This window comes from Aquimarina sp. RZ0 (assembly GCF_008370685.1).
Classification (GTDB): domain Bacteria; phylum Bacteroidota; class Bacteroidia; order Flavobacteriales; family Flavobacteriaceae; genus Aquimarina.
Genome location: NZ_VTZU01000054.1, coordinates 1 through 47,127 on the forward strand (window position 1 = coordinate 1; position 47,127 = coordinate 47,127).

Below are 47,127 nucleotides of genomic sequence, written 5' to 3' on the forward strand. Positions count from 1 at the left end.
TTCGCTACTCTTTACAGTCTTTCTGGATTTGCCATTACGCTTATTGCCTTTAGAACGCTCAGTATCGCTTAAATGAGATTCCATCTCCGCTTCTAAGGCTTTTTCTATAAAACTCTTTAGCATAGGTACGAAAGCGCCATCTTTGCCAAATAAACTCTTCCCAGTCATAAACTGTTCTAGAGCTTTCTTTTCTAATTCTTGCTGTTCTGTCTTTGTCATCTTATCTGAATAATGTGTAAATTAAAAATTTAGTATTCAGACAAGGTTATATTTACACTCTCGAGAACTAATACCATTTCTACCCTAAAATTATCCACTAAAATTTGTTCTTTCCCCCTTATGCTTCAAAATAAAAATTAATCGTAGCTTGGGCTATGCTGAACTTTTCTTTTTTGCCTAATGAAAAAATAACTGTATTTTATACGATTTATAACTAAAAATTTCGCATATTCATCGTTTCTTTTTCCTTTCTACTTCGTTTAAAAAATAAACCGTAGCTATAGCTATGCTTGATTTTTTTGCCTTGCATAAAGAAAAAATAATTCAATGAATTTATACGAATTTTTTAATCACAAATCGTATTATTTAGATAATTTTAAAGCAAAAATGGTATAATATCGATTTGGAATGAGTTCAATTCTTCTTATTGGCGCACTCTTATCTCAACCTGATTAAAGAAATAAAATACAGCCTACTCATTTTTAAAATAAAATCAGTCATTATTCTGAATTCTGAGAAAGTAACAGCCAAATATTACCATAGCTACAGCATGGTTTTACTCAAAAAAAGAATATCGATATGATTCTAAAATTCGAATCGTAATTATCACACTATTTCTGCTTTGAAAATACGTATGGAAATTAAAAAATAGCCATAGACCTATAGCTTTTTTTATATTGAAGTAGAAACTAAAATGAGTAAATTTGAATGGATATTTTTAAAGTAGAAATAGTGTCGCATGGCATTGACAGTAAAAAAACACAGGAATAAACTGTATCAAAAATTCAGACTCTCACCCAAAAACGTAGCATTCCCTTTCTATATTTTTACAGAATAATCTATCCTTTATTGTGTTAATTAAATCATAACATAAGAACATATTCACTGTAAGGTATGATAAATGTTTTGGACTAAAACCAAAAAATCATAAGTACTTAACAGGTTTTCAGATACATAAATAACAAAAAGATATTATCTTTAAGTATGAATACCCGGTACAATAACATAATAAGGGAAAAATCCTATAAAAATTTTAAAATAATGAATGTCCCAAAACTACTACTATTACTATTTACAATGATCGCTATTCAGATCAAAGCACAACAACCTTTGAGCCATGCAATCTGGGATCAGATTTTATTAATCAATGTCTCAGATGATGGAAAAGTAAACTATAAAGGATTCATGAGAGACAGCTCTCAACTCTACGAATATTTTGCCTACCTATCTGATAACGCTCCAACAGAAAGATGGAGTAAAGAAGAAAAATTAGCCTACTGGATTAATGCCTATAATGCATATACTATAAAATTAATTATCGATAATTATCCTATCAATAGTATTAAGGATATCAAAGATCCCTGGGATAAGAAATTTTTTAAGATTGATGGTGTATTGTATAGTTTAAACGAGCTGGAGCATAAAATCCTCAGAAAATTAAATGATCCCAGAATTCATTTTGCCATTAATTGTGCCTCTTTTTCCTGTCCTGTTGTATGGAATAGAGCTTTTACGGCAAGAAACGTAGACAAAGCTCTGGATACTCAGACCAGAAACTTTATAAATGATCCTCTGAGGAATACAATTACAAACGAAGTAGTTGAAGTTTCTAAAATATTTTCCTGGTTCAAGAAAGATTTTAAAATAGGCGGAGGTGATGCCAAATCTTTTATCAATAAGTATTCTGAAATTAAAATAGATAAACAGCCCAAAAAAGGGTATAAAAAATACAATTGGAGTTTAAATGAGTAGTTTTATATTCGCGTAAAAATTTTGAATTGAGAATATCCATAATCATCCCCATATTAAATGAAGCAGTTACAATAAATAAGCTGCTTTCCCATTTGACATATGCATCTTCTAATCTGGAAACTATTACAGAAATTATTGTAGTAGATGGAGGTAGTGTAGATGAATCAGTAGATATAGTTAAGGAATTTTCTAAAAATCAAAACATTGACATAAAACTGATTTTTTCTAAAAAAGGGCGTGCCCGGCAAATGAATACAGGAGCTCGTCACGCAATAGGAGAAATACTATATTTTCTTCATGCCGACTCTTTCCCGCCATTGGGCTATGACAGCCATATTATCGCACAGGTAAATAAGGAAAACGAAGCAGGGTGTTTTAGAATGAAATTCGATTCTAACCATTGGTGGTTACGCTTTTTGGGATGGCTCACACAGTTCCAAAGTAAAAGATGTCGAGGAGGAGATCAAAGCCAGTTTATTACGGCTTCTCTCTTTAAAGAAATCAATGGCTATGATGAATCCTATATTGTGTATGAAGATAACGATCTTGTAGATCGTTTGTTTGCTATCAATAAATTTGTGATCATTCCCGAATATATCGTTACTTCTGCCAGACGTTATGAAGAAATGGGTGTCTGGAAGTTACAATATCATTTCTTAAATATTCATATGCGAAGATGGCTGGGAGCATCCTCTGAAGATCTTTACCAATATTACAGGGAAAAAGTGATTTCTTCATAACAGCTAGTAGTAAAAAATAGATAAAAAAAGCATCTTTCTTTTACTAAAATCAAATTAGGTACGCTATCTTACTTTATTCTCTAGTAAGAGTAATACTATTTTTATTTTTAAAATGATATGAAATTTCCATTGGAGCAAAAACTGTTTTTAGGGCAAGTTCAATATCATTATGGTTGTAACTACCCGTAAAAAGTTGGTTTTCATCAATATTTCCCTTTTCAAAACTTACATCAAACTGATTTTCTATGGATTGTATCACTAGTTTTATAGGCGTTTCTGTAAAGGTTGTTTCTCCAGACAACCAGCTGGGTTCTGATTTTTTAATATCCCAACCTTTACCGATCGCATCAACTACTCTGTAAGCCTTCTGTCTTGTTAGAATAGTTTCTTTTTGATTATCCACAACTACTTTGACTTTTCCTGTATAACAAACAACTTCAAAAAAATTCTTTCTACTATTAACATTAAAATGAGTTCCAAGCACAAATACCTCTCCTGAGGGTGTTTCAATCCAAAAATCAGAACCTTTTTTCACTTTAAAGAAGGCTTCTCCTGTCAACACTACTTTTCTTTCGGTATTCCAATCTGACTTTTTGAATTTTACAGATGACTTAGCATTAAGAAAAACCTCAGAACCATCTGGCAATACTAACGAGGATTTTTCCCCAAAATTGGTAGTCTGCTTAACGGAAGTATCTAAGAAAAAGAACAATCCAATTATAAGCAATACTGCGGCAGCTGCACTGTAGATCCATTTAAAACTTGAACGGTCACTCTTCGTTTCTTTTTCAATACCCTGCTGTATTGCCAAAAATAATTTCTCTTTATTATAAGTAGGTGTATCAAGAGTATCTACGCAATTTATAATTTTTACATATTTTCGATAATCTTCAGATTTTTCAAACATGGCTTTCTCCTCTATTGTAAGTTCATCACTAAGCCATTTTGCTAAAAAATTATTATCTCCATACATATTCTTCATTTTATTCTGTTTTTTTGGTAACCTCTTTCTTATTAAGAACAATAGTAATTAAACTTACTCATTTTATCACAAAAAATCACCTAAATTTTCCCTTAAATTTAACAACGCCAGATGTATTCTCCGCTCTATTGTTTTGACAGAAACTTCTACAATTTCTGATATTTCATTGTATGTTTTTTTATCTATCCTGGATAATAAGAAAGCTTCCCGTTGTTTATCTGGCAATTCATTTATTGCATTTTGTAGTTTTTTCATAAACTCCTTCTCTTCCATCACAAATTGGGGATCCTGATTATTAAGTTCGCAATGGGATTTTTGCTCATATTTTAGCACAACTTTTTGATGTGCAATATGATTAAGTAAATTATTGTTGGCTACTGTGAACAAAAAAGATTTTGCTTTTGCGAAAATAATTTTTTCACAATTTAACCATAACTTTATAAAAGCGTTCTGTACAATATCTTCTGTCAGATCCATATCCCCACATTTATAGTACATATTATTTCTTAACGATGTTGAATGCTCATTAAAAATTGATTCAAAAATTTTCTTTTCGCAGATGGGATTCTTTTTCATGAGGTTTTAAAAAGTTTTATTACAACATATAATAGTTTTTAGTATTTGACCCATTTTTGTGTTTTTTTCAGATTTTAAGAATGGATGTTTCAGTATTCAAACTCACTATAATTTCTTTATATTCAGTCGGAATAACTGACCTGAGTTTACACCTTTAACATAATATTGGCAGGGATATTTCCAAAAACTGAAATCTGGAATTTTTACAATTACTCCAGAAAAAATATGAGTCATTCAATACTAAGCAGTTAAAGAAACAACACGATGTTCAACCTACAAATTCTTGATACAACTTGTAAGACTTAAAACCAGAACCCAAACCCATCTTTTTTCAAATTGAACATCAAGATGTATGTCCACTACGCAATAAAATAGTTAGAATTTTGGATATCTAGTGGATATATAAAGCATTATCAATATACAATGTTTAAGTTCTGTGGATTTTAAATCAGGATGTTTCTTACACAAGGTTTCATAAAATTAAGTATTATATTCGGTAAAACACTGGTTTAATTCGTAATAATTCTTCATTCCTTTGTTTAATTACAAATTGAGAATTACTGTCACCATTCCCGAAAATAAAGACATAACATTAGAGTTAGAATCAATGGAAGGCACCATACTACAAATTACAAAAACCAAAAACACAGGAGAAAGAACACCTTTTTTACCATGATCCTGTATAAAAACTTATATAATACGATTTGTGATTAAAAAATTCGTATTAATTCATTGAATTATTTTTTCTTTATGCAAGGCAAAAAAATCAAGCATAGCTATAGCTACGGTTTATTTTTTAAACGAAGTAGAAAGGAAAAAGAAACGATGAATATGCGAAATTTTTAGTTATAAATCGTATAACTAGTATATGAACTAGTCCTGGATGAATAGGGCATACCGGCAGAAAGCAAAACCGAACCTATAGAAAACTTAATTACCTTGGAGTTGATGTGATTGAGCTCCAAAATAGTTCAGTAAACTATTTTAGTGAGACACGAGCTTGTGCAACAGAAATACAGTGTAGCGCATTTCAAAATAGTTATGTATTGAGCAGAAACACTTTATACCAAAAACAAAAGTCTGCTGCACCGATGTTCTGCAATATAAATCTAAAAATACTGACCAATCCCAAAAACAAAACCATTGGTAGCCTCTTCTGTAACTCCATAACCATAATCTATCCTGAAGATGGCATTAAAAATTCGTTTATGCATAAAACGGAATCCTACCCCAGGATATAGCCTGAAGTTCTGTGTATCTCCAAAATCTCCAAAATCTCCTCCTGGATTACGCCAACTGCCCCCATCTACAAAAACATTGCTCTGTAACACAAACCAATCTTTATCCAGTAAGGTATGCCGATACTCAGTATTCAGTACAATAACACCGGTTCCTCTATCAATCGTATTCCCTACACCACGAATATTAAGGTTATTATCCACAGCAAAAGGAGCAAAAGGTGAATCATCATTGGTCGCCAATCCCAGACGAAGCCTTGATGCCCAATTCCCTTTTTTACCAATCCTATGATAGTATAAAAAATCATTCCACCCTATTACAAAATCAGGTAATACATCTTCTGTACTAATTACATACTGAAAATTAAGAACACTCCTGAATCCGGAAACATACTGAAAATAATAATCCAGATTATTATATTCATAAATCAGCTTATACAACAATTTGTTTACATCAAAATCCAAAGGTACATTGGGACCTGTTGCTCCGCTTTTGTATTGATAATCTTCGTTAAAATAATTAACCCCTAATTCTATACGATTCTGAAAATTAAATTCATAGAGCCCCAAAAGTTCATAAGAAGTATTATTATATTTATAATCTGCTGTACCTGTATCGAGGAACACAGGTTCCTGAGTAGTAAGGCTCTGATAGTTGAATGCTAATCCAGCTTTACTACTAAACAAATAAGGGGACCGTATACTCGCTCCAAAAGAACTATAAATATCATCTTGATAAAAGCCGCCCAAAGTAATATTCTGCCCCAAAAGATTGAATTCATACAAACCTACTCTAAAAGCAAATTCATCATCATTGGTAGTATACACATTGGCACTGGGGATGATAGTAAAGTTTTCCTGGATACCATAGACAACGCGATAGTCTCCTTCATTCTCAGTAGGGTGTACCTGAAAATAGGCGTGAGCAACAGAAGGAAGCCTTTTGATACGCCTGATATCACTTTCTATAAGCACAGAATCCAGTACAGTTCCTGTTTTTATTTTCGAAATCTTTCTTATAAAAGAGGATTTTGTTTTGTTATTTCCTTGTATGTTGATCTCAACAATTGTTTGTTGCTGCGCGAAGCCACAAAAAAGGACAAATAAGAATGGGGTAATTAAAATTTTTTTTTGCATCACCTGGGTTCATCAACTAAATAAGAATCAAAAATAAGGCTAATTAGATCGATATCAAAAATATTGACCAATACCAAAAACAATTCCATTGCTGGCATCATTTCCTATCCCATATCCATAGTCTAATCTAAAAACTGCATTAAAAATACGCTTATGTATAAAACGGATTCCTAATCCCGGATAAAATCGTAATGTGCTACCATCCACCAATCCTACTAAATCTCCTCCCGGATTTCTCCAGGTTCCTGTATCGATAAAAGCATTACTCTGGATTACAAACCATCCTTTTTCATATAATGTATGTCGATACTCCGTATTTAAAACTATAGCAGCAGTTCCTCTGTCTATGACATTACCTGTTCCACGAATATTCAACTGGTTATCTACTGCAAAAGGAGCAAAAGGAGTCTCATCATTAGACGCAAACCCTAATCGAAGTCTATTAGCCCAGTTTCCTTTTTCTCCTATTCTTTTAAAAAATTCAAAATCATTTCTACCAATAAAGAAATTTCTTAAAAACTCATCTCCCCCAGTTACAAACCGAACATCTAGTAAACTTCTGAACCCCGAAACATATTGATAATCAATATTTATATCATTGTATTCATATTCTCCACGATAGGCAATCTTATCAGCTGATAAGCTTGAGGGTATTCCGGTGGGCAGGTTTCCATCCAGAAAATCATATTCTTCTTCAGAAATATTAATTCCTATTTCGGCTCTGTTATGAAAATCAAATTCATACAGTAAATTCACCTCTAAAGCCTTACTCTCAAACTTATAATTCACATCGTTATCATTATCAAAAAAAACCGGTTCCTGAGAAACCAAATTTTTATAATTTATACCAAAACCAAACTTATTCGTAAACAGGTAAGGTGCTTCCCAATAGCCACCATAGGAATCAAAAACATCTCGCTGATAAAAGCCCCCCAGTATCTGATTTCTTCCCAGTAAATTGAATTCGAATAATGATACCCTAAAAGCAAATTCACCATTAGTAGCAGTTGCAATATTAAATCCGGGAATAATAGTAAAATTCTCTTCTATATCATAAGTAATAGTATAGCTTTGATCTTCATTTTTTACCGTTTTGTATACCGCATTTGCAACTCCAGGTAATCTTTTAAGACGTGCTATATCTGTTGCCACCTTTACTGAATCATATACAGCACCTGGTTTTACTTTGGCTAATCGCCTTATAAACGACTCTTTTGTTCTTTTCAAGCCGTTAATTTTTAATTCTGATACCGTCGATTCTTGTGCACAGATACAACTACAGATCAAGAAAACTATCACTGTAAGCGCTTTATTTTTCATATTTTTCTTTTTCAAAATCACCTTTTTCTAAGGCAATACATAACTTTTTTTTTCAAAAACTTTATGGTGTGAGCATAAAACTTCGCTCTATAAATAGATTTACCCAATTATCTTCACTAACTCCCATTAGTGTGAAATTATAGGTGTCTGTAATATTTAACTGAGGGGGTGTCTCTCGTGTGATATTTAAAACCACATTGTCCAGCTTGTAGTACTGAAATTGCTGCTGGGTAGTATAGGTCCCCGACAGTAATTCATTACTCATATCAGAAATTACCTGAAAATAAATCACTGTATCATCATCAACTCCATCAGTCCACCCAAAAACAGGCATCATTGCTGTCGTCATATCAATAGAAACATCACTAGTAAATGTTGTAGGTTTGGTACGGTGTTTTAATCGAATAGGATTTGACAGGTGCAACACCCCATCTTCAAAAAAAGTGATAATCACCCATTTCTCACTATCTGTGGTTCTTTCAAATTTTTTCAGATATCCATTAAAAAAATCAGAAGGAGGTATTGCTATTCGTTTGTAGTTTTGATATTCATTCTTATCTAAATTAATACCAGAAGTTTCATAATAGCTAATATCTGTTGCCCCAGGTCTGGGATATACATAGGCTATAATTGTACTTTCATCAATACCAGAGCTAGAAGCACAAGCAATGACGTTATCAATTTTAGTAGTATTAGCCGAAACGAGAGATGCTAATGAAGTATCCTGTGGTATAGTACTCTCATTTTCGCTGCAAGCATAAAAAATGCAGCATAAAAGGAATACTATAATACGGATTCTAGTCATCTCTATATAATGATCTTATTAATTCTTCTGCAGGTTTATTTTGTATGGTAAACCTATTATTTTCTTTTCCTCCGGATTCCTGATGGTTATGATACCATTTCCACAAGAATCCTCCTGCAAACCAGGGTTCTTTCCAAAACTCATTATATAATGCCTGTAAAGCATTATTCTGAGCTTCTAGGTCTATATTTCCACTGACCCGATTAGAATCCCAAGGTTCTTTTCCAGTATAATGAATACTTCTATATCCATATTCTGTAAACAACACAGGTTTCTCTATTTTAGATTGTAAAGCAGCAATATTGTTTTTATGTTGCTTCCAGCCTTTTCTTACTTCTTCTACAGTAGGCGTTTTACTATCAGAAACCGGGAAATAGGCATCAATCCCTATATAATCCAATTGATCCCAGAAAAAAGCATTTCCAAACTGATCCCAGTTTTCTGCATATGTCAATTTTCCTTTATATACAGATCGTACATTTTTAATAAGCTGTCTCCAGAATTCCGGTCTTTTCTGTACAAAGGTGTGTAACTCTGTACCGATACATAACAAAGGAACATCCATCTCTTCTGCCAATTGTGCATACAACAGTATAAAATCTTCATATGTATCCTCAAACGTCTTCCAGTTTTCTTCAGAACTCATGGAGATATTACCTGTAAACTCTCCTTTCCAAACCCATATCTGAGGTTTCAGCATGATCTTAATTCCTCGTTGGTTTAGTAATTCAATGGTTTTTTTTACGCCCTCTCTTCTTTCTCCCCACCATTGTCTTTTGATATTAAAAACGACATTAGGTGCTTCTAAATTTTTGACAAAACCAAATGGCATTACGGCAGCCCAATTAGCATTTACTTTTACTACAGGATCAATATGAGTCACATCAATCTCTTGCGGAGATCCGACAAAACTAATTCCATTGATTTTGGTCTCTTGTCCCGAACAACTGCAAAAAGCAATACTGATCAGCAGTATAGAAAGACGTTTTAAATATATTTTCATACTGCTGAAAATACAATTTTTTATTTATATCAAATGCTAGAACAAAGCTCTCAATCCTATACTAAATGTTTGCCCTAATCCCTGAAAGTTACTTCCTCGTACAAACTTCCCAAATGATCCTTCTATGTTTAATACTTTGGTAAGTTGATATTTTCCTCCAATTCCTACTTGTGTTCCGTTTTGAGAGAAATCATTGCCTAAATCAATAAGAAATGCTTGCTGCGCATTCACAAAAATGGTAGATTTTGATGTTGGGAAATAACTCAAAAACGCACTCAATGGTAAAAACAAACTATTATTTGCAAAACGCTCACTCACATTTTCCTGCGTCCCATCTGCTTCACTTGATTTCTCTCCAAAATTATATTTAAAATCTATTTCTGTAAATACCTGCCATTTATTACCGCCAAAGGTATTGTCATAAAAGAATTTTGTTTCCCAGGCAAAACTTCGCTGATCCAGAAAAGAGAAAACATTATCTTCAACTGCATCGGGAACATCTTCGAATACAGGAATAATAAAAGAGGTTGTAAACGAAAAAGTAGACAAACTTCTAAAAGGCTGTACTCTAATAGCCGGAGCTATGGTTGTTAAGCCAGACCTTCTATCATTTCCATTATCTTCAAAAGAAAATACATCTAATGCTCCCTGACCTCCCAGTGCGTTGGATCGTATTTGAAAAACTGCTCCGATATTTACTCTGGAATTCTTACTTACACCTGTAAATATTTCTGTTGTATTGGTAAAAAACGTTTGTCTGTCTATGGTAACAGATTTAGAGCCCGCATCAGTTTGTTCCGTTTGCGTGTAAATACTATTAAAAAATTTGATGTCCCATTGTCCTTTTTTTAACAATTTGGAAGGCGTGAATTCTTGTATGTTAGAAATGTCATCCCCATCATCCTGACTAAACCCAAAGGTAATAGAAAGGCATAAGAAAAGTACAGTTATAAAATTTTTGGTCGATTTCATGATATGATAAATATTATGTTATTCAAAAAAAAACAGAGTTATGATACCCTAATTATTTAGTAACAGATTAAAATTATTTGATTACGTTTAAGCTCCAGTTATAAGAGTAATAGGATACTTTTGCATTTGTAGGGATTTTTTCCTTTCTGAATTGATTGATATAATCAATCTCTGATCCATTTTGTGTAAAATCACCCTTATACCACTCAAATATTTGAGACAATTGCACTTTCTTCCCTTTTACTTTTATAAAGTTAGGATTATTTAATGCAATCGTAGCCTGACGCTGTAATTGTTTTTCCAGAGTTGCTGGCTTGTAAGATTCTGATATTATTGGAGGGCAGCCCAAACCTGCGCATACCAGTACAAAATGAAAACGAGCTTCTTTTGGGAAATTTTTACGCAATATTTTATTTTCCAAATCATTAAGTGTTGTCGTTTTTCCTCCTAATGTATATGTCTTTTTATCAAAAAAACCTTTAATATTTAATGGTGATTTTGTTGGAAACTTATTTATTACACCTTTAATGACTGCAAGGTTATATGCATTTATATAAAAAGCCTGATATGTTTTAGGATCACTTTTAGAAACGCTTATGGTAGCAGCTTGTTTTAATAATTCATCTAATGCCGCAGGACTACTTTTTATGGTTGCATAATCTACTCTTCCTTTGGTAACATGCTTTTTAAAGAAAGCATCAGACTTTGTAAAAAAGTCAGCAGTACTCTGTGAAAAACCAGCACTAACCGCAAGAAAAGTTGCTATAATTAATAACTTTTTCATTTTATAAATTTTAGAAACTTCTTAAGACAAAGAAGCTTTATTGATTAAGATTTTTTGTTTATCAATGTTTACCTTGGTAACGGGCATTGAGTCGAAGGGTATGAATGCTACTTACAAATTAATTTTAATTTCTTTTGAAGTATTACTGCTCATTTTTACAACCTTAAACAAGGTACGAATAGATTCTTAATCCTTACAGAATCGTCATTTTTTAGATTGATTCTAAATTATTGATACGATTTAAGTTCTTATATTTATAAGCGACTTACATACGGAACTTCACTTTTTAGTAATAAAATTGAAACAACCTAACAACTCTCTTTATGGAACATATTGTTATAATAGGCAATGGAATTTCTGGTGTAACAGCCGCCAGGCACATTAGAAAAATGTCTGACAAAAAAATTACTATTATTTCTGCCGAAACAGATTTTTTCTTTTCACGTACTGCACTCATGTATGTATATATGGGGCATATGAAATTCGAACACACACAACCTTATGAAAATTGGTTTTGGGATAAAAACCGAATAGAGCTGAAAAAAGGGTATGTATCAAATGTAGATCATCAAAATAATCAGTTACTCTTTAAGTCTGGAGAAACTTTATCATACGATAAATTAATTATTGCAACAGGATCAAAACCCAACAAGTTTGGATGGCCGGGACAAGATCTGGATGGGGTGATGGGGATGTATCATAAACAGGACTTAGAAAATCTGGAAAAATATGCACCTAATAACTCTGTCTGTAAACGTGCTGTCATTGTAGGAGGTGGTCTCATTGGGATCGAATTAGCAGAAATGTTGAATTCTCGCGGGATTCCTGTTACTTTCTTAGTGAGAGAAAAGAGTTTTTGGGATGCGGTATTACCTGCCGGAGAAAGCGCAATGATTAACAGACACATAAAAAATCATCATATTGACCTTCGGTTAGGAATGAATCTTAAGGAGATTATCTCTGATGAACATGGGAAAGTCAAAGGCGTAGTAATTCAAGAGACTGGTGAGGTGATTGACTGTAATGTAGTCGGACTTACTGCTGGAGTTTCTCCTAATGTTGACTTCCTAAAAGAATCTGGAATAGAACTAGGGCGTGGTATCAAAGTAAATAGACATCTGGAAACAAACATACCTAACATATATGCCATTGGTGATTGCGCAGAACAACACGAAGCAATCGGCAACAGAAGACCTATAGAAGCCGTTTGGTATACAGGAAGAATGATGGGCGAAACAGTTGCTCAAACAATCTGCGGAAATAAAATCGAATATAAACCTGGACATTGGTTTAATAGTGCAAAATTCCTGGATATAGAATACCAAACCTATGGTTGGGTATTTGGTAAACCCAAAGAATATGAAGAACAATTTCATTGGAAACATGAGGATGACACTAAATGCTTAACCGTTTCTTACCATAAAGACACGCGAGAATTTCTGGGTCTTAATACATTTGGTATACGCATGCGACACGAAGTATTTGACAAGTGGCTTACAGAAAAAAGAGATGTTGACTATGTAATGCAACATCTGGAAGAAGCTAATTTTGATCCAGAGTTTTATAAAACATACGAAACTACTATTCTTTCAACTTTTACATCATCACAACTTAAAACAGCATAAACACATAAGATTCTTTAAGTTTTTAATCGTCTTAAAGAACCAAAAAATACAACAACATGAGTAATAAATTAAATCATAGTATGTCTCTTGCCTCTCCGGATACAAAAGGGATTTCTACAAAGCAAAAAATAGCACTTGCAACAGGGCTGATAGGGCTATTCATATTAGTTTTAGCTCTTCTAAATACTAATTTCCCAAACCAAGGAGTATTCTTAACACTTTCACTGATTCTTATCTCAATCGGTACTATTATTTATGCAAATGATGCCTATTTAACAAAATTAGAAGGGATTAAAAATGATGGCGTATGGTTTAAATCCATATCCTCCAGAGGAATCATTGGCTGGTTGACCGGTGTAGTGCTAACTGCTTTTTATATTGTTTTATATTTTTATCCAGAATTATTAGGTCAGGGTACTAATGGTGAAGCTAACACTGGATTAATTGGATTATTCGACCCTCTAAGCCAACTCCTTAGCGGAAGACCCGCAAGTCAATGGTTTGTATATGGCACCCTCTATACCATTGCCATTATAGTGTTTGGATATAAGTTTATATTAAAATATCGCCATAATAGATATCAGCAATTACGTACAGTCTCTGTTATGTTTTTTCAGCTGGGATTTGCATTCCTGATTCCAGAATTTATGTATGTCATGAATTCTGACCTTCCTTACTATGATCTTAAAAACATGTGGCCTCTTAATTATTATAATTTTGATCAATATCGGATAGATTCATTTATTAATAATGAGACGGTTGGTTTAGGCTTACTTATTTTCGGAATCCTCTCCATATTTGTTATTTCTCCATTTCTGACCTATAAATATGGTAAAAGATGGTACTGCTCTTGGGTTTGTGGTTGTGGTGGTTTGGCAGAAACTGCCGGAGATTCTTTTAGACAGTTATCTAGCAAAAAAATGAGTGCCTGGAAATTAGAAAGATGGTTAATCCACACTGTATTGGTTTTTTCTGTAGTAATGACCACAGCGGTTATCCATACATACCTGGGATATGACCCTAATAAATATTGGCTTACTAAAGATCTGTTCCTTCTTCTAGTTGCTGGATTTTTAGTACTGGTTTTTGCTTCGGTTTTATTTTTTAAAGGAAAAGAACTTGGCAAAGATGCCAAATATGGTGCAATAGGATTTTTTGTGGTAATACTATCCCTTGTTGGAATGCACTTCACAGGAACAACAACTGAGGTTTTCTTTTTGAAAGCTGGAGGTTTGCGATCTGCATATGGTTTATATATTGGCTCTATCTTCTCTGGTGTGATTGGAACCGGATTTTACCCAATTTTAGGAAATCGCGCCTGGTGTAGATTTGGTTGCCCTATGGCTGCCATACTAGGGTTCCAACAACGTTTATTTTCTAAATTTAGAATCACTACCAATGGAGGTCAGTGTATTTCTTGTGGAAATTGTTCTACCTACTGTGAGATGGGAATTGATGTGCGGTCTTATGCTCAAAAAGGAGAAAATATTGTTCGTTCTAGTTGTGTAGGGTGTGGAGTATGTTCTGCAGTGTGCCCAAGAGGAGTATTAAAATTAGAAAATGATGGATTAGACGGTAGAATTAATTCTACTGAAATTTTACTGGGAAATGACGTCGACCTAATGGATTTTGTAAATAAGAAATAAATCAACAATCTAGAGGGAACAAATCTAAAAAATTAAGCCCCCCATAAAAGATTAAAATAAAATTTTAAAAGCCTTCCTGATTTCTATAGAAATCAGGAAGGCTTTTTTATAAATATCCAAAAACCAATTGCATTCTATTATGATATAAAAAATACCATTTCTGCTCTAATACGATTTATAACTAAAAATTTCGCATATTCATCGTTTCTTTTTCCTTTCTACTTCGTTAAAAAAATAAACCGTAACTATAGCTATGTTTGATTTTTTTGCCTTGCATAAAGAAAAAATAATTCAATGAATTTATACGAATTTTTTAATCGCAAATCGTATAATACCATTTCTACCTTAAAATTACCCACTAAAATTTACAGATCCTCAATTGACAGAAATCAACTAAACATTTCACAATAAACCTGAAATAATTTAACAATTTCATTTTCTTAAATAAATATTAAAAAATAAATACAACTATCTATTAATCAATACTAATAAAAAAAAATAAAAAATGATCTAACTATTATTGTTAAATTTTAACATAAAAAAATCAAGGTAATTTTTATAGTTAAGCAAAGTGCAAATACATTTAACCTACCCCTAATTAATTTAAATCGACATAAACACATAAAATAATAATAAAAAGAAAGTTTTTTCGTACAATTTTATATAAGGAATTTACCCCGCTATACAACGGTTTATCAATAAAAATAACCAAAAAAGATTAGGGCTTAAAGCATCTTAGCTGTTTATATAATAACCGGTTACAAATTTTATTAACCATTTTGCTCAACTATTTAACTAATTTTTTATAACAATGAAAAATGTCATTTTAACACTACGTCTTCTACTTACGATAATCCTGGTAGGATTATTTTCATCCTGCGAAAATGAGTCTTTTACAAATACTGACCTTGATCAATCCTCTTTTTCCAAGGAGATTCAATCAAACTTAATAAAAGCAGGATTTGATATAGAAGACACGCAATTGGTAACGACTCAACTTCCCGACGGTTCGGAAATCAAATATTTTAGCTATCGTGATATGCTAATTAAGGAATCCGAAATATTAAATGTAAAAAACTCGATACTTGATATTGAAGGAACGGATCATACAAAAGCGTTTCAAACACATTTTAGTGTAAATGGTAATCGAACCTATAAAGTTGCTTTTGTTGATTTCCTTACTCCAATGCAAAAACTAGCGTGTCAAGATCTAATTTATAAATTTAATGAAGACCTTAAGACAACCATAAAATTAGAACCCATTTTTGCTGCTTCTACTGAAATTGAAGCAATAGAAAGAGATGTCACCGTAATAGATTCAATAGAAAGAGATGTCACTGTATGGTGGACAGATCTGGTGGATAGCAATGGTAGCAAAACTGCTTTCTTCGGAATGGCTGAGTTTCCTGATTCAGATGGAAATCCAGGAAAAAATGTACAAATGAATTTTCACTTTTTTGAGCAATTCAGCCGGGGATTCTTAAGAACTATGCTACTTCATGAGTTTGGTCACGTCTTTGGGCTGCGTCACAGCGACTATACCACTAGACGAAGTTGCGGGGGTATCAATGAAGAAACAGATCCTCTTGGGAACGATTATATACCAACTACAGATGAATCTGGTAATTTTACAAAATCCATTATGAAAGCTTGCTTTTTTGTAGGGGATGAAATTGGATATTTTCCAGAAGATATTACGGCAATGAGATGGCTTTATGGATATCAGCCTTAAATAATACTATCATCTGTTTTTTTTAAACAAAACCTCTTAATCAATTTCTATAGTCAATAAAATAGAAGTATAAACAAGATAAAAAAAATCTCAAAGAGTTTCGACTTTTTGAGATTTTTTTTATCTTTTAGTTAATGAAAAAATTAAAATCATATTTAATTTATAAACGATGTTAGTATTTAAAAAGGGGATCGTCTAAACGCAAACAAATTATCTAACAATATCATGTATAAGCTTTTTATATATATAATTTTATTCCCTATAATGGGAAATCAAATTACTATCGAAAAGGAATATCACAGAGAATACTACGACAACGGTTTAATCAAAACTGAAGGTTGGAAAATAAACGATCAAAAAACAGATTATTGGTTTGTATATTATCCTAACGGAAAAGTTGCCGAAAAGGGTCATTTCCTTCATGGAAAAAAAGAGGGGTACTGGTATTTCTATTCTCAAAATAATGAACTTCTCAAGGAAGGACATTTTAAGAATAATAAAGCCGAAAATTGGTGGATTATTTACGATATTGCATCTTCTAAAACTAAAATCACTAAAAAGTATCAATATCAAAACGACAAAAAAAATGGGTTCTGTCTTTTATATAAAAATGACAGGCTTTTTAAAGCTGAGAAATATATTAATGATGAGAAGACAGGAGAATGGACAGATATATCGAGTTTTAAAAGAGATAATCCCAATGCTTCCTTATAAATGAGTCCAATAATTAAAGTTATAATCCCTGCTTTTAATGAAGAAGATTCTATTTCGCATGTGATTAAGGAAATCCCTGATATCGTATCAGAGATAATAGTAGTGAGTAATAATTCTACGGATACTACAGAATCTGTAGCACAAAAAAGTGGAGCGACTGTACTTAGGGAAGAAAAAATGGGGTATGGATATGCCTGTTTAAAGGGGATGAGCTATATCGCTGGTTTGGATAACACCCCTGATATTATTGTATTTCTGGATGGAGACTATAGTGATTACCCCTCAGAATTAACTAAAATTATTGCTCCTATAGTACATCAGAATATTGATATGGTTATTGGGGCAAGAGATAAAAACTTAAGGGAATCTGGATCAATGACAATTCCGCAAATTTTCGGAAATTGGCTGGCAACTAGTCTTATGCGATTATTTTTTGGTGCTAAATTCACGGATTTAGGCCCTTTCAGAGCAATTAAATATGATAAACTTTTAGCATTAGGTATGCAGGATAAAACTTATGGCTGGACAGTAGAAATGCAGCTAAAAGCATTAAAAAAGAAGTACTCATATGTTGAAGTACCAGTACATTATAAAAAGAGAATAGGTGTCTCAAAAGTTTCAGGAACCATAAAAGGTGCTATATTTGCAGGCGTTAAGATATTAAGTTGGATTTTTAAATATAGCTTTGCGTAATGGATATTGCTATCATTATTATTTATACTTTGGCTTTACTCGTAATTTTTTTGTACAGCCTGGCACAGTTAAACCTGCTCCTTAATTATCTTAAGTCCAGGAAGCAAGATGATAACTGCCCTACTTTTGATCTTTCTAAAAAAGAAGAAACTCCTATAGTAACCATACAATTACCTGTTTTTAATGAATTGTATGTTATGGAACGTTTATTAGATAATATCGCACTATTAGAATACCCTAATGATAAATTAGAAATTCAGGTATTAGATGATTCTACGGATGAATCTGTAGAGTCTACTGCCATACATATAGAAAAACTGAGGCAAACCGGTTTGGACATACATCATATATGTCGTGATGATCGAACGGGATTTAAAGCAGGAGCTTTAAAAGAAGGTCTAAAAATAGCAAAAGGTGAGTTTATTGCCATTTTTGATGCTGATTTTCTTCCTGGTTCAAAATGGTTACTACAAACAATTCCTTATTTTAAGAATGAAAACATAGGAGTAGTGCAAACCAGATGGGGGCATATCAACAGGAATTACTCTATGCTTACCAAAATTCAGGCTTTTGCCCTGGATTTCCACTTTACTATGGAGCAAGTTGGGCGTAATTTTAAAGACCATTTTATTAATTTTAATGGTACCGCAGGAGTTTGGAGAAAGAAATGTATCGAAGATGCCGGAAACTGGCAAGGTGATACATTGACCGAAGATCTGGATTTAAGCTATCGCGCTCAGCTCAAAAAATGGAAATTTAAATACCTGGAAGACGTAGAAACTCCAGCAGAACTGCCCGTAGTTATTAGCGCAGCTCGTTCTCAGCAATTTAGATGGAACAAAGGAGCTGCAGAGAATTTTCAGAAATTATATTGGAAAATGCTGAAAGATAAAACTGTTCCTTTTAAAACTAAATTCCATAGTTTTTTCCACTTGTTAAACAGCAGTATGTTTTTATTAGTCCTTTTAGTAGCAGTTCTCAGTGTTCCTATTATGTATATTAAGAACAATAACCCAATGTTTAGCTGGTACTTTAATGTGATTGCATTTTTTGCCTTAAGCACTATCATATTCTTCTTTTGTTATTGGCACACATTTAAGAAAATACATAGTGGTGGATTCTGGAATTTTATGGAATATATAAAAATGTTCTTTACATTCTTCTCTATTGCAATGGGATTCTCTGTACATAACTCTATGGCCGTATTAGAAGGACATTTTGGAAAAAAAAGTGAATTTGTAAGAACCCCAAAATTTAATATAAACACACTAAAAGATTCCTGGAAAGGAAATAAGTATGTAAATAAAAATATATCTGGTAATACTATTATTGAAGCTTTATTGATGGGTTATTTTGCATTTGCAATATATAGTGCCTTTAAACTTCAGGATTTTGGATTGTTTTTATTTCATGTGATGCTTTTTCTTGGATTTGGTTTTGTATTTTTTAAATCTGTCACTTCAAAATTGTAATGCTTACCGTATGGAAACATAATCGTTTTTCCATTCTATGCATAGTATTTACCATTTTTTTTTACTGGAACTTTGCCTATTGCTTAGGGAGGATAGATTTTATAAAAATGGCAGCTTTATGGTCTGCTCTATTCTTTTTTTCCTATAAAATTATCAGATTAAATCCTGATAACATTAAATTACTTGGGATCACTGCTTTAGTATTTCGGGTTATATTCTTGCTAGCAATTCCTAATTTATCACAAGATTTCTATCGATTCATTTGGGATGGAAGGATGTTATTAGAAGGGATAAACCCATATCTAACTCTGCCAGAAGACTGGGTTCAAAAAGAAAATATCCCCATTGCACAAGCCCAACTGTTATATGAGGGTATGGGGCAACTTAATGGTAGTCATTATACCAATTACCCTCCTGTTAGCCAATTTTGTTATCTCATTGCTGGTATTTTTGCAAGCAAAAGCATTGTAGGCTCTGTTATTGTTCTGCGAATACTCATTATTCTTGCCGATGCAGGTACTTTTTTCTTGGGAAGAAAATTACTAAAAACACTAAAACTACCAGAAAACAGGATTTTCTGGTATATTCTTAACCCTTTTATAATTATTGAATTAACCGGGAATCTTCATTTTGAAGCTGTAATGGTATTTTTTCTGGTCTGGTCTCTGTATTTATTACAAAAAGGATATTGGTACTGGGCGGCGATCGTGTTTGCATTATCAGTTTCAGTAAAACTTATCCCTTTATTGTTTCTTCCTCTTTTCTTTCAGAAATTTATACTTAATCACAATAAACAATTCAAGACACACAACTTAATCCATCGGTTTTTGAGACTTATTGGCTTCTATGCACTTGCCATAACTACAACCATTATTCTTTTTTTACCGTTCTTATCCTCTTCGTTTATAGATAACTTTACGAAGACTATTAGTCTTTGGTTTCAAAATTTTGAATTCAATGCAAGTATTTATTACATCATACGATGGATTGGTTATCAGACAATAGGCTGGAATATTATCGGTACTGTGGGTAAAATTTTACCTTTAATTGTTATCGGAATTCTTACAATATTAACTTTTTTCAGAAAAAACAAAAGCACACTACAATTAATATCTTTAATGGTTATTGGTATTAGCAGTTATTATTTTTTATCTACCACAGTACACCCCTGGTATATCAGTGTACCATTAGTATTATGTGTGTTTACCAATTACAAATTTCCTATTTGGTGGTCATTCTTTATTATCCTGAGTTATACAGCATACATACATCCTGATTTTAAAGAAAATTTATGGTCTGTTGCTCTGGAGTATACTGTTGTATTTGGTATTTTTATTTTTGAAGTTATAAAAAACACTAAAAAAGTTTCTCTAAAATCAATTTATATTGAAAATTAATTTCAAAAAAATAGGGCGAAGATTAGTACGAATGATTGTTTTTATCATTGTCTTGATTCTTGCAGTTTATATTTTTTTTTATGTAAAACAAGAACGATTCTTTTTTAATCCTAAAGTTTTGGACAAAGAGTATGTACACATCTTTGATCAGCCATTTGAAGAAATTGACATCCCTGTAGAAAAAGATGTAGTCTTAAATACCTTACTATTTAAAACAGATACTGTAAGCAAGGGGATTATCCTATATTTTCATGGCAATGGCGGAGCAATTCATGAGTGGGGAGAAAGAGCTTCCTTATATACAGATAACAAATATGATATCTTATTTGTTGATTATAGAGGTTATGGTAAAAGTGATAGCTTTTATGAAGAAGAAGCCGAGTTATATAACGATTCCCAAAAAATATACGATTATATCTTGACCCGATACAAAGAAGAAGATATCATTGTATTAGGCTTTTCTCTTGGTACTGGTTTTGCATCCTATACAGCCTCAAAGAACAACCCTAGACTTCTAATCCTGGAAGCTCCCTATTACGCATGGAATGAATTCATAGCAAATATGGCTCCCGTACCTTTATTCTTAATAAATTATGAAATCCCATCGTATAAATTCTTAAAAGAAGTTACTTGTCCAATAAAAATCTTTCATGGTACTCGAGATTTCCTGATCAAACCAGAAGAACACTCCAAACGATTAAAAGATTTATACCCTGAAAAAATTGACGTAACCTTAATCAAAGGAGGAGGTCACGGAGTACATCTTACAAAACAATATTATGATGAATTAAAAGAATTGTTATCTAAGTATTGACTACTCTTATTATAGCCAGATCATCTGTTAATACGTGGTTCTCTTTTGTATCCAAATCACGAACTTTCTTTTCTAGAAAATTTTCATATTCAATACCTTCTTTATTCATTAATAAGTATTCAATAATATCTGATTCTTTTTTTTGATTTTCTTTATTTTTCAGATTCTTAAAAGAAAAAACACCATCTGTACAAATTGATAAGTCTCTAAAATTTTTTATGATCATTTTTTGTTTTTGAGAAGAATACCATATATCAAAATCTTTATGTAAGTGATACCCTAAATAATCTGGTTTATCATTTTGCTCATACTCAATTACATTTCCATCATAATAAATCAAACCATCTCCTACTGCCAAAAATACAGCATTTCTTTTTTTTGAATCAATAATCCCTATCAAGAGTGTGGATAACAGTTCTTGAGTTTCTAAACCTAATTGATTTTTAGAAATCTTAAGTTGAAAAAAAAGCTCTTGCATAACTTCTTTTAAACTAATTGACTTGTCTATACACTGTTGTTCAACAAAATCTTTATAAAATTTTTCCTTGGCAATATTTCTTAAAATTTTTCCGATAATAATGGATGCAAAAACTGACTCTTGCCCCATAGTACAACCATCCATAACAGCAACCAGAAGATTATCAGAGCTAATTTTTTCTGATATTAAAAAATCCTCACAATGATTTGTATGAAAGCTACCAATAGTAAGTGTAGAATATATTTTCATAAAAAGTATACCCTGCAAAGATAGTAAACTACCCTACATCATTCTCAAATTAATTACTTCTTGTTCTGTGAGTATACGCCAGTGACCTCTGGGAAGATCTTTTTTTGTTAATCCAGCAAAAATGACTCTATCCAATTTAGTAACATTATAGGTAAGGTGTTCAAAAAGTTTTGTCACAATACCATTTTTGGAAGACATTAATTGAATTCCGATTTCATTTTTTGGTGATCCTTCTATATAAGAAATCTCATCTATTTGTATAAAACCTTCTTCTAATTTTATTCCTTTCTCGATTTTCTGAAAATCTTCAAACTTAAGATTACGATCTAATTCTACGTGAAATATCTTGCGAACTCCCGTCTTATGGTGCGTCAGTTTTTTCTCTAAATCTGTATCATTGGTAAACAAAAGTAAGCCCGTTGTATTACGCTCTAACCTACCTACTGGTTTCAATAGATTCTTAGAAGCATTTGCTACTAAGTCCATTACCGTTTTTGTTTTTTCAGGGCTCGTACTTGTCACAAACCCTTTTGGTTTATTGAGTAATACATATTCCTTTTTATGTGGAGTAATTAAGCGACCGTCAAACTTAACTTCATCTGTCAGCTTTACTTTATACCCCATTTCTGTAATAGGTTTTCCATTTACCCAAACACTCCCGGTTTGAATATACAAATCAGCTTCTCTTCTGGAACAAACTCCCGAATTGGCAACAAATTTATTTAATCTGATCTCATCAGAATCAGAAACTTTCTTTAGTGTATTATTACTTTTTTTCAAAGGTGCATTACCTCGTGCATAAGATTTACCTTTTGGATTCCCTCCTTGTCTTCCTCTACCGTTTCCTTTCCCGGAATTATCTCCACGACTCATATAATCTTAAATTTTGCACAAAGATAGTTCTTTAGATGTTAGAAAAACAACTATTCTTCATCAAACCAAACAGTACTTTGCCGTTCTCGATTTACCTTCAATTGGGTTACATCGGGTCTGGAATAATGCCCTACAGGATCAAAATTCTGACGTTCTTGTAACACTCGATTAAAATCTAATGTTGCTATCAAAAGACCTTCGTCATTAAGAATTGGTTCCAAAATCCATTCTCCATCAGGTCCTGCAATACAAGAACCTCCATTACCCAGAATATCGGGAGCATTCTTTATAATCTCATCTATATGAGGTGTCGTATGAGGAAAATCTTCTTTTTTCATCAGACTGGATACAGAGATCACATATGACCTGGATTCTCTGGCTATAAATCTTGTTATATCTCTGGTATTATAGTCACTCCCCGGCCATACAGCTATATGCAGATTTTCTCCCTGACCATATAAAGAAGTCCTTGGTAATGGCATCCAATTTTCCCAACAGTTTAATCCACCTACAGTAAAAGCTTTTAAGGGATGAACTCTGAGACCATGACCATCCCCAGGAGACCAGGTTAGCCGTTCTTCATATGTAGGTTGTAATTTTCTATGTACCGATTTAATTTCACCATCCTGATTAATGTATACCAAAGAAGCATACAAGCTATGCCCTCCCCGATCTAATGGTCTCTCTATGATACCTAAATAAATTGCTATTTTATTTTCTTTAGCCAAACCACAGATTGAGTCCAGATCACCATTTTCGATAACTACTGAATTTATCGCATAATGTGCATGAATTTCTTTCTGAATTACACTGTCAAATTGTGCTCCATCAGTAAGTGATACCCAGAAAGGATACCCTGGCAGCAAGGCTTCTCCAAAAACTATTAATTCTGCTTCTTTGGAAGCAGCTTCGATTATTGAATTTTTTATTTTATCAATTGTTGCATTTTTATCCAACCAGACTGGAGATATCTGTGCCAAAGCGACGGTAAGTACATGTTTTTTCATCAAAAATTATAAATTATTTACATCTAGTGAGACTATTTTTTTAAGAAAACCCAAGAACCAAGCTAACAAACCAATAACATATAAAAAATTGATTTTCAAATAATTAATACCCTAAAAATGCATTACGGCTAAACCTCTTAATAACATTAAGGTAACATTAGAATCGTTTTGAAAATTCAATTATTCTCATCATTCTATAGCTAATCACTGAGGATCTTGTATCAAAAAAACAAATCCTTCTTAATACCAATAAGGGTAAACATATAAAAAGTATTTATTCTTCAAAGTTCATTTTATGTTAAAACATACATATTTTAACCTAAACATTACATTATCAATACATTATTATAAAACATAAGCTGAAAAAAAATGAGGAAATGAATCTAAATTTGCCTTGTAAAACTATAAGAAACAGTAATTAGTAACAAAAATTAAAATAGATAAAATGAAAAAATTAATCGTATTATTAGCCATAGTCTTTCTAGGAACAGTTCAAATTTTTGCCAATGACAAAAATACGCCTGAGAATGCACAACAAAAGTTAAGAAAAGAAATCATCACCTTATTAGACAAACCTCAAATAGTAGTTGAACAAGCAATTAAAGCGAATATTGAGTTCATGCTTAATGCTAAAAATGAGATTGTAATACTAACGGTAGATTCTGACAAAGAATTGATAGAAAATTATGTAAAAACAAGACTTAATTATAAAAAAATAAATTTTGAAGGTTCCGGAACTGGAAATACAATATTCAATATAACATTAAAGGTTGTAAAGCCAGCAATATAGAGTCTGAATAATACGATTTATAACTAAAAATTTCGCATATTCATCGTTTCTTTTTCCTTTCTACTTCGTTTAAAAAATAAACCGTAGCTATAGTTATGCTTGATTTTTTTGCCTTGCATAAAGAAAAAATAATTCAATGAATTTATACGAATTTTTTAATCACAAATCGTATAACACCATTTATCCTCTGAATTTACTGGAACAAAATGTCCTTTTTTATCTTACTTTCAGAATAAAAAATCATGTTTTGTTACAGTAAATTCAAACAACCAATAGAAAAACTTATATTCTAAAAAGATGCCCTAAATCAGTAGAGCATCTTTTTATACCATTTTGCTTTAAAAATACTTGGGGAAAAAGAATAAATTTAATAGGTAATTTTTAGATCAGAAATGGCATTATATATACATTACCAAAGCATTCTATCCAGAATCATATGCACATCAATTAATACAATGCTAAAAACACCTGAGACTATTATTAGCTTGAGTATATTATGAAGCCAAAAATAATGACTTTTACCCTTGGATACCCAAAGAGCAATTAAAAACAGGAATAACAGCCCTAAACACACGTAGAAATATAAAAACATATATCCTACCTCATATCTTGTCAATAATAAATAAATAGGAATACAAGAAGCGACTATTAATAGACTAATCAGTCGCTTGGAAGTCAACTCTCCATAAATAATTGGAATCGTTTTATAATTCTGGGCTACGTCTCCCCTTAAATTTCCTAAATCCTTTACCATTTCTCTCATTACCAACATTAAAAACAAAAAAGTAGCATGCACAAAAATTACTTCATCAAAGTTTTTGTAATAAATAAAAACGGCAAAAAATGGTGTTATAGATAAGGTAGAAGCAACAAAATTACCTATAAATGGCATTTTCTTTAGTTTATGAGAATAGAACCATATCCCAAAAACGTAAAGAGAGAAAAACAAAACTGCTTTAAAAGAAACATAGCTGGCAAGTATAACCGAAAGAAAGTTTAGAATAAAGTATCCGGTTAACTTAGTCTGCTGACTTACTAAACGGTCCAACATCGTTTTCTGAGGCCTATTGATCAAATCTTTCTCTCTATCATAAAAGCTATTGATGACATACCCTGCTGCAATTACTCCTGCAGATGCTAACACAATAACAAACAGATTCGCATCAAAAAGTACTTTTCTCAATGGTATATGAGGCGCTAGAATAAATATAGAGGTAAGATATTGTGCTAAAACAATAATAAGAATGTTATACCCTCTTACAATAGAAAATAAACTCAATAACTTAAGAAGAGTGAGTTTATTTTTTCTAGAAAACATGTTAAGTGTAAATCAATTAAAAGTTATATACCACTTCTAATTTGTAATCCTTGAGTGCAACTTGAGCCTTATTTAAATCTTGAGTAAAACCTAAGATATAACCTCCTCCTCCAGAACCACACAGTTTTAGATAGTAATCATTAGTTTCAATTCCATTTTTCCATAATGCATGGAATTGGGTAGGAATCATAGGTTTAAAATTATCTAAGACAACATGAGATAACTGTTTTATATTAGAAAACAAAGATTTTATATCTCCTTTTAAGAAATCATCGACACAGGCGTCCGTATGTTTTACAAATTGATTTTTAAGCATACTACGAAAACCTTCTTGTTTCATGTTTTCCATAAAAATGCTAATCATAGGTGCCGTTTCTCCAACGATACCGCTATCTAATAAAAACACTGCGCCTTTTTTATTTTCAACACTTTGCGAAGGAATTCCTGCTGGCTCTATATTATCTTTAGAATTAATAAGGATAGGAAGACTTAAATAACTATTCAAAGGGTCTAAACCAGAACTACTACCGTGAAAAAAAGATTCCATTAATCCAAAAACCTCTTTAAGTTTTAATAGTTTATCACGAGTAAGGTTTTCTAATACTGTAATCTTATCTTCTGCATATTTATCATAAATAGCAGCTACAAGTGCTCCACTACTACCCACTCCATATCCCTGCGGTATACTGCTATCAAAATACATTCCTGCCTTAATATCTGATTGCAACTTTTGGAGATCGAATTTTACAATCTCTTTATCCTCAATCTCTTTAAGATAGTCGGCAAAATCACGTAAGTTTTTATTAGATTTTATGGCATCAGCATCTGCACTATTTGATACTTTGAGCGCACCTTTAAAAAAGTTATAAGGTATAGAAAGTCCCTTAGAGTCTTTAATAATACCGTATTCCCCAAATAAAAGTATTTTAGAATAAAATAATGGTCCTTTCATTAGCGTATTTTTTCCTTTAGATCCAATTTGTATACCCAATTAGGATAAAGTTACAATAATTTAGCACCTAATCCTATTTTGTCGCAAATATACTGTCCTTTCTGACAATACACAACTAACTCACTAGTAATGAAATCTTTTACGTGGTTTTTCTCCTTCTCCGGGTATAATAAATGTACATTTGCCCCTGCATCTAATGTAAAACACAGTTTTGACCCTGTTTCTTTTCTATATTCCCATATTTTATTGATAATTGACAAGGTATTGGGTTTCATCAATATAAAATACGGAAGTGATGTCATCATCATCGCATGCAATGTTAATGCTTCGCTCTCTACTATTTCTATAAATGTGTCTAAATCCCCGGATATTAAAACATCTTTTAATCTGGTTATATTCTGATTTGCCTGCTGGAATCGTTCTGATGCAAAAGGATGCCCGTACATCAGACCATGACCTACGGAGCTACTTACTTGCTTTTCTCCTTTATCCACAAGTAGAATTGTATCCTGATAATCGGCAAAATTCTCATGAAATTGGTATGGGAATTTAATTGCATATCCATCATCACTCTCCGGTACATCATTACTTACCCCCCAAATCGTTATAGGCCCTTCAATACTTCTACACGCACTTCCAGAACCTAATCTGGACAAAAAAGATGCTTTTTGTAACACAAAGGAATCCGTAATTTCAGGATTGATTTTTTTTTCTAATTGCATCAAACAATACGCCAGAGCACTCATCCCACTGGCAGATGAAGCAATCCCACTACTATGTGGAAATGTATTGCTTGTTTCTATAGTAAACTGATATGCTTTCAGAAAAGGAAGATATGCTTCTATCCTTTCAAAAAAACTTTGGATTTTAGGGTTAAAATCTGGTTTTGTTTTTCCTTCAAAAAGTAAATCAAATTGAAAATCTGTAGCCGTAGTTTTTAATTTTTCATACCGCAATATTGTTTCCGTTTTGCAAGCACTTAATGTAAAACTTATAGACGGGTTTTCTGGTAACTGTACCCGCCGCTTTCCCCAATATTTAACCAAGGCAATATTACTGGGTGAAGTGCACGAAATGAATCCGTTATCAGGTAATAAAAGTGGTGTTTCAGATACAAATTGAAGGTAATCAATCATATTATAAAATAATTTTGGCAAAGATAAGTTCTTATCACAGTTAAAGGGTATCCTAGTAAAAATAAATTGTTATTTTAGTATTTTACTAACAAATTATAATGAAAATAAAATTACTGCGAATAGGAATTGCCATATTAGTGTGTTTGCTAATGGGTTTTCTGGGCAGTATTGCCACCCAATCTTCCATTAATACTTGGTATCCAGTCCTAAACAAACCTTCTTTCACACCCCCTAATTGGCTTTTTGCACCTGTCTGGACAACGCTATATATTATGATAGGAATTGCCGCAGGAATTGTTTGGAGTAAAGGTTTTTATCATAAATGGGTAAAAATTGCGTTATACCATTTTGGGTTTCAACTTTTACTCAATGCTGCGTGGTCCATTTTTTTCTTTGGAATGCGTGATCCTTTGATTGCACTAGTGGATATTATTGCCCTATTTATCCTGCTATTGTTTACAATCAAGTGGTTTAAAGTTGTAAACACAACTGCCTCTTACCTACTTATCCCCTATTTAATATGGGTTGCTTTTGCGGCTGCATTAAATTTTTGCATATGGCAGCTTAACTAAACCAAGAATAAGGAGTAAAATTTTATGAACAAAAAATCAATAGTCTTACAGACTACTTTAGAATTAATTACAAAACAAGGAATACGGGCAACTTCACTTTCACAAATTATAAAAGAATCAGGAGTTGCTAATGGTACCGTATATCATCATTTTAAGAACAAAGAAGAAATAATCACTGAGCTGTACCTAATGCTTACACAAGATTTTGGAACGGTCGTTATGCGTAATGTCCCCGAAGACGATCTTAAGAAAAAGTTTTCTATTATGTGGCTTAATCTATTTCATTATTTTGTGAATAATCCTCTTGCATTTGTTTTTTCAGAACAGATTGCCAGATCTCCGGAGATTCCACAATCCTTGAAAGATAAGGCCAGACAATATTATGCAGAAATTGAAAAGTATTTTAAAACAGGGATCAGTAAAAAAATATTCAAATCCTATAATACCATGGTCATGGAAGAGTTATTTTTTGGGAATGTAGTGTCTATTGTTAAAATTCACGAAAACGAAAAAGTAAAATTACTAGATAAGCATATCAATCAGGCCATAGAGATTTCTTGGAAAGGATTTTTAAAAGATTAATTTTTCAATAAATTTTTATAACAGATTTAATAAAAGATATAGAACTCATCTTGACTTTTAATTTTTAACCGAAAATGAGTTGAAATTTGACCAGATGAGGCACTTTTTATAGTTTATAGTAGCACTACAGACGAAAAAAGTAATGAAATATGGACTAATTTCAGCCATTTTTTAGGAAACAGAAAAAGTCAAGATGAGTTTATATAGATCTCTGGTCTCTGTATACGATTATTTCTATACATCCTTTAAACTACCTAATTCTAATAGTTTAAGTACTGTTTTTAGATTTCGTGTAGTCGCAGTACATTTTAATTTTTTTTCGAATAAATTATTAGAAAGCTTAGTTTTTCCATACCCATTTGAGGCATAAAAATAAACAACTTTGCCTTCAATGAAATACGCTTCCCCTTCTGAGCGATGTATTGCTATCTGATCCGTCATTTTAGAATTCGGAACCTCCGACAGCATCGTGAAATACATCTTTTTTTCTTCTATCTCATTATTTTTCAACCTTTCGATAAAAGGATTTTCATTATAAAGTGATTGCAAGTAAGCGGGCGTCATCACCAAAACAGGAACATCATACCCAAAATGATTTAAAATCTCATTCTTAATTACTGATTCTAAGGAGGTAGTGGTTTCTTCGTTACTTTTAAAAATAACATTTCCACTCTGTATATATGTAATAACTGATGCATATCCTAAATTCTCTAACATGGCTCTGAGATCAGCCATTTTGATTTTTTTCTGACCACTCACATTGATTCCTCGAAGTAACGCTATATATGTTTTCATTTATTCTAAAATTATAGCCTGAGCTGCAATAAAAGCACCAGTCCAGGCATTCTGAAAATTAAATCCTCCTGTAATGGCATCAATATTTAGAATCTCTCCAGCAAAATATAAATTTTTATGTTTTTTACTTTCGAAAGTCTTAAAATTTAATTCTTTGAGATCTATTCCTCCTGCGGTTACAAACTCTTCTTTAAAAGTACTTTTCCCCCGGACTTTAAAAACACCTCCCGTTAGCTCTTTTGACAATTTTAATACTTGAGTTTTATTAATGTCTGCCCATTTTTTATCCGAAGTAATTCCTGAAGTAATTGCCAAACTTTGCCAAAGTCGTTTGGACAATCCAAACTGAGCATACTTTAAGACTTGTTGTTTAGCATTCTGTTCTTTTAATTTTTTTAATGCTTCGATAGTTTCCTCCTGAGTATCATCCTGAAGCCAATTCACTATAATTTCAAAATTATATGCATACGAATTCAACTCGATGGCACCCCAGGCAGAAAGTTTGAGTATTGCAGGACCACTCATCCCCCAGTGCGTAATAAGCAATGGGCCATCACTACATAATTTAGAATTCTTAACTTTCACAGACACCTGTGTTGAAATTCCGGGTAGCTCTTTAATTCTGGAGTCTTTTATATTAAATGTGAATAATGAAGGAACTGCCTCGATAATACGATGATCTATCGTTTTTAGTTTTGTCCAAATTTTGGGATTACTTCCAGAAGCAATCATCAGCTTCACTGTTTCAAAATTACCTTGACTCGTTATGACTTTCCAGATTGTTTCTTCCTGATAAAAATCTTTTACCGAATGATTTGTTAATATCTCAATATTCAACTTTTTTGCCTCTGACAAGAAGCAATCAATAATCGACTTTGAAGAATCTGAGACTGGAAAAACCCTGCCATCCTCTTCAATTTTTAATGCCACTCCCCGACGCTCAAACCATTCCATCGTATCTCCTGTCATAAAGGTATGAAAAGGACCAATTAGTTCTTTTTCTCCTCTTGGATAATTTTTACTTAATTCATTTGGTATAAACGCGGCGTGTGTAACATTACAACGACCTCCTCCCGAAACACGAACCTTAGAGAGCACCTCTTTTCCTCTTTCTAAAATAGCAATTTTGAGCTTTTTATTTTTTTCGGCTACATTGAGTGCCGCAAAAAAACCAGCCGCGCCACCACCAACAATTATTAAATCATATTGCATCAGGCAAAATTAGGGAAATCTGTAATGATTCCATCTACCAGCCAGCTTTTTGATTGTTTTATCTGCTGTTCTTTATTGACTGTCCAAACGTATACCTCATATCCTTCTTCTTTTGCCAAAGAAACACCCTTCTCAGTGAGTGAAGAAATCGGCGGATGTACTGAATAAGCTTCCAGCTTTTTTGCTTCTGAGATTGCATGCATTATATCATCTTCTGTTAGCACACCTATCCTAAATTGAGAAGTAACAGATTTTATATCATGCAGCTGAGAATGATCAAAACTTGACACAATAAACTGATCAAATTTCCAATTTGAATTTGGAATATATTCTTCCAGCAATGTCATCACAGGTAGTGCCGTATTAACTCCTTTTAACTCTATATTAAGTTCACATTTTCCATCAACCAGTTCTAATACCTGATTCAGTGTCGGGATACGATATCCTTCTATAGTCATAAACGATTGCAAATCAACCAATGAATACTCTGATACTTTTCCTGACCCATTCGTAGTTCTATCCAATGTTTCATCATGAATTACTACCAACTCTCCGGAATTACAACAATGCACATCTATTTCTACTCCATCAACATTATGTTTCAGAGCTTCTTCTATAGATTCTAATGTGTTTTCTGCAACCAATCCTGCAGCACCTCGATGCCCAAATATTTTCATACATCTTTTTTTAGTCTTTAAAAATAACTAATATAACTATAGAATCCTTTTACCCTAACCTAAAATGCATATCCTACTGTAAATGAAAGTATCGGAATAATATCCCATCCGTTTTCAGTTTCACCATATGCCATTCCTGATTCAAAAGATAGATGTAACCAGTCAAAATAGGTACGCTGTAATCCATAAACCACTCCCACCGTTAAAAGATCTGTTGGATTACAATCCTGATTATCATTTATCTCTAATTTTTCATAAAATTCTTCTGAAAAATAATAGGTTCCTTTTAGCGAAAAGAAATTACCATTATTTCTTGTAATATTTTTACCTAATTTCTGTCTTCTTATAAAATTATAATAATACGATTTGTGATTAAAAAATTCGTATAAATTCATTGAATTATTTTTTCTTTATGCAAGGCAAAAAAATCAAGCATAGCTATAGCTACGGTTTATTTTTTAAACGAAGTAGAAAGGAAAAAGAAACGATGAATATGCGAAATTTTTAGTTATAAATCGTATAAAAACGATACTGCAAATCGATAATAGGTAAAAAGGCCAAAAAAGAATCAGAATTACCATTAGAATCTTCAGAAGTACTGGCACTAAAAATAATACCGGCATTAGCAAGAAATGTAGTTGTTCTGGTCACTCCAATTTCTGCTTCTACTCCCGGGATAAGAAAGTTACCCCTTAATTCTATAGGTGACACTGATGGTTTTTGCTGTGCGTACACGAAATGACCTGTAGCAATTACTAGTATGAGAACTACAATTATTTTTTTTCATTTGTAATGGTTTTAAAGTTATCTGTTTGTAACTTTAAAACCTCAAATGTTACCCTATAAAATGTTTTTTTTATTTGAAGGCCGAAAATCCAGTAATATCCATCCCGGTGATCAATAAGTGAATATCGTGTGTTCCTTCATAGGTTATAACACTTTCCAAATTCATCATATGTCGCATAATACTATACTCCCCGGTAATCCCCATTCCTCCCAGAATCTGTCTCGCTTCTCTGGCAATGTTAATCGCCATATCAACATTATTACGTTTTGCCATAGAGATCTGAGCTGATGTTGCTTTCCCTTCTTCTCTAAGAACGCCCAATCTCCACGCTAATAATTGAGCCTTTGTAATTTCTGTAATCATTTCGGCTAATTTTTTTTGCTGTAATTGTGTTGCTCCTATTGGTTTATCAAACTGTATTCTTTCTTTTGCGTATCGCAATGCTGTATCATAACAATCCATTGCAGCTCCTATTGCTCCCCAGGCAATACCGTAACGTGCAGAATCTAAGCAACCCAATGGTGCTCCTAACCCACTTTTGCCAGCTAGCAAATTTTCTTTAGGTACTTTTACATTATCAAAAATAAGTTCTCCGGTTGCCGAAGCTCTTAACGACCATTTATTATGAGTTTCGGGGGTAGAGAAACCTTCCATTTCTCTTTCTACCACCAACCCATGTATTCTCCCTTCTTCATTTTTTGCCCACACTACAGCTATATCTGCAAAGGGGGCATTAGAGATCCATAATTTTGCACCATTTAGTAAATAATGATCTCCTTCATCCCTAAAATTAGTGGTCATACCACCCGGATTAGATCCATGATCCGGCTCAGTTAACCCAAAACATCCCATAAACTCACCTGAAGCTAACTTGGGTAAATATTTATTACGTTGCTTTTCATCTCCATATTTCCAAATTGGATACATCACCAGAGAAGATTGAACAGAAGCTGTAGATCTTACCCCAGAATCACCTCTTTCTATCTCCTGCATAATCAAACCATAACTTATTTGATCCAATCCTGCACCACCATATTGTTCTGGAATATAAGGACCAAATGCTCCTATCTCTGCTAAACCTTTAATGATCTGATCAGGAAACTCTGCCCGTTGTGCATATGATTCTATAATAGGAGAAACTTCTCTTTTTACCCAACTACGCGCAGCATCTCGAACAAGCTTATGTTCTTCTGACAAAAGATCATCTATGTTATAATAATCAGGTGCTTCAAAAAGGTCAGGCTTCATAATTATGATTTTTATTCAAAAATAAAAAGTTTTTATAAGGAAACGATCACAAATTAGTCTTAATATTTTGGTTTTTTTGAAGAATATTTAAAAAATATCAAATAGTACGCTTCTTCTGGTCTTAGCGATATGTGATCTAATCTTACATCCAAAAAACTCAGATTACCGAATTTATATAAAAACAGCATCTCAATCACCTATACCGTACAAAAGCATCTTATTTGTAGCAAAATTCCTCAATATTTAAGTTAATTCTACATATTTTTAACAAGCTTAACAGTTCTTAACAGTTTTTTTAAAACATTTAAAACCATATACTTAACTTTAAAAAAAGCTTTTAAAAAGCTTTGGCATAGTTATTCCATCTGTATAAAATATCATAGTAAAAATAATTTAAAACTTAAGAACAACATGAAAAATTTATTTGTATTACCAGTAGTGGCTTTAGGACTTTTATTTGGGACTCAAAGTATAAACGCAAACGAAATTTCTTTTGATGAAACTGTAGAAGTTACTGTTCAGGAAAAATATATAGAATTAGCCGTTGAAAATTTACCTCAACCTATATTAGATGCAGTTGCCAAAGATTTTAAGGGGGCTACAATTAGCAAAGCTGCAGCAAAGGAAGATGCTTCTGAATTTAAATTAGAACTTACTAAAGAAGACGGAGAAACTGTAGAAGTACATTGTGATGCAGAAGGAAACTGGGTTTCACATTAATAACAACAAATAATAAAAATATTTAAAAGTTAATTTATTTAGACTATAAATTAAGCTTCGTAGAGTGATTAAATTTAGGAAAAGGAGAGTTTTATAATTCTCCTTTTTTTTATTACATTTTTAGATAAAACTCCTTCGTTAACTCTATATAGGGCTTCGTATATTGATGTCTGCCATTCTCTATAATTAATTGGTCAATTTCAAAATCTACATTATCAAAACCAAACAGCAACATACTTCTTTTAATATCTGACACAGGATTCCCTTGTACTCTTGTAATTCTATGAGGAAACAACCCAGCTTTTCTTGCGATAGCAACTACTTTTGTTTCTTCTTTATAAGGTATTATGATAGCCAACCTTCCTTTTTCAGAAAGTAAATGAGTCGCACCAATAAGTAAATGCTCAAAAGGAAGTGAATCCACAAACCTTGCGACATCTCTGCTAGCATCATTTGTTTTATAATTTTCTGTAAAAAAAGGAGGATTACTAATTAACAGATCGTACGTATCATCAATCTCTTGAAAAAATTCCTGGAAAGAAGCATGATAGCAAAACAAGCGATCCGACCATCCAGAAGTTTCAAAATTATCTACAGCCTGCTCATAAGCGTCACTATCAATCTCCAGTGCATCAATAGTTTCTGCAAAAGAACGCTGAGCCATCATCAGGGCAATCACACCTGTCCCAGTTCCTATATCGAGAATAGAATTAGTGGCATCAGAAATTGGAACCCAGGATCCTAGCAAAACACCATCTGTACCTATTTTCATCGCGCAACGATCTTGTTGTACTGTAAACTGCTTAAATCTAAATGGTTTCTCCATTACCTGAACTCTCAGAATTTTATAGATACAAATCTATTAAACCTTCTGGGGTATTTACAAATATTGTTTTTAATTCTCTATCTACTTTATCTATAAACTCATCATTCATGGGAATCAGGATCTCAACTCCATTATGATCAATCTCAAAAAGAGCTTGAGCCGTACTGTCATTAATATTTGTAACAACTCCTACTTCTCCATAAGATTGATCTATTACTTTAAAACCAATAACCTCATGAAAATAAAATTTGTCTCCCTCTAATTCAGGTAATAAATCCAGTGGCAAATAAATTTTAGCTTTCATAAGATCATCCGCCTCTTCTTCTGAATCTATATCTTCAAATTTTACTCTAAGCAAGTCACTTTTGTGGAGTGAAGATTTTTCAATAAAAAATGGAACCAAATTTTTGTTGTAATCAACAAAAACTGATTCCATTTTTATATAACTTTCGGGATCATCGGTATCAAGTTTTATCAATACCTCCCCCTTAAAACTAAATTTGCTTACGATTTTGCCTAGATAGAAGCACTCTTCTTTCTTCATCGTTAGTAATTTAATGACAACTATTCTTCTTCTTCGTTGCTAGCCGCTACATCAACAGCCTCTTGTTCTGTGGCCGCAATTGCTGCTGCCGCTTCTGCTTCGCGTTTTGCATTTACTTCTTTTTCTGCTTCAAGCACTTTCGCTCTAGCATCTGCTTCTTCTTTGTCTAAAGAATCTTTCTTTGCAGTAACAGATCCTTCTTTTTCCTGAATCCAAGCATTGAATTTTTCTTCAGCTTGTTCTTCAGTTAGAGCTCCTTTCTTAACACCACCCGCGAGGTGATTTTTTAACAGTGCTCCTTTATAAGACAAAATAGCCTTAGCAGTATCCGAAGGCTGTGCTCCATTTTGTAACCACTTAACCGCTCCATCAACATTTAAGTCAATTGTAGCAGGGTTAGTATTTGGATTGTACGTTCCGATCTTTTCTAAAAATCTACCATCCCTTTTTGATCTAGCATCTGCTGCTACGATCCAGTAAAAAGGCTTCCCTTTTTTACCGTGTCTCTGTAATCTAATTTTAACAGGCATATAAATTAATTTTTGGGTACACGACCCCGATTATAATTAAGGTGGGCAAAGGTAATCATTTTTAATAAATTAAATACTATCATATCATAGTGATTATAGACAGATTATAAAGTAGCGAATATTTGTAATCTAATACTCAAAATTCTCAGGTATACGAGGTAAAAATGTTAAAAGTAAAAACCTACTTTTTATATGAATAATCACTTAAATAATGTATTTTATCTATATTATATACTATTTAATCGATAAAAATGATAAAATTTATTTGTTTAAAATTGTTTTCTTAAGATTTTCATCTTATGTTTGTATTCATTAATCCTATATGTATTACATGTAAGATTTGTTAAAGCCCCAAGCATATGATTAAAAAAATTACCCTACTCACGGCAGTATTCTGCTTTATTTTAAGTTCCTGTACTACAGATATTGAGGTAAACACACCATCGCTACAGGCAACAATCGAAGGAAAACTATTCAGACCGGATATCAGAAAAGCAATTATTCATGACGATGGGACACTTGTTATTGAAGGAAATACAGGTTCTCAATCCATTAGTTTTGCAACTACCGCTCTTGAAATCGGTACTTACAAATTAGGTCAACAAGCTGTCAATGAAGTAAGTTTTCAGGATCTGGATGCAAAATTTGTTTCAGAAAATGGCATAACCGAAGGACAAGTAATAATTACTGATATAAGCGATAATTTAGTTTCTGGTAATTTTTACTTTAAAAATTTAAAAAATTCAAATGGAAAGTCTATGAATTTCCAAAACGGATGGTTTTATAGATTACCAATCGAAAATTTTGTGCCTGAAATACAAATTCCAGAAGAAGAAGAAATTATTATTCCGGATGAAGACGAACAGGAAGAAATAAATCCTTGCCTTCTCAACGCGTCTCTTACTGCCCGAATTAATGGTATAGAGATGATCACAGATGATCATGATGCCATTCCTTTTGGAGTAAACAATCCATCAATATTATTAAGAGCAAGTAATGAAACCGAAGAAATTACTGTTGTTTTCCCGATTGATGTGATTAACGGAACACATTCACTAACAGGATCTGGAGACTATAGTGCTACATATAGCATTAACAATGAAAAAGCATCTGCCGTGTCTGGCACATTAACTATTACTTCTCACGATACAGAAACTAAGTGCATCAGTGGAAGTTTTGAATTTACGACTACCAGTGGCGTAATTGTTACTGAAGGACTTTTTGATTTTGGATATTAATCACAACTCAGCTATAGTCCGAAAAGCGTTCATCTATTTATTTTGATGAACGCTTTTTATATAATAGAACTCATCTTGACTTTTTCTACTACATAAAAATGCTTTAAATATGTTAGCTACCTAACACTTAACTTCTTAGAGAATGTATTTTAAATGTTATCAATTTGTTAACTAAAACCTAAATAATTAATAAAACAACTTTCTGATTAATTAAAATACTTACCTCAATTTTATACCTAAGCCCTTCTAAAACAGTATCTTATTTATTTATAGGAAATATATTTCCTATAAATTTTATTTATTTTGTTTTTACAAACTCCGTAAGTATAAAATATTGTCATCGTCTCAACTTATATCAAAATTAGAACATTAGTTTTTGATTCATAAAAACGATTGGCCGATTGTTTTTTTTAACGATATAAACATTTTAAAAAAACACAAAATGAAAAATTTAAGAGCAATATTTTTAAGCATAATGACCGTCTCATTATTTATAGCATGCGGTGATGACGATACTACAATAATAGATCCACCAACTACTCCTTCAGAAGCTAGTTTATTATTAGAAAGTATTAGACAAGATGGCGGAATTCCTTTTGACGCAGACAATCCAGCACTTTCTTTTACGGCTGAACAAAACGTATTTTTACCTAGTGTATTAGGGATTGATTTTCGAATAGACAGATCTGTAGTCCCTGCCGGACCTACTGCAAGATTTCCTATGTTTCAAGGCTGGGAAACTACTACAAACGGACCTAGACGTTGTTATTATGTAATCACAGAATCATCCGACAGAGAAATGGCAAGAGAATTAGGTGTTATTTTTGCTCCAAGAATGGCAGAAGCTGTAGGATCTGGTGGAGAACAAAATGCAACTTGGACAGATGATGGCAGACTTGTTTTTGAAGGCTCTGTAGATTTTTCACCTAAACGATCGCTAGTAGCGGGAGGACAAGATGGATTACTATTTGGTTTCCCTCCAGCAGAGGTTAACCCGGGAGCGATCGCGGATGCTGCATGGTCATCTTATGTAGTGTTACCTAGTGGAATTGTTATTAATGCTCAAATGGTTGCTAATAGCACAGGTATTCATGATAGAATCCCTCATCCAGATGGAAACGGCCCAGAACAGGAAGATGACTTAAACAATCCTAATCTTGCCGCTGATCAAGCATCTGTTGTTATGCAATTGTTAGATGGATGGCAAGATGACAAACCTTACTACTTCCATATTGTTACCGATACTTCAGACCCAGGACCTGCTACTATCGAACTAGGCGTTTTTGCTCCAAGATTAGCTGAGCTACCAACATTTGGCTTGTTCCCAGGAGGATCTATGTTACCTTTTAGCCCAACTGCTAATGGTAGAACAACAGATACAGATGGTTTTGGAGTACAAGGTTTAAACACAGCCTCACTAAGTGAAAGACAAGTACAAGACCCTACTAATACTTTCCCTATTGATCCCAGCGATGAGCGATATGCTCCGATGTGGGACGCTCATATTACTGAATTTACGATCCCAGAAGCAGATCGTCCAATCTTAAGAAGTTTTGATCAGGTAAATGAGCTTTTAGCAGATGGAACTTTAATCCCTTTTAGAGGAAATATAAATCCAAATCCTTTGACAAACTCCTTATCTGATTTGTTAACCGCAACTGGGGCAATCATTAACTGCCCAGTAATTTCACAACCAGATAGCAGTGTGATTGGTACCCAAATTGGATTACCAAGAAATCAATAATCCTGAAAAAGCAAACAAGAGAAAATAATAATTTTCTTGTTTGCTTTTTGTTTTTTTTTGAAAAGCTTAGTTGCCATAAACGCTTCTGGGCTTTTCTGTTTTTATCATTTTTTCTTAAAAACTACTCAAACAAAATACAGCTATTTTTGTTTAGAGAAAAAAGTAAGTGTTGCAATAGCTACGGTGAAATTTTATTTTGAAGCATACGCAAAAGAACAGGTCTTAATACGTAATTTTGAAGCAGAAATGATATTACCTCTACAAATCTAGCTCCATCTGTATATTACATCTTTCATATGGTGTTGATTTTCCCGCTACTTTTTTGAACCCTAATTTTTTATATAAATTAATTGCAGGAGCAAGCATAGTATTACTTTCCAAATATACCTTATTCGCTTTAAGCGATATCGCCAGTTTAATGATAGCTTCCCCTAACATTCCACCTATTCCCTTGCCTTTAGCATCAGAAGACACAGCCATTTTTGCCAACTCATAGTCATATTCAGAATCATTCATTTTTATCAGAGCACAAACCCCAACAGGCATACCACCGTACAAAGCAACCAGAATAAAACCGCCTTTGTCTAGAATATACTCTTTTGGAAACTCTAATGCCTTTCTATCCATTTCTTCCATCTTAAAATAATGACGTATCCACTCTTCATTTAACTGACGAAATGTTTCTTTATACTGCAAACTATAGGGCACAATCTCTACATTCATAGACTCCCTCTTCTTTTTTTTCTCTTTTACTCTGTCTACCATCGACTTATCATCTAACAAGTATTCAAATTCTTCCATAGCATTCCATATATTATGTTTTGTTTGCTTTAATGCTTCATCTACAGCATTTCTAACATCTATATATTGTTTCTCAATTTTTAGAAGTACATCCCTCCCTTTGTCAGTAAGCATTATATTGTTCTTTCTCCTGTCATTTTCACCTTTTTTCTCAGAAACAATACCCTCTTTGGACATTTCTCTTACTATTTTGCTTACAGAAGGATGAGAATGACCTATTTCTTCTGCAATCTTAGTAATTGATTTTTCTTGATTTTGAGACAACACATGAAAAACAGGAAACCATTTCGGTTTTAAATCCACATCATATAACTCATAAATTTGTTTCGCATCTTCTGTGATTCGTTCGCTCAGTACTCTTAGTCTACTCCCTATGGCTACCGTACCAATACTATCAAAAAAATTCATATAAAATTAATTACGTAATTAGTTACGTAAATATATGAAATTATTGTAAAACCAATGATCTTACCGTTATCTTAAGGGAATTAAGCTTTTTCTACGCAATTAAAAGGTGGTTTTTCTTAAAAACCAATATGTAATATCGTTAATAATTCTGAATAACTTTACTTTATTCGCCCCCCCTTTTTGGTTATTTTTGGAAATCGATTTCCAAGGAAATATTGAACCTTCTCAAAAACTGATCTTTTTATGTATTTAATTTTTGATACCGAAACTACGGGATTACCTAAGCGTTGGGATGCACCTATTAGTGATACTGACAACTGGCCAAGATGTATCCAGATAGCATGGCAATTACATGATGAAATGGGTAATTGCATAGAACATCAGGATTATCTGGTAAAACCAGAAGGGTTTAATATTCCTTATGATGCAGAAAAAATTCATGGCATTTCTACGGAGCTGGCAGCACAAGATGGAATTAGCCTTGCTGAAGTCTTAGAGAAATTCAATATCGCTTTATCCAAAACCAAATTTGTTGTTGGACAAAATGTTGGCTTTGATGTTAATATTATGGGAGCCGAGTTCTATCGACTCGATGTTCAAAACAAACTACAAGAATTACCTGTTTTAGATACATGTACAGAAACGACAGCTAGTTTATGTCAAATTCCTGGTGGTCGTGGAGGTAAATTCAAACTCCCTACCCTAACAGAACTTCACGAGTATCTTTTTGGGACTGCATTTGGAGAAGCACATAATGCAACTGCCGATGTAGAGGCCACAACCCGATGTTTTCTTGAATTGATTCGTAAACAGATATTTACTCAGGAAGAGCTTGATGTAGAAGCTAATTATTTCCAAAATTTTAAAGAGGTTAACCAACAACCTATACAACTAATAGGTTTAAAACACATCAATCTCAAAAAAGCTTCTCAAAAAATTCTGGAAGCACTGAACAAACAAGAAGGAGCTGATTTATCACAACAGGAAATCAATAAAAATATTGCAGCGCTGGATGCTGTCAACTTTGCTCATTTACATAATCACACGCAATTTTCAGTCTTACAATCCACAACCAGTATCCCTGATCTTGTAAAAGTTGCCGCAAAGCACAAAATGACTGCAGTCGCAATGACAGACCATGCCAATATGATGGGAGCTTTTCATTTTGTATCTGCTGTTACCAATCACAATAAAAGTGTAAAGGCCACCAATGAAGAAGCAATCCAAAATGGCGAAGAACCTACCGAAGTAGAAATAAAACCAATAGTAGGGTGCGAATTTTTTGTTTGTGAAAATCATACTGACAAATCCAGAAAAGATAATGGATATCAAATCGTATTAATTGCTAAAAACAAAAACGGATATCATAATCTGGCAAAAATGTCCTCAATTGGATTTGTAGATGGCTTTTACTACCTACCCAGAATCGACAAAGAAATTATTAAACAATATAAAGAAGATATTATAGTACTTACTGGAAATCTATATGGAGAAGTCCCCAGCAAAGTATTAAACGTTGGAGAAAAACAAGCCGAAGAGGCTTTATTATGGTGGCATCAGGAATTTGGAGATGATTTATATATAGAAATAATGCGCCATAATCAGGAAGATGAAAACCGGGTAAATCAGGTACTAATAAACTTTTCAAAAAAACATGGCATAAAAACTATTGCCTCCAATAACACCTATTATTGTGAAAAAGAAGATGCAAATGCTCACGATATTTTATTATGTGTAAAAGATGGGGAAAAACAGGCTACACCAATAGGCAGAGGCAGAGGATATCGATACGGTCTGCCTAATCAGGAATATTATTTCAAATCTTCTGAAGAGATGAAAATCTTATTCAAAGATCTTCCGGAGGCAATTATAAACATACAAGAAGTTGTTGATAAAATAGAACCTTTTGTACTTGCCAGAGACGTATTGTTACCTGCTTTTGATATCCCAGAACAATTCCAATCAGAAGAAGATGCTATTGACGGAGGTAAACGAGGCGAGAATGCGTATCTGAGGCACATTACCTACGAAGGAGCAAAAATTCGCTATACAGAAATTACTCCGGAAATTGACGAACGATTAGATTTTGAATTAAAGGTAATTGAAAAAACAGGGTATCCGGGATATTTCTTAATTGTTGAAGATTTTATTCGTGCTGCCAGGGATATGGGAGTCTCTGTAGGACCAGGTCGAGGTTCTGCAGCTGGTTCTGCTGTTGCATATTGCTTATGGATAACCAATCTGGATCCAATTAAATACGATTTACTTTTTGAGAGATTTTTAAATCCTGACCGTGTCAGTATGCCCGATATTGATATTGATTTTGATGATGAAGGTCGAAGCCGGGTGATGGACTATGTAATCGAGAAATATGGAGCCAATCAGGTAGCACAAATCATTACGTATGGAACAATGGCCGCAAAATCATCCATACGAGATACTGCCAGAGTATTAGACCTCCCTCTAAGTGATGCTGATAGAATTGCCAAACTTATTCCTAACATGTCTAAGCTTGGAAAAATCTTTGGAGCGGATGAAGCTACTTTGAAGAAAAAATTTAGAAGTGATGAATTAGAAAAAGTAAATGAACTATTAAATATTGCCGAAGGTAGTGATCTAGAAGCCGAGACACTAAATCAGGCCAGAATCTTAGAAGGTTCTGTGAGAAACACAGGAATACATGCCTGTGGTGTCATCATCACTCCGGATGACATTACCAAGTTTGTACCCGTTGCACTAGCCAAGGATTCTGATATGTACTGTACACAATTTGATAACTCAGTTGTAGAAAGTGCAGGCTTATTAAAAATGGATTTCCTGGGGTTAAAGACATTAACTTTAATTAAGGACACTGTTAAGATTGTAAAAGCAAAACATGACGTAGAGCTCGATCCCGAAAACTTCCCGCTAGATGATGATGAAACCTACGCGTTGTTCCAACGTGGAGAAACGGTAGGTGTGTTCCAATATGAATCCCCCGGGATGCAAAAATATATGAAGGAATTAAAACCTACTGTTTTTGCAGACCTTATTGCCATGAATGCGCTATACAGACCCGGCCCATTAGAGTACATCCCTAGTTTTATTAATCGAAAACATGGGACAGAAGAAATTAACTATGATCTTGAGGCCTGTGAAGAATACCTAAAGGAAACCTATGGAATTACGGTATATCAGGAGCAAGTAATGCTCCTGTCTCAAAAGCTAGCAGATTTCACCAAGGGTGAAGCAGATGTACTTCGTAAAGCGATGGGTAAAAAGCAGAAAGCAGTTTTGGATAAAATGAAACCCAAATTCATCTCTCAGGCTTCTGCAAAAGGACATGCTGAAGATAAATTAGAAAAAATATGGAAAGACTGGGAAGCTTTTGCAGCTTATGCCTTTAATAAATCACATTCTACCTGCTATGCCTGGATTGCCTATCAAACAGCATATCTAAAAGCACATTATCCGGCAGAATACATGGCGGCAGTACTTTCTAATAATATGAATGACATCAAGCAAGTTACCTTCTTCATGGAAGAATGTAAACGAATGAAGCTAGAAGTATTAGGCCCAGATGTTAATGAATCATACAGAAAATTCTCTGTAAATAAAAATGGTGCCGTCCGTTTTGGGATGGGTGCGATCAAAGGTGTGGGTACTGGAGCTGTTGCCACTATTGTGGATAACAGAAAAGAAGATGGCCCATACAAATCAATTTTTGATATGGCAAAACGTATTGATCTGAGAGCCGCCAATAAAAAAGCTTTTGAGAGTTTGGCACTTGCCGGTGGTTTCGATTCTTTTACAGAAACTCATAGAGGTCAGTATTTCCACAAAGAGGGAGATGACGGAATTACTTTTTTAGAGAAAGCCATGAAATATGGAGCTAAATATCAGGAGAACGAAAACTCCTCGCAAGTAAGTTTGTTTGGTGAGGCTAGCGACGTTCAGATTCCCGAACCCATAGTTCCGCCTTGTGAAGAATGGGGAACTATGGAAAAACTGGCAAGAGAGAAAGAAGTGGTAGGGATTTATTTATCAGGACATCCTCTGGATGATTTTAAATATGAAATGAAATATTTTTGTAATGGAACACTTCTTAATTTTGCAGACCTGGACAATAATTTGAATCGTGAGATCTCATTTGGAGGTGTTATTACATCAGTAGAACATAGAACTTCTAAAAATGGAAAAGGATGGGCTACCTTTATAGTAGAAGATTATAATACTGCACACGAATTCAGAGTTTTTGGAGAAGATTACCTAAAACACAGACCTTTTTTAGTACAGAGCACTTTTGTGTATGCCAAGGCATTTATTAAAGAAGGCTGGGTAAATAGAGATACCGGTAAGAAAGGAGATCCCAGAATACAATTTAACAGTTTCCAACTTCTGCATGATGTTATGGAAACCTACGCGAGAAAACTCACTATTCAACTGGATATTAATGATCTTTCTGATAGTAGAATAGATACCTTAAAAGAATTACTAACAGAGCACTCTGGAAATCACACATTAAATTTTGTGATATTCGAAATGGCAGAAAAATTAAAATTACATATGCCCAGTAGAAAACAGAAAGTTAATATTTCTCAAGAACTCCTAAAAGCGTTAGAAAATGATGCAGTGTATTACAAACTTAATTAACTCTTAAAAAAAATAAGTAAACTACCTCGGGGCAAGCCCACGAGGCATTTATTAGAAAAAAATAGTTCGATTTCGAGAGAAGCCTCGGAGCATTTAAATCTCGATTATCGAGCAAAGAACACTTCTAAAACTTTTATCTTATACGATTTGTGATTAAAAAATTCGTATAAATTCATTGAATTATTTTTTCTTTATGCAAGGCAAAAAAATCAAGCATAGCTATAGCTACGGTTTATTTTTTAAACGAAGTAGAAAGGAAAAAGAAACGATGAATATGCGAAATTTTTAGTTATAAATCGTATTAGTTAAGTAGTTTATCTTTTTTTAGAGCACAATAATATTTCTCCTTGTTCCTCATCAGTTATCTTTTCTCTGTACTGCAATCATCATATGCGGGCTAAAGGATAAGAGGTTACTGTCATTCTCTGTTACCTCTATAAGTTCTAGTAATGTTTTTCGCCCGTTATCATTCCACATATTAGTAAAATAATCTTTATCCAACCAAACCATTCCTTCTACTGCATATATATTAATATGGATTAAATCTTGATCTGTAAACTCTTTTTTTAGTTCTTCAGGTTTATGGTAATATGCTTCTGCCAAAAGCCAGGGAAACTCCTGCGGTGGATTGTGGATTCCGGTTATAAGTTCTTCTTTACACATTTCAAAAAATGGTTTTTTATGAATGAGTCCATTTAAAAGACCTACCAGAGTTGATGCTGTATAATTAATTGCAAAACCCAAAATAATTCCGCCATTCTTAAGAACACGCTTCGCTTCTTTTATAGTTTTGTCTCTATCCTCTTTTTTCTGAAGATGATACAGCGGTCCGTGAAGAATTATTAAATCTGCAAAATTATCCGGGAACTCCAGTTTTCGAGATTCACCCAAGTAAACAGAAAACGTATTATTCAGTTTAGCAGCTCTCTTTTGAGCTATTTTTATATGTTTAGAAACTGGTTCTACCAAATGTACCTCGTGCCCTTTTTCAGCCAACCACTCAGAATACTTACCAGTTCCTCCTCCAACATCAATTATTTTTGAACATGAAAAAGGAATATATTTCTCTATGAGTGTTTTAATTCTTTCAAATTCAAACACACCCATTCCTTGATCAAGCCTGGTTTCTTCTGATGCATTACTATAAAACAATTCTATATCTTTACTTATTAATTGTTTATTATTCATTTTTAATATTTAATTTATTATCGATTATTACATTTTGAAATGCTGAATTCATTTGCATGTGATGAATTAACTGACTTATACGATTTGTGATTAAAAAATTCGTATAAATTCATTGAATTATTTTTTCTTTATGCAAGGCAAAAAAATCAAGCATAGCTATAGCTACGGTTTATTTTTTAAACGAAGTAGAAAGGAAAAA

Annotated in this window: 43 protein-coding genes and 1 pseudogene; 18 read left to right on the plus strand and 26 right to left on the minus strand. The window is 33.1% G+C overall.

Annotation, left to right across the window (positions count from 1 at the left end):
- Positions 1–219 (minus strand): annotated as a pseudogene (locus tag F0000_RS18935) (IS256 family transposase); the annotation flags it as partial.
- A 1,041-nt stretch (positions 220–1,260) separates the two neighbouring features.
- Between F0000_RS18935 and F0000_RS18940 the strand changes: the two are divergent.
- Together F0000_RS18940 and F0000_RS18945 are read left to right on the plus strand one after the other, a co-directional pair.
- Positions 1,261–1,971, plus strand: a complete 711-nt coding sequence (locus F0000_RS18940; RefSeq protein WP_255452806.1) for a DUF547 domain-containing protein — start codon at positions 1,261–1,263, stop codon at positions 1,969–1,971.
- A gap of 26 nt (positions 1,972–1,997) precedes the next feature.
- Positions 1,998–2,711 carry a TIGR04283 family arsenosugar biosynthesis glycosyltransferase gene (locus F0000_RS18945; protein ID WP_149626299.1) on the plus strand — a complete coding sequence of 238 codons (714 nt, stop codon included), beginning with the start codon at positions 1,998–2,000 and terminating at the stop codon, positions 2,709–2,711.
- A gap of 73 nt (positions 2,712–2,784) precedes the next feature.
- Here the strand turns inward: F0000_RS18945 and F0000_RS18950 are convergent, their stop codons facing one another.
- Both F0000_RS18950 and F0000_RS18955 read right to left on the minus strand, forming a co-directional pair.
- Entirely contained in the window at positions 2,785–3,693 is a 909-nt protein-coding gene (locus tag F0000_RS18950; protein WP_149626300.1) for a FecR family protein, read from the minus strand.
- A 66-nt stretch (positions 3,694–3,759) separates the two neighbouring features.
- On the minus strand, positions 3,760–4,269 hold the full coding sequence (locus F0000_RS18955; RefSeq protein WP_149626301.1) for an RNA polymerase sigma factor: 510 nt from the start codon (positions 4,267–4,269) through the stop codon (positions 3,760–3,762).
- A 535-nt stretch (positions 4,270–4,804) separates the two neighbouring features.
- Between F0000_RS18955 and F0000_RS27845 the strand changes: the two genes are divergently transcribed.
- On the plus strand, positions 4,805–4,945 hold the full coding sequence (locus tag F0000_RS27845; protein ID WP_188112186.1) for a hypothetical protein: 141 nt from the start codon (positions 4,805–4,807) through the stop codon (positions 4,943–4,945).
- Between the two features lie 433 nt (positions 4,946–5,378).
- Here F0000_RS27845 and F0000_RS18960 read toward each other — a convergent pair whose 3' ends face one another.
- From F0000_RS18960 to F0000_RS18985, 6 genes are all read right to left on the minus strand, one after another.
- The gene (locus tag F0000_RS18960; protein WP_149626302.1) at positions 5,379–6,644 is read right to left on the minus strand and encodes a POTRA domain-containing protein; all 1,266 of its coding nucleotides are present in this window, start codon (positions 6,642–6,644) and stop codon (positions 5,379–5,381) included.
- 54 nt (positions 6,645–6,698) lie between these two features.
- A complete protein-coding gene (locus F0000_RS18965) occupies positions 6,699–7,964 on the minus strand; it encodes a POTRA domain-containing protein (protein WP_149626303.1) in 1,266 nt (421 codons plus the stop codon).
- Between the two features lie 61 nt (positions 7,965–8,025).
- The gene (locus F0000_RS18970; protein WP_149626304.1) at positions 8,026–8,769 is read right to left on the minus strand and encodes a hypothetical protein; all 744 of its coding nucleotides are present in this window, start codon (positions 8,767–8,769) and stop codon (positions 8,026–8,028) included.
- The gene (locus F0000_RS18975) at positions 8,762–9,772 is read right to left on the minus strand and encodes a glycoside hydrolase TIM-barrel-like domain-containing protein (RefSeq protein ID WP_149626305.1); all 1,011 of its coding nucleotides are present in this window, start codon (positions 9,770–9,772) and stop codon (positions 8,762–8,764) included. Before F0000_RS18975 ends, F0000_RS18970 begins: the two co-directional genes overlap by 8 nt.
- 36 nt (positions 9,773–9,808) lie before the next feature.
- The gene (locus F0000_RS18980; RefSeq protein WP_149626306.1) at positions 9,809–10,744 is read right to left on the minus strand and encodes a hypothetical protein; all 936 of its coding nucleotides are present in this window, start codon (positions 10,742–10,744) and stop codon (positions 9,809–9,811) included.
- Positions 10,745–10,817: 73 nt separating this feature from the next.
- Positions 10,818–11,528 (minus strand): DUF547 domain-containing protein, encoded by a 711-nt coding sequence (locus tag F0000_RS18985; protein ID WP_149626307.1) that lies wholly within the window; start codon positions 11,526–11,528, stop codon positions 10,818–10,820.
- A 323-nt stretch (positions 11,529–11,851) separates the two neighbouring features.
- Here F0000_RS18985 and F0000_RS18990 point away from each other — a divergent pair, with 323 nt between their 5' ends.
- From F0000_RS18990 to F0000_RS19025, 8 genes are all read left to right on the plus strand, one after another.
- The gene (locus F0000_RS18990; protein ID WP_149626308.1) at positions 11,852–13,153 is read left to right on the plus strand and encodes an NAD(P)/FAD-dependent oxidoreductase; all 1,302 of its coding nucleotides are present in this window, start codon (positions 11,852–11,854) and stop codon (positions 13,151–13,153) included.
- Positions 13,154–13,209: 56 nt separating this feature from the next.
- Positions 13,210–14,799 carry a 4Fe-4S dicluster domain-containing protein gene (locus tag F0000_RS18995; protein ID WP_149626309.1) on the plus strand — a complete coding sequence of 530 codons (1,590 nt, stop codon included), beginning with the start codon at positions 13,210–13,212 and terminating at the stop codon, positions 14,797–14,799.
- Between the two features lie 811 nt (positions 14,800–15,610).
- Positions 15,611–16,531, plus strand: a complete 921-nt coding sequence (locus F0000_RS19000) for a M57 family metalloprotease (RefSeq protein WP_149626310.1) — start codon at positions 15,611–15,613, stop codon at positions 16,529–16,531.
- Positions 16,532–16,795: 264 nt separating this feature from the next.
- Positions 16,796–17,245: a toxin-antitoxin system YwqK family antitoxin gene (locus F0000_RS19005; protein WP_149626311.1), complete on the plus strand. Its 450-nt coding sequence runs from the start codon at positions 16,796–16,798 to the stop codon at positions 17,243–17,245.
- Positions 17,246–17,938: a glycosyltransferase family 2 protein gene (locus F0000_RS19010; protein WP_149626312.1), complete on the plus strand. Its 693-nt coding sequence runs from the start codon at positions 17,246–17,248 to the stop codon at positions 17,936–17,938.
- The gene (locus tag F0000_RS19015) at positions 17,938–19,410 is read left to right on the plus strand and encodes a cellulose synthase family protein (protein WP_149626313.1); all 1,473 of its coding nucleotides are present in this window, start codon (positions 17,938–17,940) and stop codon (positions 19,408–19,410) included. The genes F0000_RS19010 and F0000_RS19015 overlap by 1 nt, the downstream gene beginning before the upstream one ends.
- Positions 19,411–19,517: 107 nt before the next feature.
- Positions 19,518–20,807, plus strand: coding sequence for a mannosyltransferase (locus F0000_RS19020; protein ID WP_255452807.1), 1,290 nt, complete (start codon positions 19,518–19,520; stop codon positions 20,805–20,807).
- The gene (locus F0000_RS19025) at positions 20,797–21,621 is read left to right on the plus strand and encodes an alpha/beta hydrolase (protein ID WP_149626315.1); all 825 of its coding nucleotides are present in this window, start codon (positions 20,797–20,799) and stop codon (positions 21,619–21,621) included. Before F0000_RS19020 ends, F0000_RS19025 begins: the two co-directional genes overlap by 11 nt.
- On the opposite strand, the gene F0000_RS19030 is transcribed toward F0000_RS19025, so the two are convergent.
- The 3 genes from F0000_RS19030 to F0000_RS19040 are packed head-to-tail and all read right to left on the minus strand — an operon-like array spanning position 21,611 to position 24,228.
- Positions 21,611–22,348: a protein phosphatase 2C domain-containing protein gene (locus F0000_RS19030; protein WP_149626316.1), complete on the minus strand. Its 738-nt coding sequence runs from the start codon at positions 22,346–22,348 to the stop codon at positions 21,611–21,613. The two genes, F0000_RS19025 and F0000_RS19030, sit on opposite strands and share 11 nt — an antisense overlap.
- A 33-nt stretch (positions 22,349–22,381) precedes the next feature.
- Positions 22,382–23,221: a pseudouridine synthase gene (locus F0000_RS19035; protein ID WP_149626317.1), complete on the minus strand. Its 840-nt coding sequence runs from the start codon at positions 23,219–23,221 to the stop codon at positions 22,382–22,384.
- Between the two features lie 50 nt (positions 23,222–23,271).
- Positions 23,272–24,228, minus strand: coding sequence for a carbon-nitrogen hydrolase family protein (locus tag F0000_RS19040; protein WP_149626318.1), 957 nt, complete (start codon positions 24,226–24,228; stop codon positions 23,272–23,274).
- Positions 24,229–24,673: 445 nt separating this feature from the next.
- Here F0000_RS19040 and F0000_RS19045 point away from each other — a divergent pair, with 445 nt between their 5' ends.
- Positions 24,674–25,018, plus strand: coding sequence for a hypothetical protein (locus tag F0000_RS19045; RefSeq protein ID WP_149626319.1), 345 nt, complete (start codon positions 24,674–24,676; stop codon positions 25,016–25,018).
- A 409-nt stretch (positions 25,019–25,427) separates the two neighbouring features.
- Here F0000_RS19045 and F0000_RS19050 read toward each other — a convergent pair whose 3' ends face one another.
- The 3 genes from F0000_RS19050 to F0000_RS19060 are packed head-to-tail and all read right to left on the minus strand — an operon-like array spanning position 25,428 to position 28,424.
- Positions 25,428–26,336 carry a geranylgeranylglycerol-phosphate geranylgeranyltransferase gene (locus tag F0000_RS19050; RefSeq protein WP_149626320.1) on the minus strand — a complete coding sequence of 303 codons (909 nt, stop codon included), beginning with the start codon at positions 26,334–26,336 and terminating at the stop codon, positions 25,428–25,430.
- A 16-nt stretch (positions 26,337–26,352) separates the two neighbouring features.
- Entirely contained in the window at positions 26,353–27,288 is a 936-nt protein-coding gene (locus F0000_RS19055; protein ID WP_149626321.1) for a mevalonate kinase, read from the minus strand.
- Between the two features lie 50 nt (positions 27,289–27,338).
- Positions 27,339–28,424 (minus strand): diphosphomevalonate/mevalonate 3,5-bisphosphate decarboxylase family protein, encoded by a 1,086-nt coding sequence (locus tag F0000_RS19060; protein WP_149626322.1) that lies wholly within the window; start codon positions 28,422–28,424, stop codon positions 27,339–27,341.
- A gap of 98 nt (positions 28,425–28,522) precedes the next feature.
- Between F0000_RS19060 and F0000_RS19065 the strand changes: the two genes are divergently transcribed.
- Positions 28,523–28,996 (plus strand): TspO/MBR family protein, encoded by a 474-nt coding sequence (locus F0000_RS19065; RefSeq protein WP_149626323.1) that lies wholly within the window; start codon positions 28,523–28,525, stop codon positions 28,994–28,996.
- Positions 28,997–29,020: 24 nt separating this feature from the next.
- Positions 29,021–29,578 (plus strand): TetR/AcrR family transcriptional regulator, encoded by a 558-nt coding sequence (locus F0000_RS19070; RefSeq protein ID WP_149626324.1) that lies wholly within the window; start codon positions 29,021–29,023, stop codon positions 29,576–29,578.
- Positions 29,579–29,812: 234 nt separating this feature from the next.
- Here F0000_RS19070 and F0000_RS19075 read toward each other — a convergent pair whose 3' ends face one another.
- The 6 genes from F0000_RS19075 to F0000_RS19100 form a co-directional block, all read right to left on the minus strand.
- Positions 29,813–30,373, minus strand: a complete 561-nt coding sequence (locus F0000_RS19075; protein ID WP_149626325.1) for a DUF1697 domain-containing protein — start codon at positions 30,371–30,373, stop codon at positions 29,813–29,815.
- On the minus strand, positions 30,374–31,585 hold the full coding sequence (locus tag F0000_RS19080; RefSeq protein WP_149626326.1) for an NAD(P)/FAD-dependent oxidoreductase: 1,212 nt from the start codon (positions 31,583–31,585) through the stop codon (positions 30,374–30,376).
- Complete coding sequence (locus F0000_RS19085) at positions 31,585–32,262, minus strand: glycerophosphodiester phosphodiesterase family protein (RefSeq protein ID WP_149626327.1); 678 nt, start codon at positions 32,260–32,262, stop codon at positions 31,585–31,587. Before F0000_RS19085 ends, F0000_RS19080 begins: the two co-directional genes overlap by 1 nt.
- A 59-nt stretch (positions 32,263–32,321) precedes the next feature.
- Positions 32,322–32,657, minus strand: coding sequence for a hypothetical protein (locus tag F0000_RS19090; RefSeq protein ID WP_149626328.1), 336 nt, complete (start codon positions 32,655–32,657; stop codon positions 32,322–32,324).
- Positions 32,658–32,766: 109 nt separating this feature from the next.
- Complete coding sequence (locus tag F0000_RS19095; RefSeq protein WP_149626329.1) at positions 32,767–32,973, minus strand: hypothetical protein; 207 nt, start codon at positions 32,971–32,973, stop codon at positions 32,767–32,769.
- 145 nt (positions 32,974–33,118) lie between these two features.
- Positions 33,119–34,297, minus strand: coding sequence for an acyl-CoA dehydrogenase family protein (locus F0000_RS19100; protein ID WP_149626330.1), 1,179 nt, complete (start codon positions 34,295–34,297; stop codon positions 33,119–33,121).
- 411 nt (positions 34,298–34,708) lie between these two features.
- Here F0000_RS19100 and F0000_RS19105 point away from each other — a divergent pair, with 411 nt between their 5' ends.
- On the plus strand, positions 34,709–35,017 hold the full coding sequence (locus F0000_RS19105) for a hypothetical protein (RefSeq protein WP_149626331.1): 309 nt from the start codon (positions 34,709–34,711) through the stop codon (positions 35,015–35,017).
- A gap of 112 nt (positions 35,018–35,129) precedes the next feature.
- Here F0000_RS19105 and F0000_RS19110 read toward each other — a convergent pair whose 3' ends face one another.
- Genes F0000_RS19110 through F0000_RS19120 form a run of 3 tightly spaced genes read right to left on the minus strand, consistent with a single transcriptional unit; the run spans position 35,130 to position 36,917 of the window.
- Positions 35,130–35,843 (minus strand): tRNA1(Val) (adenine(37)-N6)-methyltransferase, encoded by a 714-nt coding sequence (locus F0000_RS19110; protein WP_149626332.1) that lies wholly within the window; start codon positions 35,841–35,843, stop codon positions 35,130–35,132.
- A 19-nt stretch (positions 35,844–35,862) separates the two neighbouring features.
- A complete protein-coding gene (gene rimM / locus F0000_RS19115) occupies positions 35,863–36,387 on the minus strand; it encodes a ribosome maturation factor RimM (RefSeq protein ID WP_149626333.1) in 525 nt (174 codons plus the stop codon).
- A gap of 20 nt (positions 36,388–36,407) precedes the next feature.
- A complete protein-coding gene (locus F0000_RS19120; RefSeq protein WP_149626334.1) occupies positions 36,408–36,917 on the minus strand; it encodes a 30S ribosomal protein S16 in 510 nt (169 codons plus the stop codon).
- A 359-nt stretch (positions 36,918–37,276) separates the two neighbouring features.
- Here F0000_RS19120 and F0000_RS19125 point away from each other — a divergent pair, with 359 nt between their 5' ends.
- Together F0000_RS19125 and F0000_RS19130 are read left to right on the plus strand one after the other, a co-directional pair.
- On the plus strand, positions 37,277–38,155 hold the full coding sequence (locus tag F0000_RS19125; protein WP_149626335.1) for a DUF6252 family protein: 879 nt from the start codon (positions 37,277–37,279) through the stop codon (positions 38,153–38,155).
- 442 nt (positions 38,156–38,597) lie between these two features.
- The gene (locus tag F0000_RS19130; protein WP_149626336.1) at positions 38,598–39,899 is read left to right on the plus strand and encodes a hypothetical protein; all 1,302 of its coding nucleotides are present in this window, start codon (positions 38,598–38,600) and stop codon (positions 39,897–39,899) included.
- Between the two features lie 258 nt (positions 39,900–40,157).
- On the opposite strand, the gene F0000_RS19135 is transcribed toward F0000_RS19130, so the two are convergent.
- The gene (locus tag F0000_RS19135) at positions 40,158–41,108 is read right to left on the minus strand and encodes a helix-turn-helix domain-containing GNAT family N-acetyltransferase (RefSeq protein ID WP_149626337.1); all 951 of its coding nucleotides are present in this window, start codon (positions 41,106–41,108) and stop codon (positions 40,158–40,160) included.
- Between the two features lie 243 nt (positions 41,109–41,351).
- On the opposite strand from F0000_RS19135, the gene dnaE reads away from it, so the two are divergent.
- Positions 41,352–45,740 carry a DNA polymerase III subunit alpha gene (gene dnaE / locus F0000_RS19140; protein ID WP_149626338.1) on the plus strand — a complete coding sequence of 1,463 codons (4,389 nt, stop codon included), beginning with the start codon at positions 41,352–41,354 and terminating at the stop codon, positions 45,738–45,740.
- Between the two features lie 357 nt (positions 45,741–46,097).
- Here dnaE and F0000_RS19145 read toward each other — a convergent pair whose 3' ends face one another.
- A complete protein-coding gene (locus F0000_RS19145; protein WP_149626145.1) occupies positions 46,098–46,928 on the minus strand; it encodes a bifunctional 2-polyprenyl-6-hydroxyphenol methylase/3-demethylubiquinol 3-O-methyltransferase UbiG in 831 nt (276 codons plus the stop codon).
- Positions 46,929–47,127 lie beyond the last annotated feature (199 nt).

What these genes read in the sequence shown, in the direction of transcription:
- F0000_RS18940 (WP_255452806.1), top strand. Translation starts at nt 1,261, where the DNA reads ATGAATGTCCCAAAACTACTACTATTACTATTTACAATGATCGCTATT.
- F0000_RS18950 (WP_149626300.1), bottom strand. Translation starts at nt 3,693, where the DNA reads ATGAAGAATATGTATGGAGATAATAATTTTTTAGCAAAATGGCTTAGT.
- F0000_RS18955 (WP_149626301.1), bottom strand. Translation starts at nt 4,269, where the DNA reads ATGAAAAAGAATCCCATCTGCGAAAAGAAAATTTTTGAATCAATTTTT.
- F0000_RS18960 (WP_149626302.1), bottom strand. Translation starts at nt 6,644, where the DNA reads ATGCAAAAAAAAATTTTAATTACCCCATTCTTATTTGTCCTTTTTTGT.
- F0000_RS18965 (WP_149626303.1), bottom strand. Translation starts at nt 7,964, where the DNA reads ATGAAAAATAAAGCGCTTACAGTGATAGTTTTCTTGATCTGTAGTTGT.
- F0000_RS18970 (WP_149626304.1), bottom strand. Translation starts at nt 8,769, where the DNA reads ATGACTAGAATCCGTATTATAGTATTCCTTTTATGCTGCATTTTTTAT.
- F0000_RS18975 (WP_149626305.1), bottom strand. Translation starts at nt 9,772, where the DNA reads ATGAAAATATATTTAAAACGTCTTTCTATACTGCTGATCAGTATTGCT.
- F0000_RS18980 (WP_149626306.1), bottom strand. Translation starts at nt 10,744, where the DNA reads ATGAAATCGACCAAAAATTTTATAACTGTACTTTTCTTATGCCTTTCT.
- F0000_RS18985 (WP_149626307.1), bottom strand. Translation starts at nt 11,528, where the DNA reads ATGAAAAAGTTATTAATTATAGCAACTTTTCTTGCGGTTAGTGCTGGT.
- F0000_RS18990 (WP_149626308.1), top strand. Translation starts at nt 11,852, where the DNA reads ATGGAACATATTGTTATAATAGGCAATGGAATTTCTGGTGTAACAGCC.
- F0000_RS18995 (WP_149626309.1), top strand. Translation starts at nt 13,210, where the DNA reads ATGAGTAATAAATTAAATCATAGTATGTCTCTTGCCTCTCCGGATACA.
- F0000_RS19000 (WP_149626310.1), top strand. Translation starts at nt 15,611, where the DNA reads ATGAAAAATGTCATTTTAACACTACGTCTTCTACTTACGATAATCCTG.
- F0000_RS19005 (WP_149626311.1), top strand. Translation starts at nt 16,796, where the DNA reads ATGGGAAATCAAATTACTATCGAAAAGGAATATCACAGAGAATACTAC.
- F0000_RS19010 (WP_149626312.1), top strand. Translation starts at nt 17,246, where the DNA reads ATGAGTCCAATAATTAAAGTTATAATCCCTGCTTTTAATGAAGAAGAT.
- F0000_RS19015 (WP_149626313.1), top strand. Translation starts at nt 17,938, where the DNA reads ATGGATATTGCTATCATTATTATTTATACTTTGGCTTTACTCGTAATT.
- F0000_RS19020 (WP_255452807.1), top strand. Translation starts at nt 19,518, where the DNA reads ATGGCAGCTTTATGGTCTGCTCTATTCTTTTTTTCCTATAAAATTATC.
- F0000_RS19030 (WP_149626316.1), bottom strand. Translation starts at nt 22,348, where the DNA reads ATGAAAATATATTCTACACTTACTATTGGTAGCTTTCATACAAATCAT.
- F0000_RS19035 (WP_149626317.1), bottom strand. Translation starts at nt 23,221, where the DNA reads ATGAGTCGTGGAGATAATTCCGGGAAAGGAAACGGTAGAGGAAGACAA.
- F0000_RS19040 (WP_149626318.1), bottom strand. Translation starts at nt 24,228, where the DNA reads ATGAAAAAACATGTACTTACCGTCGCTTTGGCACAGATATCTCCAGTC.
- F0000_RS19045 (WP_149626319.1), top strand. Translation starts at nt 24,674, where the DNA reads ATGAAAAAATTAATCGTATTATTAGCCATAGTCTTTCTAGGAACAGTT.
- F0000_RS19050 (WP_149626320.1), bottom strand. Translation starts at nt 26,336, where the DNA reads ATGTTTTCTAGAAAAAATAAACTCACTCTTCTTAAGTTATTGAGTTTA.
- F0000_RS19055 (WP_149626321.1), bottom strand. Translation starts at nt 27,288, where the DNA reads ATGAAAGGACCATTATTTTATTCTAAAATACTTTTATTTGGGGAATAC.
- F0000_RS19060 (WP_149626322.1), bottom strand. Translation starts at nt 28,424, where the DNA reads ATGATTGATTACCTTCAATTTGTATCTGAAACACCACTTTTATTACCT.
- F0000_RS19065 (WP_149626323.1), top strand. Translation starts at nt 28,523, where the DNA reads ATGAAAATAAAATTACTGCGAATAGGAATTGCCATATTAGTGTGTTTG.
- F0000_RS19070 (WP_149626324.1), top strand. Translation starts at nt 29,021, where the DNA reads ATGAACAAAAAATCAATAGTCTTACAGACTACTTTAGAATTAATTACA.
- F0000_RS19075 (WP_149626325.1), bottom strand. Translation starts at nt 30,373, where the DNA reads ATGAAAACATATATAGCGTTACTTCGAGGAATCAATGTGAGTGGTCAG.
- F0000_RS19080 (WP_149626326.1), bottom strand. Translation starts at nt 31,585, where the DNA reads ATGCAATATGATTTAATAATTGTTGGTGGTGGCGCGGCTGGTTTTTTT.
- F0000_RS19085 (WP_149626327.1), bottom strand. Translation starts at nt 32,262, where the DNA reads ATGAAAATATTTGGGCATCGAGGTGCTGCAGGATTGGTTGCAGAAAAC.
- F0000_RS19090 (WP_149626328.1), bottom strand. Translation starts at nt 32,657, where the DNA reads ATGAATTTATACGAATTTTTTAATCACAAATCGTATTATTATAATTTT.
- F0000_RS19100 (WP_149626330.1), bottom strand. Translation starts at nt 34,297, where the DNA reads ATGAAGCCTGACCTTTTTGAAGCACCTGATTATTATAACATAGATGAT.
- F0000_RS19105 (WP_149626331.1), top strand. Translation starts at nt 34,709, where the DNA reads ATGAAAAATTTATTTGTATTACCAGTAGTGGCTTTAGGACTTTTATTT.
- F0000_RS19110 (WP_149626332.1), bottom strand. Translation starts at nt 35,843, where the DNA reads ATGGAGAAACCATTTAGATTTAAGCAGTTTACAGTACAACAAGATCGT.
- rimM (WP_149626333.1), bottom strand. Translation starts at nt 36,387, where the DNA reads ATGAAGAAAGAAGAGTGCTTCTATCTAGGCAAAATCGTAAGCAAATTT.
- F0000_RS19120 (WP_149626334.1), bottom strand. Translation starts at nt 36,917, where the DNA reads ATGCCTGTTAAAATTAGATTACAGAGACACGGTAAAAAAGGGAAGCCT.
- F0000_RS19125 (WP_149626335.1), top strand. Translation starts at nt 37,277, where the DNA reads ATGATTAAAAAAATTACCCTACTCACGGCAGTATTCTGCTTTATTTTA.
- F0000_RS19130 (WP_149626336.1), top strand. Translation starts at nt 38,598, where the DNA reads ATGAAAAATTTAAGAGCAATATTTTTAAGCATAATGACCGTCTCATTA.
- F0000_RS19135 (WP_149626337.1), bottom strand. Translation starts at nt 41,108, where the DNA reads ATGAATTTTTTTGATAGTATTGGTACGGTAGCCATAGGGAGTAGACTA.
- dnaE (WP_149626338.1), top strand. Translation starts at nt 41,352, where the DNA reads ATGTATTTAATTTTTGATACCGAAACTACGGGATTACCTAAGCGTTGG.
- F0000_RS19145 (WP_149626145.1), bottom strand. Translation starts at nt 46,928, where the DNA reads ATGAATAATAAACAATTAATAAGTAAAGATATAGAATTGTTTTATAGT.